50 protein-coding genes (2 of these 50 only partly in view) are annotated in these 57,671 nt (G+C 33.6%); 10 read left to right on the forward strand and 40 right to left on the reverse strand.

Annotated features, from left to right (window positions below):
* A protein-coding gene (locus tag CIB29_RS11270; protein ID WP_094549746.1) for an NAD(P)-dependent oxidoreductase crosses the window boundary here: on the forward strand, positions 1–391 show its end. The gene continues 620 nt to the left of window position 1, outside the view; 391 of the gene's 1,011 nt are visible here — the last part of the coding sequence; its start codon lies off the left edge, out of view; its stop codon occupies positions 389–391.
* A 106-nt stretch (positions 392–497) separates the two neighbouring features.
* On the forward strand, positions 498–2,156 hold the full coding sequence (locus tag CIB29_RS11275) for an IS1634 family transposase (RefSeq protein WP_088223227.1): 1,659 nt from the start codon (positions 498–500) through the stop codon (positions 2,154–2,156).
* 253 nt (positions 2,157–2,409) lie between these two features.
* On the opposite strand, the gene CIB29_RS11280 is transcribed toward CIB29_RS11275, so the two are convergent.
* The gene (locus CIB29_RS11280; protein WP_035156833.1) at positions 2,410–3,318 is read right to left on the reverse strand and encodes a selenium metabolism-associated LysR family transcriptional regulator; all 909 of its coding nucleotides are present in this window, start codon (positions 3,316–3,318) and stop codon (positions 2,410–2,412) included.
* 402 nt (positions 3,319–3,720) lie between these two features.
* Complete coding sequence (locus CIB29_RS11290; protein WP_025672232.1) at positions 3,721–5,385, reverse strand: IS1634 family transposase; 1,665 nt, start codon at positions 5,383–5,385, stop codon at positions 3,721–3,723.
* A gap of 191 nt (positions 5,386–5,576) precedes the next feature.
* Here CIB29_RS11290 and CIB29_RS11295 point away from each other — a divergent pair, with 191 nt between their 5' ends.
* A complete protein-coding gene (locus tag CIB29_RS11295) occupies positions 5,577–6,383 on the forward strand; it encodes an IS1380 family transposase (protein WP_198543848.1) in 807 nt (268 codons plus the stop codon).
* 152 nt (positions 6,384–6,535) lie between these two features.
* Entirely contained in the window at positions 6,536–7,900 is a 1,365-nt protein-coding gene (locus CIB29_RS11300) for an ISLre2 family transposase (RefSeq protein WP_094549738.1), read from the forward strand.
* A gap of 88 nt (positions 7,901–7,988) precedes the next feature.
* On the opposite strand, the gene CIB29_RS11305 is transcribed toward CIB29_RS11300, so the two are convergent.
* The 4 genes from CIB29_RS11305 to CIB29_RS11325 form a co-directional block, all read right to left on the reverse strand.
* Positions 7,989–8,273: a DUF5680 domain-containing protein gene (locus tag CIB29_RS11305; protein ID WP_198543849.1), complete on the reverse strand. Its 285-nt coding sequence runs from the start codon at positions 8,271–8,273 to the stop codon at positions 7,989–7,991.
* Between the two features lie 347 nt (positions 8,274–8,620).
* Positions 8,621–8,839 (reverse strand): zinc ribbon domain-containing protein, encoded by a 219-nt coding sequence (locus CIB29_RS11315; protein WP_094549752.1) that lies wholly within the window; start codon positions 8,837–8,839, stop codon positions 8,621–8,623.
* A 162-nt stretch (positions 8,840–9,001) separates the two neighbouring features.
* Complete coding sequence (locus CIB29_RS11320) at positions 9,002–9,220, reverse strand: hypothetical protein (protein ID WP_094549754.1); 219 nt, start codon at positions 9,218–9,220, stop codon at positions 9,002–9,004.
* Between the two features lie 173 nt (positions 9,221–9,393).
* Positions 9,394–13,176, reverse strand: a complete 3,783-nt coding sequence (locus tag CIB29_RS11325) for a KAP family P-loop NTPase fold protein (RefSeq protein WP_094549756.1) — start codon at positions 13,174–13,176, stop codon at positions 9,394–9,396.
* Between the two features lie 288 nt (positions 13,177–13,464).
* Between CIB29_RS11325 and CIB29_RS11330 the strand changes: the two genes are divergently transcribed.
* Entirely contained in the window at positions 13,465–14,355 is an 891-nt protein-coding gene (locus tag CIB29_RS11330; RefSeq protein ID WP_198543850.1) for a tyrosine-type recombinase/integrase, read from the forward strand.
* 256 nt (positions 14,356–14,611) lie between these two features.
* Here the strand turns inward: CIB29_RS11330 and CIB29_RS11335 are convergent, their stop codons facing one another.
* The 4 genes from CIB29_RS11335 to CIB29_RS11350 form a co-directional block, all read right to left on the reverse strand.
* Positions 14,612–14,812 carry a hypothetical protein gene (locus CIB29_RS11335; RefSeq protein WP_094549759.1) on the reverse strand — a complete coding sequence of 67 codons (201 nt, stop codon included), beginning with the start codon at positions 14,810–14,812 and terminating at the stop codon, positions 14,612–14,614.
* Positions 14,813–15,079: 267 nt separating this feature from the next.
* The gene (locus CIB29_RS11340) at positions 15,080–15,943 is read right to left on the reverse strand and encodes a hypothetical protein (protein ID WP_094549761.1); all 864 of its coding nucleotides are present in this window, start codon (positions 15,941–15,943) and stop codon (positions 15,080–15,082) included.
* 381 nt (positions 15,944–16,324) lie between these two features.
* Positions 16,325–16,816: a type II toxin-antitoxin system PemK/MazF family toxin gene (locus CIB29_RS11345; protein ID WP_242965198.1), complete on the reverse strand. Its 492-nt coding sequence runs from the start codon at positions 16,814–16,816 to the stop codon at positions 16,325–16,327.
* A gap of 15 nt (positions 16,817–16,831) precedes the next feature.
* Positions 16,832–17,026, reverse strand: coding sequence for a hypothetical protein (locus CIB29_RS11350; protein WP_094549765.1), 195 nt, complete (start codon positions 17,024–17,026; stop codon positions 16,832–16,834).
* Between the two features lie 236 nt (positions 17,027–17,262).
* On the opposite strand from CIB29_RS11350, the gene CIB29_RS11355 reads away from it, so the two are divergent.
* Positions 17,263–17,559 (forward strand): hypothetical protein, encoded by a 297-nt coding sequence (locus CIB29_RS11355; protein ID WP_094549767.1) that lies wholly within the window; start codon positions 17,263–17,265, stop codon positions 17,557–17,559.
* A gap of 55 nt (positions 17,560–17,614) precedes the next feature.
* On the opposite strand, the gene CIB29_RS11360 is transcribed toward CIB29_RS11355, so the two are convergent.
* The 26 genes from CIB29_RS11360 to CIB29_RS11485 form a co-directional block, all read right to left on the reverse strand.
* On the reverse strand, positions 17,615–17,890 hold the full coding sequence (locus tag CIB29_RS11360) for a hypothetical protein (protein WP_094549769.1): 276 nt from the start codon (positions 17,888–17,890) through the stop codon (positions 17,615–17,617).
* A 154-nt stretch (positions 17,891–18,044) separates the two neighbouring features.
* On the reverse strand, positions 18,045–18,767 hold the full coding sequence (locus CIB29_RS11365) for a DUF1444 family protein (protein ID WP_094549771.1): 723 nt from the start codon (positions 18,765–18,767) through the stop codon (positions 18,045–18,047).
* Between the two features lie 54 nt (positions 18,768–18,821).
* Positions 18,822–19,037 (reverse strand): hypothetical protein, encoded by a 216-nt coding sequence (locus CIB29_RS11370; protein ID WP_198543851.1) that lies wholly within the window; start codon positions 19,035–19,037, stop codon positions 18,822–18,824.
* A 141-nt stretch (positions 19,038–19,178) separates the two neighbouring features.
* A complete protein-coding gene (locus CIB29_RS11375) occupies positions 19,179–19,694 on the reverse strand; it encodes a hypothetical protein (RefSeq protein ID WP_094549774.1) in 516 nt (171 codons plus the stop codon).
* A gap of 640 nt (positions 19,695–20,334) precedes the next feature.
* A complete protein-coding gene (locus tag CIB29_RS11380; RefSeq protein ID WP_094549776.1) occupies positions 20,335–20,916 on the reverse strand; it encodes a DUF7686 domain-containing protein in 582 nt (193 codons plus the stop codon).
* A gap of 42 nt (positions 20,917–20,958) precedes the next feature.
* Positions 20,959–21,849: an ADP-ribosylglycohydrolase family protein gene (locus tag CIB29_RS11385; protein WP_094549777.1), complete on the reverse strand. Its 891-nt coding sequence runs from the start codon at positions 21,847–21,849 to the stop codon at positions 20,959–20,961.
* Positions 21,850–21,882: 33 nt separating this feature from the next.
* Positions 21,883–22,326 (reverse strand): DUF3908 family protein, encoded by a 444-nt coding sequence (locus tag CIB29_RS11390; protein ID WP_094549779.1) that lies wholly within the window; start codon positions 22,324–22,326, stop codon positions 21,883–21,885.
* 25 nt (positions 22,327–22,351) lie between these two features.
* Positions 22,352–23,326, reverse strand: coding sequence for a toll/interleukin-1 receptor domain-containing protein (locus CIB29_RS11395; protein WP_094549781.1), 975 nt, complete (start codon positions 23,324–23,326; stop codon positions 22,352–22,354).
* 152 nt (positions 23,327–23,478) lie between these two features.
* A complete protein-coding gene (locus tag CIB29_RS11400; RefSeq protein ID WP_198543852.1) occupies positions 23,479–24,093 on the reverse strand; it encodes a hypothetical protein in 615 nt (204 codons plus the stop codon).
* 78 nt (positions 24,094–24,171) lie between these two features.
* Complete coding sequence (locus CIB29_RS11405; protein WP_094549785.1) at positions 24,172–24,486, reverse strand: hypothetical protein; 315 nt, start codon at positions 24,484–24,486, stop codon at positions 24,172–24,174.
* Positions 24,487–24,502: 16 nt separating this feature from the next.
* Complete coding sequence (locus CIB29_RS11410) at positions 24,503–26,650, reverse strand: DEAD/DEAH box helicase (protein WP_094549787.1); 2,148 nt, start codon at positions 26,648–26,650, stop codon at positions 24,503–24,505.
* A gap of 11 nt (positions 26,651–26,661) precedes the next feature.
* Positions 26,662–27,942, reverse strand: a complete 1,281-nt coding sequence (brxD, locus tag CIB29_RS11415) for a BREX system ATP-binding protein BrxD (protein ID WP_094549789.1) — start codon at positions 27,940–27,942, stop codon at positions 26,662–26,664.
* Positions 27,935–30,409 carry a PglZ domain-containing protein gene (locus CIB29_RS11420; protein ID WP_094549791.1) on the reverse strand — a complete coding sequence of 825 codons (2,475 nt, stop codon included), beginning with the start codon at positions 30,407–30,409 and terminating at the stop codon, positions 27,935–27,937. The genes brxD and CIB29_RS11420 overlap by 8 nt, the downstream gene beginning before the upstream one ends.
* A gap of 24 nt (positions 30,410–30,433) precedes the next feature.
* Positions 30,434–34,579, reverse strand: coding sequence for a DUF6079 family protein (locus CIB29_RS11425; protein ID WP_094549793.1), 4,146 nt, complete (start codon positions 34,577–34,579; stop codon positions 30,434–30,436).
* A 16-nt stretch (positions 34,580–34,595) separates the two neighbouring features.
* A complete protein-coding gene (locus CIB29_RS11430; RefSeq protein WP_094549795.1) occupies positions 34,596–35,054 on the reverse strand; it encodes a hypothetical protein in 459 nt (152 codons plus the stop codon).
* Positions 35,051–35,833 carry a hypothetical protein gene (locus CIB29_RS11435; protein ID WP_094549797.1) on the reverse strand — a complete coding sequence of 261 codons (783 nt, stop codon included), beginning with the start codon at positions 35,831–35,833 and terminating at the stop codon, positions 35,051–35,053. Before CIB29_RS11435 ends, CIB29_RS11430 begins: the two co-directional genes overlap by 4 nt.
* 30 nt (positions 35,834–35,863) lie before the next feature.
* Positions 35,864–39,043, reverse strand: coding sequence for an Eco57I restriction-modification methylase domain-containing protein (locus CIB29_RS11440; protein WP_094549799.1), 3,180 nt, complete (start codon positions 39,041–39,043; stop codon positions 35,864–35,866).
* Positions 39,044–39,058: 15 nt separating this feature from the next.
* Positions 39,059–39,670, reverse strand: coding sequence for a hypothetical protein (locus CIB29_RS11445; RefSeq protein ID WP_094549801.1), 612 nt, complete (start codon positions 39,668–39,670; stop codon positions 39,059–39,061).
* 189 nt (positions 39,671–39,859) lie between these two features.
* Positions 39,860–41,155, reverse strand: a complete 1,296-nt coding sequence (locus tag CIB29_RS11450) for a DUF4830 domain-containing protein (RefSeq protein WP_242965175.1) — start codon at positions 41,153–41,155, stop codon at positions 39,860–39,862.
* Positions 41,156–41,250: 95 nt separating this feature from the next.
* On the reverse strand, positions 41,251–41,622 hold the full coding sequence (locus tag CIB29_RS11455; RefSeq protein WP_094550077.1) for an SHOCT domain-containing protein: 372 nt from the start codon (positions 41,620–41,622) through the stop codon (positions 41,251–41,253).
* A gap of 484 nt (positions 41,623–42,106) precedes the next feature.
* Positions 42,107–42,631: a hypothetical protein gene (locus CIB29_RS11460; protein WP_094549805.1), complete on the reverse strand. Its 525-nt coding sequence runs from the start codon at positions 42,629–42,631 to the stop codon at positions 42,107–42,109.
* 645 nt (positions 42,632–43,276) lie between these two features.
* A complete protein-coding gene (locus tag CIB29_RS19465) occupies positions 43,277–43,405 on the reverse strand; it encodes a hypothetical protein (protein WP_278335848.1) in 129 nt (42 codons plus the stop codon).
* 629 nt (positions 43,406–44,034) lie between these two features.
* A complete protein-coding gene (locus CIB29_RS11470; protein ID WP_094549809.1) occupies positions 44,035–45,102 on the reverse strand; it encodes a DNA sulfur modification protein DndB in 1,068 nt (355 codons plus the stop codon).
* Positions 45,103–45,294: 192 nt separating this feature from the next.
* On the reverse strand, positions 45,295–46,029 hold the full coding sequence (locus tag CIB29_RS11475; protein WP_094549811.1) for a M48 family metallopeptidase: 735 nt from the start codon (positions 46,027–46,029) through the stop codon (positions 45,295–45,297).
* 245 nt (positions 46,030–46,274) lie between these two features.
* Complete coding sequence (locus CIB29_RS11480) at positions 46,275–46,499, reverse strand: SymE family type I addiction module toxin (RefSeq protein ID WP_094549813.1); 225 nt, start codon at positions 46,497–46,499, stop codon at positions 46,275–46,277.
* A 27-nt stretch (positions 46,500–46,526) separates the two neighbouring features.
* The gene (locus CIB29_RS11485; RefSeq protein ID WP_094549815.1) at positions 46,527–46,820 is read right to left on the reverse strand and encodes a stage V sporulation protein S; all 294 of its coding nucleotides are present in this window, start codon (positions 46,818–46,820) and stop codon (positions 46,527–46,529) included.
* Positions 46,821–47,191: 371 nt separating this feature from the next.
* Between CIB29_RS11485 and CIB29_RS11490 the strand changes: the two genes are divergently transcribed.
* Both CIB29_RS11490 and CIB29_RS11495 read left to right on the forward strand, forming a co-directional pair.
* Positions 47,192–49,258, forward strand: coding sequence for a CHC2 zinc finger domain-containing protein (locus CIB29_RS11490; protein WP_094549817.1), 2,067 nt, complete (start codon positions 47,192–47,194; stop codon positions 49,256–49,258).
* Positions 49,259–49,357: 99 nt separating this feature from the next.
* Complete coding sequence (locus CIB29_RS11495; RefSeq protein WP_094549818.1) at positions 49,358–49,645, forward strand: hypothetical protein; 288 nt, start codon at positions 49,358–49,360, stop codon at positions 49,643–49,645.
* 706 nt (positions 49,646–50,351) lie between these two features.
* Here the strand turns inward: CIB29_RS11495 and CIB29_RS11500 are convergent.
* Complete coding sequence (locus CIB29_RS11500) at positions 50,352–50,642, reverse strand: hypothetical protein (protein WP_094549820.1); 291 nt, start codon at positions 50,640–50,642, stop codon at positions 50,352–50,354.
* Between the two features lie 4 nt (positions 50,643–50,646).
* Complete coding sequence (locus tag CIB29_RS11505) at positions 50,647–51,558, reverse strand: ParM/StbA family protein (RefSeq protein ID WP_094549821.1); 912 nt, start codon at positions 51,556–51,558, stop codon at positions 50,647–50,649.
* A gap of 519 nt (positions 51,559–52,077) precedes the next feature.
* Between CIB29_RS11505 and CIB29_RS11510 the strand changes: the two genes are divergently transcribed.
* Both CIB29_RS11510 and CIB29_RS11515 read left to right on the forward strand, forming a co-directional pair.
* Positions 52,078–52,482 (forward strand): four helix bundle protein, encoded by a 405-nt coding sequence (locus CIB29_RS11510; protein WP_094549823.1) that lies wholly within the window; start codon positions 52,078–52,080, stop codon positions 52,480–52,482.
* 121 nt (positions 52,483–52,603) lie between these two features.
* Positions 52,604–53,164 (forward strand): Uma2 family endonuclease, encoded by a 561-nt coding sequence (locus CIB29_RS11515; RefSeq protein ID WP_094549825.1) that lies wholly within the window; start codon positions 52,604–52,606, stop codon positions 53,162–53,164.
* 277 nt (positions 53,165–53,441) lie between these two features.
* Here the strand turns inward: CIB29_RS11515 and CIB29_RS18550 are convergent, their stop codons facing one another.
* Entirely contained in the window at positions 53,442–53,612 is a 171-nt protein-coding gene (locus CIB29_RS18550; RefSeq protein ID WP_157910282.1) for a hypothetical protein, read from the reverse strand.
* A 479-nt stretch (positions 53,613–54,091) separates the two neighbouring features.
* On the reverse strand, positions 54,092–57,671 hold the 3' portion of the coding sequence (locus CIB29_RS11520; RefSeq protein WP_094549827.1) for a hypothetical protein. The gene runs 545 nt beyond the window's last position; only the last 3,580 of its 4,125 coding nucleotides appear in the window; the start codon falls outside the window, past its right edge; its stop codon occupies positions 54,092–54,094.

The raw sequence follows: 57,671 nt of genomic DNA on the forward strand, positions 1-57,671 counted from the left end.
GGCTGTCGATCTCCGGCCGGAAAACTATCATCTGATTGACCGGGAAGAGCTCGAATTGATGAAGAAGGATAGCTTTTTAATCAATATCAGCCGGGGATCGATCGTGAATGAGCAAGCCGTAGCGGAAGCTTTAGAGCAGGGCCGTTTGCGGGGATACGCTGCAGATGTTTTTGAGTTTGAAGATACGATTATCAAGAACCGTCCGTCGTATATTGCCGAAGCACTTTTAAGACAAGAACAGAAGACGGTATTTACCCCTCACATTGGCACTGGCACCATTGAAGCAAGGGAAAGATTGGCTGTCTCCAGCGCCACTCAATTGCTGACTGCACTGCAAGGGAAAATTCCTTCCGGAGCAATAAATCAAATAAAACTCGACCCTATGATTTGATTATATCTCACATTTCGCACCCTCTCGACAAAAATCGGGAGGATTTTTTTATCTTCCTGTCGAATAAAACCTTGGAATACAAGGAAAGCAAAGGAGTTTGCTCATCATGGACGTTCAAATTCGGGCCATTTATGAAAGTTCTTATTTGAATATAATAAGCGCCCTGTTCAAAGATCTTGACCTTCCTCAGTTGATTGATCGTCTCGTTCCCGTGGATCCGCAATGCCAAACTCGAGCCAGCGATATCGTCAAACTAATCGTTCTGGATATCTTGAGCGGCCGGCAAGCGCTCGTTCATTTGGAACAATGGGCGCATGACATCGATTTGCCGAAGCTGATTCGGCCAGGACTGGAGCCGTCTTGGTTCAACGACGATGCCATCGCGCGTCATTTGGATCGCCTGTATGAGGCGAATATCCATCAAGTCCTTTCGTCTTGCCTCGTGCAGATCTACAAGAAAGAAGGCCTCTCTCTTCGCGTCTTCCACGCCGATACGACGGACAAGACCGTTTATGGCGCGTATGAATCGGCCTCGCCGGATGCCTTGCAGATTACGCATGGCTACAACCGGCATCATCGTTGGCAAAAGCAGATCGGATTTGGGCTGATTGGCAACGAGGATGGCATCCCGTTTTATGGCGATGTACACGACGGCAACCTGCCGGATAAGACGTGGAATCCCGAGGTGTTGTCCCGTGTGCAGAAACAGCTGAAGCAGGCGAAGATCGAAGATGAATGGATTTATGTTGCCGATTCTGCCGCCATGACGAAAGACACACTGGCGCAAACGAAGGCCGCCAACGCCTTTTTGATCACAAGAGGCCCTTCTTCGCTCCGGATCGTCAAAACCGCGCTGGCTAAAGCTGATGCCCAAGACACGCCGTGGAGCGATCCGTTCTCCTTAGCGGAGAAAAACGGAGCCACCTACCGGGTGTGGGAAACGACATCGACGTACGAAGGTCATTCGGTCCGGTTGATCGTCGTTGAATCCAGCGCGCTCGACCAACGAAAAGGAAAGACGCTCGAAAAAGAGCGAAACCAAGAAGCAGAGCTTCTTCGGCAGAAACAAACCCAGTGGGAAAGCCGTCTGTTTTCGTGCCGGGAAGACGCCGAACAAGCCCTAGCGTCTCTAAAGGCGTCCCTTCGTCTCCGGTTCCATCGCGTCGAGGCGTCGGTCGAAGCGATCGTGCGTCCGAAAAAACGGCGCGGACGTCCGAAAAAAGGGGCGGAACCGGACATGGAAACGCTGTACGCCCTTCGCTTGAACGTGGAATTCGACCAAGATGCGTGGGAACAGGCGAGACGGAAAGCGTCCCGGTTTGTCCTTGTCACGACCGTTCCGGAGGAATGGAAAGGTCAACCGATGGATGCGAAAGAGATCTTGAAGTTGTATAAAGGCCAAATCTCGGTGGAAATGAACTTCTCTTTCTTGAAAGACCCGTTCTTTACGGATGAGATTTACGTAAAAAAACCGGAACGGGTCGCGGTATTGGGCTATTTGTTTCTGTTGGCCTTGGCGATTTACCGCGTCTTCCAGCGCCGGGTGCGTCAGTTCATCACCCCGGAACACCCATTAAAGGGCGCGGGAGGCCGGAAACTGACCCGACCGACCGGACAAGCGATTTTTCAATTGTTTTGGTATGTCAGAGTCGTCCTGTTGGAACTGCCGGATGGACGAATTCAACGCGCGTTAGGTCAACCGCTCACGTACGAGCAGCGAAGGATTCTGCAAGGATTAGGGATGGACGAGAGCATTTACGTCTAATGGGATAAAGAACGACCAGCGATGGTAAAAAAAGGATACCATCGCTTTTGGTGTTGGTTTAAAAGTTATTCTAAAAAACTGAATAAAAAATCCTTTTGTTCCGCCCTACCAAGGTGCGAAATATGAGTTATATAATTGCGCAAAAGGTTGGACGTGTGATCATCCGGCCTTTTTTGGCTCCGCGAAAGTTCATTGTTTAAATTATACAGCTTTTTTATAAGTTCCTTTAATAAAATGCTCTATTTTATTAATATTACATTCCGCCGAATTTAACACGCACATATTCCATAAAGGTGTATGCGGCAAGGGATTGCGACATCGTTTTATCGAGGACCAAATAAAAATTTCGACGCAAATGGATTCCCTTGATCTTAAGAATTTGCAATGTCTTCAATTGCAGTTCTTTACGAATTGCGAATCTCGACAAAATGGAGAAACCTATTCCCGATTCGACCGCGGCTTTCACCGATTCGGTGTTGCCCAATTCCAAAACCACATTTAATTCTTCAGGATTCAAATCGATCTTCCTCAGGCTTTCGTTAATGACCTGGCGTGTTCCGGAACCAGGCTCTCTTAGGATGAGAGGCAGCGAAAATAAATCATGAGGTGTCAGCACCCCTTTACTAGCGAGCAGGGGGTGCTGATTTTGTGTGGAACTGATGACAACCAGCTCGTCCTCAAGAAAAGGGTAACTTTCAATTTCCGGGTTAGATACCGGAGCTTCCACGAAACCGATATGAATCTCCTGCTTCAATAATTGCTCCACGATATGGAGGGAATTGCCGATTTTCATCCGCAGGTTAACCTTGGGATAGTCGAGCTTAAATATTCCCAGCACATACGGAAGAATATGTTCTCCGATCGTTGTGCTGGCCCCTATAAATAAATCGCCATGAATGGAATTTGAAAGTACTGTCAGTTCCTTTTCCGCGTCATGAACGAGTTGAAAGATTCTCTCCGCGTATCTCAGCAGAACTTTTCCATAATCGGTCAATTTGATTGTTCTTGTCGTCCTTTCAAATAACTTGACTTTCAAGGCTTCCTCCAGCTGCTGGATTTGCAAACTGACCGAGGGCTGGGAAAGATGAAGTATTTTTGCAGTTTCTGAAAAATTCCGTTTGGTTGCTGCGATATAAAACACGCGCAAATGATCCAGATTCATTGTCATTACTCCTGTCCTTCTTTTTACCTATCCAAAGTATAGTCCTTAAGTGTTAAAGCTGGATAAAATAAGAAAATTCATTTAACCCCTGAATCCGTGATAGTTCTTCTGTGAAAAAGAAGAAAAAGAAAGGAAATCGCATCTCCGATGGTGAATTTTAAAGGAACCATGAATGATCCACTTTCACCTGCGAGGTGCTACATATGAGAATCCAATTCACCCAATCTAAGGAAATTCTGTTGACTACGCATGCTGGCCTGGCCACCGTCGGCGCCTTGCTTTCCCATACCCGATTGCCGCAGCGTCTCAATCCCGAGTTCGACAGTTGCTAGGTAAATGAAATGCCCGTCATCCCTTGAGTAGACTGGATTTTCGGGCATTCATACGCAAAATGGCGTGTATCTATGCTCCAGGGTGGATTTCGAGGAACCTTGGAGGAGCTTCAATCCCAAGCGTATCAAAGGTTTTCCGTTGTTTGGCCGTCAGTTCCGTAGTCTGGTAGACGTCTCCGTTTTTCGAAGAAAAATGTCCGAGACCGATGCGATCCAGTTCCTTTCGCACGGCTGCCCAGGTCTCGCCGGTTTCCACTTCGACGATGCGCACGAGCAACAGGGCCAGCCAACAAAGCAGGATATGCGCCCGAATGCGTTCTTCCAGGCGATGAAACATCGGGCGAAGTTCCAGGGTCGTCTTCAATGTACGGAACGCATCTTCCACATCAATGAGTTGCTTGTAGCCAAGCGCCACGTCTTCTGCGGATAACGTGTCATCCGAAGTCCGGATCAAATACTTGCCGTCATACTTTTCGGCCTCGCGTATCGCTTGCTTATCCAGCTTCAGCGTTCCATCCTTGAGCTGGCGCAAATATTTGCCGTAGGTCGGATGGGAACGCAGCTTACACGCCGCCTTCGTATGGGCGTGACCGCCCAACGGCTTCAGTTCGTCCAACTCCGCTTGCAGGCGCTCGATCATCTGTTCACGGCGAAGACGATCCCGTTCGGCTTCTTTGGGGTTGTACACCAAGACATAGCGCTTGCGCGCTTCGCCGTCGCCGATGACGATGTCTTTGACCTGCAGGTTTTCTCGCACTTGGTGGTATCGCCCTTTCCGGCTCATCGCGGCCTCCGTCGTTTCTTTGCCGGATCGCATTTTTTCCCCGACGATATAATGGCCGCCTGTACGCTGCAACGTGCGCAAATTGTCTTCGGAGGAGAACCCTCGATCCATGACCGTAATGACTCTGCCCAGTTTCCATCCGACCAGGTCGCGTTTCACCTGCTCGACGACGGACATATCCGATGTATTCCCCGGCCATACCCATGAACGGATCGGAATGCCTTGACGAGTGACCGCCAGTCCAATGACCACCTGAACCAGATCCGGGCGTTTGTCCTTCGAAAATCCCTGCTTGCGCAAGGAGTCGTCTTCCGGCACATCGAACGGATCGACTTCGAAGTAGGTGGAGGTGGTGTCGAAGTAGAGCAAATCGACCTCCAGATTCAGTAAATCCGAGACGGAGCAATATACCTGAACCTCCAGCTCCGATTGAACCTCCAGCAGGTCGTCCATCGCCCGGTACAGTTGCTGGCTGTTCACTTCCCTTACGCCCGGCAGGTACACATCGTCCCTTACCCAATCTTCCATCGCCAGCTTGCTGGAAGGGTTCAGCGCGCGATTGGCCACCATGGCGAAGATCAGGCGTTCGATGGACGTTTGATGTTTGCGATCCGCGAACAGTTTTTCAAGGATGGCATCCAGGCCGATCTTGTGCCACAGTTGATGAAGCAGCCAGGCTCCACCCAAGCGTTTGCAGGACTGAAAGAGGAACTCCGCCGTCTGGCCGATCGCATGTTGCGCCTTCAGCGCCGCTTCCGGCGTCAGGTAACGAGAAATGCTTTGCACCAGGCGCTCCAGGACGGAGCGATCAACTTCATCTTCCCGGCCGAACGAGTAGATGACCTTGGCTTTGGCGTGTTTGGCGACGGGATCCCATACATTGTGCGCCAGCTGGAGGTAGGCGGTCGTGGATCCATTTTTATTTTTACGAGAGACGCGACGAATATACATGCCTATATATTACCACAAATAACCCATATTTTACAAGAGTAAAAATACGAAAGCGTGTGCCTATGGAAAAATGAGATTTTTTCTAGCTCCGCTCACAGAAAACCTTGCTGTTATGGGATTCTTGATTTTCTATATGCCCAAAAATGCCGATTTACTGTCGAACTCGGGTCAATCGCTCCACCGTGAAAGGAATGGAGAACCCGATTCACAGTCATGGCGATGTCATGACCAGCTATCTTGGCTTGCTTTGCCAAGGCAAAAGCGACTTCGACCACATCGAACCTTTCCGAAAAGATCCCGTATTCCAAACCTGCCTCGGTGTCCGCAAGGTGCCGTCAAGCCCGACGCTCCGTCAGCGTCTGGATGCCGCAGCTCAAACGATGAATGCCAACTGGAACGAGATCCTGCTTCAAGAATCCGCCGATCTGATTCGAAACGTAAAAGCACCTGTAACCGGACTGACAGCAGGCGAGCATACGGTGATTCCGCTGGATATCGATGTCTCTCCGTTCGATAACTCCGGTACGAAAAAAGAGGGTGTTTCGTTGACCTACAAAGGCACGTTCGGCTACGCCCCCATTTTCGCCTACCTCGGACAGGAGGGGTATAGCGTGAATGTGCAGCTTCGGGAAGGCAGCACGCACAGTCAGAAGGATGGCGCTGATTTTCTGCGCGAAAGCATCCAGTATGCCCGGCGCATCACGAAAGAGCGCCTTCTCGTGCGGATGGATTCCGCTCACGACAGTCTGGAAAATCTGCAGGTGTGTCATGCTGAGCCAGAGGTCGATTATATCATCAAGGTCAATCTGCGCAATACATCCAAGGAAAGTTGGCTACGGATCGCCGAAGACAAGGGCATGGCCTGTGAGCAGCGCCCCGGCAAGACGGAATACATGGGCGTGATCGCCTTTCCCGAAAAAGGCTTCGATCAAGCCCTTCGTCAAGTGTTTCAAGTGATCGGTGTGAGTAAAATATTTGTGGGTGACATTCAGGAATGATTCCCCGACGAGGGTTGCGAACTTTTGTTCGCGACGCTCGTCGGGGCCACCAAGCGAAGCGCGGTAGAAAAAAGCAAATGTCATGCAAAAAGGACTCTCTCCCTGCTATGATGGTGATGACCAACATCCATAAAACAGGAGGGAGAGAGTCCATGAAACATCTTACCACAGAATGGCCTTTATTAAAAGAGCTGGAGGAACAATTAGTCAGAACTCTTCAAAAGGTGTTCGCTGTCTTGTTGGCGGCCCTTTTGGAGGAGATTGATCAACAACTGGCGGAAGCGCGGGACAAGCGCCGGTATCAGCTGAAAGACAAACGGCCGACCACGATCCAAACGCTGTTTGGAGAAGTGACGTTTCGACGGAACTACTACTATGATCGGCAGGCGGGGGCGTATACCTTCTTGCTGGATGCCGAACTGGGCTTTGATGGAGCGCAGTCGATCAGCCCTTGCCTCGAGGAAACGGCGGTCGAGTTGGCCGTAGAGTGCTCTTCCTACCGCAAAGCGGCCCGTACGTTGGAGTCGATCGTGGGGTATGCGGTCATGAGCCACGAGGCGATTCGCCAACTGGTGCTGGAGGCCCCTGTCTCGCTGCACCACCCTGTTTCCAAACGGCACGGCCGAGTGCTGTTTGTGGAGGCGGATGGGCTGTTCATTTCCCGCCAGGGGAAAGGGAAACGGGCGAAAGAAGAGAAAATCCTGGCGGTTCACGAGGGATGGAAACGAAACGGTTCGCAGCTCAAGCTCGTGAACCGGCGCCACTACCTCCATGAAGGGGTGGGAGACGTGTGGGAACGGTTTGAAGAGTGGCTGATGAACGAATATGCCTATGACCCGTGCCGGGACCTTTTGATCATCAACGGCGACGCGGCGTCGTGGATCACAGCCTGCCGGGAGTATTTTGGAAAGCGAGCCTGCTTTCAGCTGGATCGATTTCATGTGGCGCGGGAGCTGCGCCAATGCCTCTCCGGCCATCCGCGTTGGCGGGAGGTGCGGAAGAAGCTGGCGAAACAAGACGAAGAGGGGCTTCTGGTGGAGCTGAACAGCGCGGTCGGCACGTTGGGGGACGAAGGCAAAGAACAACAGCTGGCCGCCTTGATTCGCCGGATCGAGTCGATGCCGGGATGCATCCGGGACTATCGGGAGTGGCTGTCGGAGCAAGGGGTGGAGACGACCGGCATGCGTCCGATGGGCCACGCCGAGAGCGTGATGAGCCGGTTTGCGCATCGGGTGAAATCCCGCCGCAGCTGGAAAGACCAAGGGCTTCGGGCGTTTCTGAGGGCGATGGCAGCCCGAATCGACGGGATCGGGTGGAGAAAGGGACGGTGGGAGGAGCAAGAGCCCCAGTCGGCCGTCTCGGCCTCAACAAAGTCCAAGCGGATCGAACAGGCCAAACGGAAGGCCGGACGGTTATGGGCAGATGTGGTGCGTCAGAATCTACCGTGTCTGCAGCGGTCATCCGGGACGCCGATCCATCAAGCGTTGTCGGCGCTCCGGGATGGTGGTTGGGTGTAAAAAAATGGAATATCGTATCATCGCCTCAAGATGAGGGATGAGAGTCCGAAAGCGCTTACGATATTAATTCCTGAAAATGGTTCGCTAACTAGTGATTGACAACGCCCGTAGTGAACCGAAAAAATGTTCTCCACAAAGTCTTGACTGACTCGTAATTCATCCCCCATATGGGCTTTTGATTTTCAAATACCACTTCTTCACCAATAAAATCAGCACTCCCGAAGTAAGAGTCTATGTACAGTAAATCCCCTTCACCATAATGTAAATCCTTTGAGTTCGGTCTTGAAGATGCAGAAAGAACTCCGTCCCTGGCATATGTATTCCTTTTTGCTCTGACCAGAAATCCTTTCAAAGCCAATTCTGTGCAGTTCATTGCCTTCGTCACCCTTCCTGTTTATTCTCACTCTTTCTTTATTCTTTTTTTAATCATTGAAATAGTAATCAATGCTGTCCCAATTATAAGCAGGCTTAAGTACATAAACAACTGAAATGGTCCACTGCCAAAATGACTGAATGGATATGGTCCATTTATAATCCAAATATATCTTTCATAATTGCCATGAATAAAATAATATAAAATTATCGGACTAATTGTAAAGATAAATTCTAAGCCCAGCAAAAAATCAGATATATATTTTATTGACGAGTATTTCCCCATCATCCTGCCCCCTTGCACCATAAACACATAAAATAAACATTACATAACATTAAAGAATGACTTTACCAGTCATTCCATTCATCAAAGCCTTCCCTTGCACCTGTAAAGAAAAACTCTGTATGCCTGCATTTAGGGCAGACATATACGTCAAAAGTCAAATGCTCTTCAATATCAAATAATGCTCCCAATATTCCCCTATTATTATCCTGGGAATCAAAGCGGTATTCTTTCAGATACTTCATTTGCTCTTTACACCTTAAACACTCAAACTGTTTTTCCATTTTAAGTTAGACTCCTTCCACTTTATTCACATTAAAATCATTCTATTTTTAATTATAATATAAAATGCTTATATCCGTGCTATTTTACAGTTATATTTTTATTTTTTATTTGACGTGTAAAGAATAGCATATGTTTCATTCGTCCTAACGTCTAAGAGTGCTTTATCCAATATAATTCCCCATGTCTTTCTTTAAATCATCAATATTTCTATAGTAACAATATATAAAAGTATCATTAATACCATCTTCACTATTTTCTATACAAAGATTTATTCTATAAAATATATCCAGCCGCTCATCAAAGCCTTTATCAACTTGCACGCCATTAAGTATAAAAGTTTCCAATACTGTAAAATTCCCAAAAATCGTTACGCCCTTCATGGTTAATCACTCCATTCAGTTTTTATTTGAAGGTTATTATATAAATAGTACCTGTAAAATCAACATTTGGAGTGATTTTTTATAAATCAGTTTCCTAAATCAAAATCAACATTATTATCAAAAAAGGTTCTAGTAGCCAACTCATATACTAAAACCTTTTTTGATAATAATTGTTAATCTTCAGTTCCTGTTTTAGAATATTTCTCAATAATGTCTTTAAATTCACTTTTATTTATACCACGCATTTTATATAGTCCAGAATTAATAAGTACGTAAATTGCTTTCTCTCTTATCTCTTCATTATTTTTAGCAATATTATATAATATCTTCGCTAACTTATAACTCATTCCTCTTGGAAATTTTTTTTGATTATAATACAAAGTTAATGTGTCAAGTGCTGCTTTCTTTTGAGCCAATCCGCCTTCAAGTAAATAAATAAAAGTATTATTAATAATATCATTTGTTTTATTTGCTACTAAATACTTATTATTATCTTTTAATGCAACAAATAGTTGAAGTAGGTTATTAATTTCAATTTCTGATGAAGTGTTTTTAATCTTGTCCTCTATTAGTGAATAATAATACATTCTTTCTTCTTCACTATCTATTTTCTCTGATACTGTATTTAAAGTATATTGATATTTATTATCAACCTTACCCTCTATAAAGAGTTTAATAGTGTTTTCCCTTACACTTCTTTCATTAAACAATAAGTTATTGAACACATTCTTCTGAACTTCCTTTTCGAATATTGAATACATAGATAAAATAATTCTTAATTCAACATCTTTATTAGTAAATTCCAACTTTGAAGTTATCTCGCACAAGTTATTTATTTTGTCAGTCATGTTAAATTTTTTATTAATAAAATTAAATACCGCATCTAAAAGTTGATTTATAGTCTCACTTCCATAGTAAATTAATATTTCAATAATCTTTTGAGGGTTATTATTTATCTCTTTACAATCTTTTGAGATAATATTGGATAAAATTCTTTGTCTAATATTATTATCAGATAATATAGTATAATTTTGGATAAACTGCTTAACAGCAAAATCATATATTAGATTACTTTCTATTTTACTTAAAATACTAGAAAAATATTGATTTTTTAAATCATCAACATTAAATAAATGCATTAAATCATTATATATAGTATAGGTTAGTTTAATAATTTCCTCGTTCACAGGATTAGGGTTCCTTTGTTGAGAATTTGCTATATAAATCAAACTATTTGACAATTGATTTATTTTATCAGGTTCTATTATGAATGAGCATTGCCTTAGTAACGAATATAAAAACTCCATTATGTTTTTATTAATTTGATTGTTTTGATTATTTAATAAGTTCAGTATGTTTTGCATAATAGTATTTCTTTGTGTAGAATTAATATATTCTTTTACACCATTGATGTATTTAACTAAATATTTGCTACTATTACTTGTTATTTCTAAAGAATTTATAACTTGTACTATATTTTGAACTATTCTATCAATGTTTCCATATACTTTAACAATTTCACAAACCGCATTTATATAACTTCTTATAAATAATTCTTTTTCCTTAACATAATATTCACATAACCTAGTAACTAGTTTCATCTTACTTTCATTATCAATTTTATATTCTGCCCCAATTTTTATTATCAATTTGAATATCTTATTACATGTATCTTCATCTTTCCATTTATTTGCTTCCAATGATAAAGCATCAACTATGTTTGTTGCATATTTGCTTATATCTTTATCCAAATTTAGAATACTATCTAAAATTTCAATACAAGTAGATGATAATTCCGAATTATCATCATTTATATAATTTAGTATTTTTTCAGTTAATAAGTTATGATTATCATCAACCAACTTTTCGCTAATATTTAATAAATACCTTGATATTATCTTTTTATCATCCTCTGAGTATTCTTCTTTAAAATCCATTATTGTTTCAAAAATATCTCCCGAAAAATATTTTTCTAATGATTTTTGGTTATCATTTATCTTACTAATTATCCGTAGTACTTCTTTATAGTCTTTTTCATATAATTTAACTAAAACTCTGTCCAAGAGGTTAATATTAAATGATAAATTACTATTCATGCAAATAGTATTCAATACATTATTCGTATAATTTAAATTATCTAGTGCCAGCGTATTTACATACTCATTAATTATATCGGAATAGTAGTTGTAATGCTCGGTTATACTAATATAATTCACAACGCCATTTATACTAAACTGTTTTATATTATTTTTATATTGCTGTATCTTATTTAGAATAATACTGGCAAATTGGTACTTAATTTCTTCTGGAATTAACCTAACAATATTTAAATCGGATAGGCTACTAAGAATATTTATCATATCTAAGTTTTCGTATTTATCTATTCTCAGTAATAAATTATTAAATATTTCGATTCTTTCAGCATGAGACTTAGTCTTGTTTATTTCAGTGACAAAACCATTAATATCTTTATTAATTATTAAATTCTCAAGATTCTCTACATATTCATCAGAATAAGAAATATTTAACATGTCTTGAGATAAATAAATATAAGTTTTAATATGCTCACGTGAAACAATATAATTGCTTGTATAATACAAGTACTCTATTGCTTCTTTAAACTCATCCTTAACTCTAAACTCCTGCTCTTCTTCAACACAATAATATTTACTTAAAATATTAATTTGGGACTCTTCAAAGTCATTATCTCCTCTTCTTACTCTCTCAACGTATTCTAATAATCTATTATTATTTACTAAATCATAATAAAGTTGTGTAAACTCCGTCTGCAATACAGTTATTTTAGCCAGAAATTTTAAGTCCAATGTAAAATTTGCACTAAAATAATTATCTTGTAGTCTTTTTTTAAAAATTTCGTATAACAAAATAAAGTTATTTAATAGTATTTTTACTTTTCTTGGGCTCATAACATTTTTATAAATTAGAACATGAACAATCTCCTTTAATTCTTCTTTAGGAACATCTATATCTATACTACTTAGCAATTTAATTGCGTAGTCTCTAATTTTTTCTTGTCTAAATGGAGGTATAGTCAATTTGATTTGAAAGATTTTATCTAAATAATCTGTATCATCTATTTTTTCTTCAATTAGGGCTTTTTTCAAAACTGCATCATCACAGGCAATAATAAAAATACAATTTTTTATATTCATAAACGTTTTTATTGTCTCTAATACTTCAATGACTTTTTTGCTCTGACATCTATCCAAATCATCAACAAAAACAATAATTTTATTATTATTTTTGACAAAATTATTTATAAGTTTTTTAAATGACTTTTCAAATTGCTCTAAACTCTCTAAGTTTTCATTTGACTTTGTTATTGTTACATTGGAAGTATAGTCTTTCAATATTTTAACTACATAATAAATAACCCCAACAACAATAGCATTGAAAAATAACGGTATTGACATTTGTCCTTCTATATGAAGCCATTTAAATAAAAATAAATAAAAAATCACTTCAGCAATTAATATTATAATAGATGAACATAGCAATCCTTTAAACATTTCCTTAATGCTTTTTTTAAGGTTACCTTCACTTTTTAGAAATGACTGATTATTTATCTGTCGATTTCCTTTTATATAAAGTGATTCTATCAATTCATCGACAGGCTCGCCCGTTTGTTTTGCTACTTCTAGAAGAAACTTTCTTTTTAAAGATATAGGCTCATTTGAATATTTCCAGCATTCAAACATAACTGTTTTGTATTTCTTTGAATTATCGATTCGATTTTTTAATAAGTTTATAATTGTAGTTTTTCCGACTCCCCACTTCCCAAATAAACCAATATTTAATTGCTCATTTTGACAGTTGTCAATAATATTCTTTATAACGTCCACATAGTGTCTATGACCGAATTCATCACCATTTATATTTCCTATTGGCTCATCAACAAAGACTCTAATATTATTATCTATTTTTGCGTCTTTCATAATCTCCCTGACCCCTTTGCTAATATAACTTATATATTATTTAATTTGACATTAATCTTCCATTTCCTCTTTTATCCACAAAATTTTTCAACAAAAACGGGATTTTGTGGAGAATATAATAAAAATCAGATGCTACATTGCCTTAATTTGATGCAATAAGCCCTTAAAAATTGTCCACAAAACTTTTTAGTCTCCTTTTTAAGCCTGAAATCAACCTGCTATATTAACTTGAAATTCACCTTAGATATTCTTAAAATCATGGTAAAGTTTATGGAAAGGAGTTTAGTCATGGATACGAAGGAATATTACTTGGATGCTTTTGTAGATTATTTAAATAAAAGCGATAAATCATCTGGTACCATATTAACCTACACTGCCAATATCAAAGGCTTTATCAAATACTACGTTGAATCATATGGTGAGGAGTTTATCCCAGAAAATGTAATCATGATGGACTTAAGGAACTATCGAAATTATCTCCTGAATATCAAGCGTCAAAAAGCATCTACTATTAATAATAAGATTGCTTCGCTAAAAGAATATTTTTTCTTTTTAATGAGTAATAGCATTATTAAAACTAATCCAGCAGAAAATCTAAAGAAAATACGAACCAACAAACCTGTTGCTCCAAAAAGTTTTTCTGACACTGAATTTAAGAAAATTAAGCGATATGTATATAGAAGTCAAAAGGATTTATGGATAGTAGTTTTTGAGTTGTTATCTAAAACTGGAGTCAGAGTAAGTGAACTTATAAATATCCGCCTTGCTGACATAACCATAAATGAACGTTCTGGAAATCTAAGAGTTATAGGTAAAAACCAGAAAGAAAGGAATATTCCTCTGCATTTAGATGTCAGAAAAGCAATTACTGCATATATGGAAGTTAGAGATAGAATGTCCATATCATCTGATTATCTTTTAATAAGCGAAAGAAAACGACCCTTTACCCGTTCTGGAATCTTTAAAATGCTAAAGCGTTGGGAAAACGACACGAATATTAAAATTCACCCTCATATGTTCAGGCATCACTTTGCAATTCAAGTTCTTAACACACCCAATGCTGATATCAATACTGTACAGTACCTCTTAGGACATGAAAGTATAGAAAGTAGCGCTATTTATCTTAAAGTGAGACAGGAGGATTTGGAAGAAAGTATTAATGCTATATCAGATTATTAGAAACAAATTTATCTTTAGTTTCAGACTAAAAAACAGGCTCATATTGCCTGTTTTTTGCTATCTATAATACTTACTATTTTCTTTTCATAATGCTTATTATTGCAGAAACGCTTACAATTGTGATGCATACTATAAGGCTTACTATTATATATTTCAAATTCTCGACCTGCTTTCTGTACACTTCATAATGTAAAGGATTTAGGGATAAGGGGTAAGTTTGACCTTATGCTCTTATCCCTCCTTTACTCCTAATTCTCTAACTATGCTGTTTTATCACCTTCCACTCTCTCATATTGTCTTTCATAATAAATGTCGTTACTACAGCAAAAGGTATGACCGCAAGCCATCTGTATTCATAAAATAATTTCTGAAACAAGTAAAAAAGGAGAAAGAATGTTGCGTATCCTACCATTGTAGGTATAACTATGTTAAAAATTATATTTAATCTCTTTTTCATCAATAATCAACTCCCTTCTTCATCTATATAGTAGCGCGCACAAAGAAATTTGTCAGGTCCAAACTTATAAAATGTTATGCATTTGTAATAAAATCCAATAAAATTTTGTCGCCTTAAAACACTTTCAATTCCTTGAAACATATGCCTTTCACCATCTTAACTAATATACATATATAATTAATAGGGTTTAGGGAGCATAAGGTGCTAAAGGGTAATAGGAGTAATAGGGCTTATAGGGACGATAGTAATCTAATAAGATTTTTTATTCTATTCGATGTTAAATACCATTTTCTTTAGTTCGTCTATACTGCAAATGCTGGTTACATTCTGAAGCCATTTCATTAAAGTGTTCTCATTCTTTTGTCCTGCTATAGCATAGTAGATGTCATCAGGTAGGACATTAAATTTCTCTAAAAGTATTACCATAATCGATTCCCGCATTCCTTCCTTATTCCCTTCATCCCTAATCCTTATTCCTACCTCTGTATCCATGAGATATTCCTTTAAAACCTCAACCCCTTGTTTACCTATTAATCTCGATATAATTTCTGAAATTACTGTTAAGTACGTTATACGTTCTTCTTCGTCTTTCATTCTCTCTAATAAGGACATAACCTTCAGCAACACTTCATTAAAAGGTAAGGAATTCTTCATAAATGGAAGAAATACCAGGCTCAGTTTATCTCTACCATCAAGTAGACAACCTGAACTAATTTTTTGGCTAAGTTCCTCATATACTTTTTGTCCATTAATATCTGATAAATCTACTATCTTAGTCTTATAATGTACTGAACCAAAACTCTTCTCTATCTCACCATCTTGTTGTATATTCCCAAAATTCAGGATAATGGTATTTACCTGCATTCTATATCTCAATGCTATGCTCATGTCATAAGTTAGCATACTCTGGAGGTCGGGTTTTGATTTAACATTCGTAATTTCAACATGAAGTAGCGAATCATTTTCAAGCAGAAGCATGAGCAACGGCTTTTTATAATTTTCTATCTGTTCCACTTCCACTATTTCCTTAACCCTTGCTAACTTTAACCCAATCCCTTCAAACGATAAACCCTTAAAGATTCTATTAAAATATCCTTCAATAAAACTCTCTTGTTTAAAATTTGCTCTCATGACTTTCACCTCTTGCCTTAAACTTTATCTTTCAAAAATTTTCTTGTAAAAAATAAAAAAGCACATCCTCCTTAATTACTGCCAGTATAAACCTGGCTGTGAAAAGAGAATGTGCTCTCCGCCTGTGTCGCTAACGCCATTGTAGCGCATATAAAAGAAGAATACAATTAGATTTTAATAACTACGATTTTTATCTTGCTTGATATGGTTACCTTTCCTGTATCAAAACCCTTATTTAAAAGCCAACCTTTCAATAATAAGTACCAACAATAGTGTTGAAAGAAGTCGATAATAATTCTTTGTTTTAATGAATAATGAATAAAACCAAGAACTTGTCCTTCTGATTAGTCCTTGGTTTTCTATCCTTTAATTTCGTTATAATTACTTCCTCGAGTATTTCCCCACATGCATATTTTCAATAGAATTTAGCAAATCTTGAATAACCTCATTAATAGACGCAAACAAATCATAGTTATAAAAAATTGCTTCATCTATATCCCTTGTGTTTACAACTTGTCCCATATACCAGTCTTCAAACAGTTCATCTTTTGATACAGTATATACCTGGTCAAGAAGTACAACACTATCCTTATCTAAGAAAGGGTAATCCTTTTTATATAATGGTGCGTGATAAGGATATTTTAATTTTTGGGGTTGTATTATATTGCCATATGTATCTTTTTCTAAATAGTGTATCATGTCTGAAACTGGACAAATAATAACTCTGCTTGATTTAGGGTTATATCTGCTAATAATTATAAATGGTCTTGCCTTTTGTGAAGCAATCGAAGGGTCACTATTACCAGTTAAATCAAACCAGTGAATGCAACCCTTCTCAAAATGGGTACTCTTTTGTGGATTTTTCGGCAGCACTGGACAGGGCAAAACTTACTCACCCCTCCGCCTTTTAGTCATTTTATCGAAAATCTCTTTTTCATCATCTGTTTCTACATAATCTTTATCGATATCCGCATAAAACTTTCTTCTCTTAACGGGGTTGAATATCATATCAAGAGTGGAAACATCCTGCCGTTTAGGTATTTGATTTAATTTATAATCCTTAATACTAACTACCGTAGCCATTCTAAACAACCCCCTTCTTGTTTTTCTTATCCTTATGATATCACTTCCTTATGATTTTTTCAAGCATAATTCCAATTCTTAACTTCTATATATATTATGTCCACATTTATTTAATTGACACCTTACAAGGCAATTAAAATTTTTATTCTTTAAATAAAATTTTTGCACTGATTTTTTGATTTGTAATGTCCTTTTCTTTATAATACCTGAAAAATTTGTGCAAAGGAGCGATTATAATGATAAATTTAGAAATTTTGAGAATAGAGTTAAATTACCTCAAACAGGTTGTTGAGAAGGAATTAGGGAATAAGGATGTAAGGAAGTTAAGTGAAGCAATCGCAGCATTAGTCACTTGTTTCCTTTATCCTAATACCTATGATTCCTTATCCCTTTCTTACATTCAAATAGTAGAACAGTATCTATGTCAAGTTCAGCAAAAAATAGAACTCCATAAATACAAACTGTTACTTAACAACATCTCTACAATAATAACTTTTATGGAAAAAGTGAAATTTGAAATGCCTAAGTACTAATAAAATAAGGCTTTGTAGGATATATTCTCCTATCCCCAAAGCCTTTCCTTTTGTCCTAATTTTCCTGATTCCCTTGTCCCTTTTTTATAAATTCGTATAAATCAGTGTTATCCATCTTTCTAAAAGCAATAGCCTTTTCAATATTAGTTAAAACCACCTGATTCCCCTTAATTTCGCCAATCAAGGTGTAATGTGGGTCATCGGTGTATCCAATAATAAAATTCTTTGCTCCTTTTTCAATATTAATTGATTCCAATTGTTTTAAAATATTTTCCCTGACTAATTCATATTCATCAATAAGTTCATCACATTCAATTATAACCTTATTCATGTAAGGATTTCTCCCTTCCTATATACTATACGCTTTATTATATTGTAAAAACCTTAAACCTTTCAACCATATTCCAAAACACGTCTTTGGTAGTATCTAATACATATTTATGTTCTTTGTTCCTTATCCCCCTTATTTTATCCCTATACCCCTCTTAACACACCTTCGTATATATTCCATTCTTACGCCTGTATACCGCATCTGAAACCTTATTGGGGTCGGAATCTGTTTCTATCAAATATTTAAGTAATTCCTGATTATAATAACTAAACTTTGCAATAAAGATAGATGAATTGCCAGGAACTGCAATTAAGATATCATCTCCTACTTTACTTTGTATTTGTTTGTTAAATACCTTGGATAAAAGCAGCGAACTGGCATAATCGGTAGTATATCTTAGTGTATATACCTGCATTCCCTTATCTAAAGGCACGAGAGCAGCAGATATTTTATTTATATTTTCCTCAGCCTTTCGTTCAAGTAAACTAAAATCCACATCGTCATCAGTAGTGAAGAAACGAAAAGTTTCTCCCATGTCTGAAACAAACAAGATATCAATATCCAAAAAGGCTTTCTTTCTGTAAAACTGAACTTTTGAATTTATCCCAAAATCATGTCTTTTTAATATCGGGTATACATTAGCATAATCTACTTTAAATTTATATTTATTCAATATTTCAGAAGCAATTTTTACATATAATTCTTTTGTGTTACAGTAGTCAGTCATTTGATACTCTCTATACATACTGCCGAGCGGAAGTTCTACATAGGTTACTCCAGAGCCGAGATGAATTAAGTTTTCTCCTACTTTTACTTCTGGAAATACTTTCTTAAAATCATATGAAATTTTTTCTGTAAACTCCTGAAATGTGAGCATCTTGTCATCCCCTTAAAACGGTTTACTTGTTACTCTAATATCAAAGCATTTTAATTATGTCTGACACTTAATTCTAACAATGTAGTAAATTCCCCAGTCAATCATAGCCTCGTCAATAACAATTTGATACCTACAATTTTTGAAAACACCTTTCCCAAAGTGTTTGATATACGTAAATAAATTTATCTGTTTCAAAAACTCACTGTTTTCATTGATACTACTATCGCTGCAATACTCTACCATTAATTGCCTGTTAACCACTAAAATCAAATCTTCCATAACCCCTATATTTGACTCTCCCTCTTTACCTTCCTCATATTATCCACCAAATATAAAAAAGGCATATCTTCCTTAGGCCTCATTCCAGTTGCAACTGGCCGTAAAGGAGATATGCCCTCCATCAGTATCTTTCTAGTAAATAATTATCCTGCGATATATTAAGTCCTCTACCTTATTAGAAATGTCATATTTCCTTAGGTAGTCTTCCACATCCTGCACTATCCAAATGCTTTCAGAAGCCTCTTTCAATATGCTTCTGTCCATTGATGGTATGTAGGTAAATATATCTTCTACAATACCATCCATACAAATTTGTGTAAAACATATAGTTTCAGGTCTTAAGTACATTCCACAACTGAAGTATCCTTCTGCATATGGAACATTTCCTTTTTTATATAACTGTCCTTTACCATGAGCGTGAACTCCTTTTATTCCCCCTATATATTTAACATCTCCATTTTTATAGGGTATTACCACGGTTGGAAACCATCTTACACAAAACTCACTATTAAACTTTCTACATGATTGAAAAAATTCTAATTGCTCACGTGTTAATCTAATACCTACGCCATCCCTACGTTTTACACAATCGTCTGTTAATACTTTGTTAATCCCTGGTACCTTATTACCTATTTCTTTTTTTATCATCTGAATCTCTCCTTTAAAAATTATGTTTTCAATTAATATGGAGCCAAATGCTCTCATATGTATTTTTAGTTCAAGGAGAGTTGTTTCTATCGATAGGTCAGGATTACTAAGGATACATTATTGTCTCTCTATCATGTCAAGACCGTGAAAGATTTAATTGTCAAGGTTCTAAGTTTTTATAGCATATAAAATAATGATAGAAAAATATTACCACAATTTTCTTTAATATACAAGATTTCCAGAAGAATTTGTTATAAAAATGTAATATTTCTTAGTAATGGGTCATATATTAGGCTATTTTCTATTTATAACCCTATAAACTATTATATAAAATCATTTTTTGAGCAAATACATTAAATATATATAGTTTATGGAGTTCACACCCTAAAACAGCATAATTTGTAGGTTAAAAAAATAAAGCCCTGTACATTTTGTTGCTTGACTGCTAAAATCCCAATATCCTTTCTAATCGGTCATAATATTAAATACTCCATTTTATCAAAATCAATATCATCTACTCACATTTCAGCCCTACATTTGTTGGGTGAGTAAGAAAATATATTCTCATTTTGTATACCCTTATTCTACGATACACTTATAGATAGATGTAATCTATTTATTAATCCTATGTATATCATATCTAATCTGTAGGTTCTATAATCTCTAACTTAAAGTTCCATCCTTCACAAGACATCATCATCCTACCGAATTCTTCTAGGCTGTATTCCTGACCGTCTATGATAAATTTGGGTGTTCTATCATCATATCTATCATCCCATTCAATACGTCCTTCTACTATATTACCTTTAAAAGAAATAAGTTCATGTCCTTGAAATACTTCTCTTTTTATGAACTTTTGTGATAATCCTTTTCTTATCTTTTTATAAAGCCTTTTTAAGGCATAATTTGAATCTTCTTCAAAATCCTGATGTACCTCAAAGGAATATCCTATTTTATCTACCCCTGTAAACTCTACCGCTTCCCAACAAATACCTGTTGGATGAATTTTCTTTCTTATTTGAAAGCAGTGTTCTATTCCATCACAATCTTTAAAAGTTGCTTCTTTCTTAAAATTCTTATAGTCTTCAACTCCTAAAGCATCAGCCATATATCTGTTATAGCAGTCTTCACATATAGACTGGGGCGGCTCACCTTCTTTTATAGTTAATACTACCATGCCATACCCGCTAGAGTCTTTTCCACACCATTGACATCTATTCATGCAAATTCTCTCCTTAAAATCACCTTGAATTACCCTTGATTCCTATACTTTCCTATTACCCTTTATTATCCTCTTTGCAATAGAAGTTAACTGCTCTTTTACCAATATCTTTCCCTTCCACCTGTCAGGGATAGCATCATAGCCATAGTACACCCCAGCCATTCCTCCTGTAATAGCGGCTATAGTGTCTGCATCTCCACCAAGGTTGGCTGCTTGGCATACGGCATCCTCAAAGGATGAGGTGTTAATAAAACACCATAATGCACATATCAAAGTATCAAACACATATCCCGTTGGCTTCAATTCATCTTTTGATAACTGGAATACCTGCTTATATTCTGGATACTTTTCTATGTACTCTCTTATACAAGGCACTTTAGGCTTACCATTGAGATACTGGTAAACTAACAGATTATAAAACTGGCAGGCATCCGTTGCTTTCTGGTCATAATGGGTAAGCAGGCTTTGTGAAGCAGTTATCTCCAGCATTTTTTCAGCGTCATTATAATATAACGCAACTGGCAAGCATCTCATAAGTGAACCATTCCCAGCACTCATACCACCTGTTGTCTGATGGGCGTAGTAGGCTGTTTTCATCCAGTCACTGCTTCGTTTATACTCGCTAAGTGCAATTCGGATAATGTTGCCTATGTCCTTGGGTTTACTATCATACCATTTAATAAAGTGTTTTCCGATATCTCCGATAGGATTCTCTGGGTTGTCCAGGATGCCTTCTGCGACAGCAATAGTCATCATAGTATCGTCCGTCACTTCTCCAGGTGCTAAATCCCAACAGCCTCCACCTATAATATCCTTTAAATATCCATATTTCCTTTTAATCTCATCCTTTGAGATGAATTCCAGCGTTCCGCCAAGGGCATCTCCACAGGCAACGCCAAAAAGCCCTCCGAGTATGCGTTCATATCTATCCATGAAACACACTTCCTTTAAACTCAGTATCTATGATTATTTATTTGTGCAAAAGTATTTTGCAATGCTGCATATTGCTTCATCAAATTTATATTTCCAACCCTCATCTGTATCCTCTTTGCTGTTAAATGTAATTTCTTCTACCTTTTCTTCAAAAAGCAAAGTTAACCTATAGTCGCCATAATCATCTAAAGGACATTCATAAGTAACACTCTTAATTTTGTTTATATTAAAATATTCTATAACTATATGCTTATCACCATTAATCGAAACTTTAATAAATTTGTTGTTCTTTAAGACAAAATATAACTGTAAAGTTTTTTCATCAACAAATAAGTATTTTGGATAAAAATATAATATATCATTCTCATCAATTACTTGTGAAACTTTTTCAAACATACTTGCATATTTACGGTCGGTATTATTGTTGTAACGGTTGTTATAAAAGTAATCCTTAATTTCTTTAAAATCTACATTCATCTTAAATCACCTCATTTTTTATGAGTTAATGGTTTAAATATTGAACAATTTGTTTCCATATTTCAGCGGCAATTCCGTATGCATCACTCGCATTACTTCCCGTCATAAAATTCATTGTCATTTTTAATTTTAAATCTTTAGTTTTAGTTACTTCACATTCAACTACATCATTAAACGAATTATCGCTATCAATATTAAATCTTCCATATGACAAATAAATATTTTGATTTTTACCACTAAATAAATTTCCAAGCCAAATCTTAACTGCATACTTTTCCATACCGTTAATATAAAATCTCAATATAGTCTTTTGATTATGTACAATATCTTTATCGTAATCAAAATTATTATTCTTTTGTTTGGTCTGTTCCGCAAATTCGTATAAAAGCGATAATATTTTAGAGTAACTTTGTTTCATAAATTTGTTTTTATCCAAATCCGTTATTTCTTTAAAATTGGGAATTATATTAGTAATTTCGTTTACTGTCCTATCATAAATAATTTTCTTTGATTTCAATTTGGGTTTGGCTCCTACCTTTGGTACATCAATTACATCTACCTGATAAATCCTATGCAGTAATTCATCAAACTTAATATCAAATTGGTCATCATGTGAAAAGTCAATGAAATGAAACCCTTCCAAATAAAATGGAACAGCCTTTCTATAGTCTCCCTTATGCCTCATTATTAGAATTATCTTATCTGGATTATCTTTTATATATCGTATTAATAAATTTGTCTCATAGCCAACTCCGCCCTGGAAGGTGTCTGCTTTCTTAGCATAGTTTTCAGTAAGAATAAGTAAGATATTATCACTATTTTTTATTTTTTCTATCATCATCCTATTCAAATTAACAGTCTTACTTTGCGTTTCAAATTTATCAATCGTTGCATCAACACCGTTTTCCCTTAATTTAGCCGCTAAAACTGTTACCCAGTTTTCGTGTTCCTCACTATCCCAACTATAACTGATAAATACCGAAGGATGTTCTTTGGACATTTTTATCCCCTTTCATTATATTGTTGTTTTTCAAAACTTTACTCTAAGCATAGTTCTTGAATTATGATTTTACAATCATTATCAATAATCAGTTAAAACTAATACTCTATTCCTAACATTCCCCTAGTTCTCCTCTTTGCTCAGTTATGCAGTTAATTAACATTACTTCTTTTCAACAAGTTCCCTTCAATTATCTTTCTATCACTTCCATAAATCCAGTAATCAATGTTGCTGGTTTCCCACGGGTAATATTCATTTCTTCTTTTTAAACGGTCCAAAACAGTATCCCCCAAATCTGCCTTTCTCTTTTCAATAGAAACAAATGCAATCGGGATATCTTTACTTATGGCATATTCTTTTGCATCATGCCAATTATGCTTATACTTGTTTTCACCATTTGTATAATTGAGCATAACCAATAGGCCAAAAGCAATCCCATCATAATTTTTCGTGTTTTCCAAATAGGCTGCAATTGAATCTATCTTCTCTAAATATTTAACAACTGTTGTTTCTACTTCAACTACTATAAAAGGCTTATCTCCTTTACATAATAGAATATCTGCGTTCTTTTGTCCTTTTCTTCCCTTGCCAACAAAAGGAGATGGGGCTCCATCCAACACAGAATGGTCAGAGGACTTTTTAATCCATTCGCTTGACAAAAACCCTATAACAGAACTGTGAGAACTGCCGTACATTCTGGTGATAATACCCCAATAAAACATCCTGATAAAATTTTCTATAGAAGCAGAAATCATACTGTTCACCATTCATTTTCTTAAAACTATTCCCTTGTTATTGGCCATAGCACTACTGAGTTTATTCACACATTTAATTGCTGATGTATCCTATTTTACATCAAATCCCTGTTTTTTTAATCTCCTTACCATTTCTTCTTTTCCAGCGCAGTGAAGCATCTCTTCCCAAGTCTTAAATTTTGTTTTCTCACGAACCACTTTATCAAGTTCTTCTTGAGCAAGATTGTCATAATCCTCTTGAGTGTTTACTTCAAATCCTCCAAATTTAAAGAATTCCTCTATACTACTGAAATCCGTATACTTCTTCATGAAATCCTTATTGAATAATTCATTAAAATTTGCACGGCCATCTGCTTTTTTTACTTTCTTTTCAAGTTCTTTTAATTGTTTCTCAATACTGTTCATAGAGACCCCTCCCTGTTTAATAATAGATTTTTAATATCTTAATTTGATTTTCTTTAATAAATTCCTTTGTTTTCTCAAGGTCATAAATATAATCAAACAACTGTTTTCTTCTTAATTCCTGCGGTAAATATCTTTGAAATTTTGATGTAGTAATATCAGGTACTCTTTCAATTAATTCTGTTATTTTGTCTTCCTCAAAGTAGTTTGGATTAGTTCTAATCTTATTTATTTCTTCCGATATAATATCAAAATTGATTTTAAATTCTTTATCTCTGCATCGAAGTTTAAATCCCTTCCAAGTTACTCCTACAATATCATAATATCTATTAATTAAAGATAATACTGTTGCCAACGTATAATTTACTCTATTCCCCGCATATGTATAAAAAATATAATCGTTTTTGCTTTCTTCAATAAGTATTTTACCTCTTTCTAATCCAAAACTTCTTTCTTCATAACGAATTTCATCTAACAAATCAAGTTCCGTCTTATTTAAGAAATTGTATGCCTCATTTGACGTTAGTACATTTAAATACTCTTGAGCCAATTCAAATGATACAAAACCACCTTCAGACATCCATTTTGGAGGTCGTGCATATTCGGCTTCAATAACATATAAAATACCTCTATCATAGTCAATTTTATCTGTTTGCCAGCACCTGCCTGCAAGCACAAACTGAAAATTATCCCCTAATGCATTTACAAACCATCTTTCTAAACTTCCTATAGGACGATTTTTATATTTAACTGTAAACTCTTTATTAGTATCAAAAGCAGAGTATAAGGTTATAAAATTCCTTGCCCCAAACTTTTTTTCTGTTTCAGTATCAATAAATATCTTTCCTCTTTCATACATCAAATACTTGTTCTCCACCATATGCTTAATTAAAAACATAAAATCTTCTTTAGATACTTCTGAAAATGAGTATATATTTTTAAATAATTCATAAATGGATTCCAAGTCAGTTCCCATAGTTGATAAGGTAATTGCCAATATTTGTTGAAACAGTATATCATAAGCCTTTCTTACAAGATAAACATCTTCTACCCATCCTCTAATTGCTAAATTCAATATTGCAATTGAGAAAACAAGTTTCTCCTTATCGGTAGGGAAAAACACAAAATGTGCAATACTGTTCTCCCTTCTTCCCGTTCTACCAAGTCTCTGCAAGAAAGAAGATACGGAATTAGGTGAATCTAACTGCAAAACAATATCAAGGTCTCCTATATCTATACCAAGTTCCAGTGTACTTGTTGCTATTATAGCAGTATTATTGCCTATCTTAAATTTTTCTTCTGCAATTTCTCTAAAATATTTATTAATAGAAGAATGATGCACATGACAATCTATACCACTACCTTCAATAAGCAGTTTTAATTCTTCTGCTGCTGTTCTGCTATTTGAAAAGAACAGTGCTTTTTTCCCAAAAATCCTTTTCGCAATCTCCTTCTGAAAATCATCTTTTGTCTCATCCACATACTTTATTTCAATTTTTTTAGGTTTCTTTTCTTTTGGAGGATTAATTACTATTCCTTCCCTAGTACTGCTTCCCTGCATCCACTTTAAAATTTCATGCGGATTTCCTACTGTTGCAGAAAGACCTATTCGTTGTATATCGAATTTTGAAAATGATTGTATTCTTTCAACAACAGCCATAAGATGGATACCTCTTTCACTATCCGCAAATGCATGTATCTCATCTATTACTATAAATCTTATATTTTTAAATAGTTCCTTTTTATCAACTTTTTGGCTCATCAAAATCACTTCAAGGGACTCAGGGGTAATCATTAAAATTTGAGAAGGATTTTTATAGAACTTTCTCTTTTCGCTACTTTCTACATCCCCATGCCACTTAAAAACATCCGAATATATAAAAGAAGAAAGTTTTTTCAGCCTTTCTTCCTGATTATTTAATAGTGCTTTTATAGGTGATACATAAATTACGGATATAGGTTCTAATTTCTCTGAATATACTACGTTTAGTACTGGTAAAAAAGCGGCTTCTGTTTTACCTCCGGCAGTAGGTGCAAGAATAATAGCATTTTTACCACTTATAATTTCAGGGAAACTCAACTCTTGCACCGGCGTTAGATTTCTCCACCCCAATTTTGTTACAATTCCATTTTTAATTGGCTCACATAAGAGATTAAAGTTACTCATATTCCTACCACCTAAAAGTTAACTATGTGTGCAGTTTCCTTTTCTACTTCAACTGCTTTATTTATTAATTCATCATTAAATTTAAACTGCTCTTCAGGTATATAGTCATCATACATCTGTGCCTTGTCTAATATATCAACAAAAACCCTTAAATAACCTCTTGGACCTACCTTAATTTCTCCTCCAAAGCCTGAAGTCACTTCCTTGACAAGTTTCTCAATAAAATGCTCTGTAATTTTTAACTCTGGGTTCCAATTATAAACTTGTCCATGTATCTGCTTTACTTTTTGGGATATCTGAATTAATTTATCGTTATTAAATTTCTCAAGATAAATTAATGGTTGTCTTAAATTTCTATGTTTTTCATCTTTTTCTACTTTTACTCTTTGATAAATAGGTTCATAACTCTTAAAACCCTTCTCACTTTCCATCAACTCGTCAGTACCAGTATACAGAAAATAGCAGTTTGGAAATCCATTTCTATCTGTTTCATCAATGAAAAGCCTTAAATTTTCATATGCTTGGTCTCTCATATCTTTTCGTGGTAGTTTTTGCACCGTTTCAACTTCATCTAATATTATCACAAGGCCTTCATATCCTGTGCTTTTTATCATATGAAGCAATGCCCTGAAAAACTCAAATGAGTTCTCTCTTTTTACAGAACCAGTTACACCAAGTTTTCTCTTTATTTCTATGCCTATATTCTCACCTTTTAACCACCCTACTGCAGCCTGGGCTAATATAGTATCGCCTTTATATTTAGCATTATAAAATGCCCGTATGGAGTTAGCAAATGAAGATGCTATTGAACCTACAACAAGCAACTCCTCATTTATCTTCTTGTCCATAGCCTTTTTAAACTCTTCCTCATTGTCTTCAGGTGATATTCCTTCAATTGCTGAAACTTTATCCTCCAAATCTAAAAGCCATTCTTCAAGGATTATAGAAAAAGCAGGTATTTTCTTATTATCTGCTACTCTTAATCCCCCCATTATTTTTCTATATAATTCTTCAAAGTTATGTAACGGGGCTTCAGATGATATGACAACAGAAGATACAACAAAATTCTTGCTAAATGCCATTTCTCTAACTGCCGTACTAAAAAATGTTTTACCTGAACCATAATCACCTATAATAAATTTAAATGCACTTTTATCTTTTCTTACATATTCCAACTGACTTTCAATCTCTTTTAATTCTTCATCAATGCCAACGGCAATATATTCTGTTCCTTCCGCTGGAACTGTGCCATTTCGAAGTGCATTTATTATATCTTTAAGAACTTCACTCATTCCATCCACCTCCAAAGAGATTTTCAGTATTAATTTTATAAACAATAAACTCCCCTGCTGATGTTGTATCTATTATTTTAATTCCTGCCCCTTGCAATTTCTTTATAAATCTTCTCAACATACCATCAATCAATCCTGCATTCCCAAATTGATTCTTAAATATTTTTTCAATATCTTTTGTATTAAGAGAATTAAATCTATATAAATTGGTTAAAAATACATGTTCTTTATCATTAATTTTGAATGGCAATTTCAATTTTTTGCCATCATGAAAGATTACTGTTTCTCCGGTACTATCTATTGTTTTAGTTACTGTATACGAAGTAAACTTACTACTTGGTAATGGCCTGGCATATATAAAAGGAATAATTACTTCTTCAATACTGCACCCACCATGACTGTAAAAATCCTTTTCTCCTCCACCAATGAAATATCCTCTGTTAGTATAGGATAATATATAGTTATCAAGTGTTATACCATCTTCAAGTTCTATATAGTGTTTTGATTCTAAAAATCTTGGTTTCACAGTTGTTAAGCCATCTACATCTTTAATATTTATATATTCATCTACACGCATCATGCCGTGGTCTGCTGCTATTACTACACTTGCATTATCAGGTATCTTGTTAATAAGTGTCTTTATACTATTTTCAAAAACTTTTTCCTGCTTAGCATAAAACAAATATAAATCCTCTGTAGCCCTATGCCCGTCTTTATCAAACATATTATATATAAAAATATTAATCTTTTTATCTAGGAGCAAGTTCCCTTCGATATCATCCTGCTTTAAATAAGATTCAGATTTAGTCACATAAGTTACATTCTCTTTATTATTATCTATAATATTCCTGTATATGGCTTCTCTAGATATCGCTGTAATAGACGGCAAAAGTGAAAAAGATGATTTAATACTTGTTTCACGGTTTAACAAAATATCTTTAAAATACTTATAAACTACATTAATCCATGCATCATATCTCATTCCATCAAAAATAATGATAAATATTTTATCATCTTTCAAATCTACTATTTTCTCAATATCGCTGCTTAATATTGGTCTCGACGGTCCATAATCAGATGATATCCAGGACTTATAATTTTTAATATAAAATTCCGCAAAAGTTTTTCTAAACTTGTTTAAAAGATTGCTAATTCTTCTATCTAAAGCAGCATATCTCCCCTTCTCGATTATATTCCATTCGTCAGAAAATCTAATTTTACTTAGTAGATACTGTAAATTTGACAGTTTATCTCTATATAAGTCCACCCAATCCGTATATAGATTTAAACTAGTGATTCTAACAGAATCTTTTTCAATTGATTCTACTAGAGACATAAGTTCAACAAAATCATTAAAAAAACTCTTAACCTTATTTGTATTTTCAGTAGTATAAGGTATATCTTTTAGTGTTTCCTTTACTTCCTGAAGATTTTCCAAGCCGTATTTAAAAACTTTTTTTAGTCCTTCAATATTAAACTCCTTTATTATATTTCTAATCCCATCTAAAACGCAAATATAAGAAGTAATATTTTCTTTAATAAATTGTATGTGGTTCTGTTCTACAGAATACAGGTCTATTCCTGAATCCAATACCCACTTTTCCGCTCTATCTTTCATAGAGACAAATAATTTCTTGTCTTTCTTTTCGATAATCTTAACCTGTGTAACCAAGTCTTTATAATATCTTTCAAAGGCCTCTACTTTGACAAATTCTAATCCTATAACCTTTTTGACATTGTCTCCATTTAATTTATTAAAAAAATCTAATATGTAGCAAGTCCACATCAGTTTCTCGAATTCATTAAATACCCCTTGATTAATCACGCTGTGCATGAGTTCTCCGCCATTATCATAAAAGACTTTACAAAGTAATTCTTTTATATCTGTTGCATAATTCTTTTGATTGATTCCACCATGCAATTCTATTATATTTTTATAAAATATATAACAATCAGCATCTCCATCAATCGATGTAGCATCCATGTCATATAAGGCAGATAGGACTATCCTATCCACCTCCTCCATGTTAATCATTTTCTTCTTGAACTTCTTTCTGTAGTGAATAAGTTCATTAAAAATATTTCTAACATCAGAAACACTGTAATGATTAATTCTTTCATGCCACAATAAATCTTCTTCTACAGTATCTAAAACATCTTTAATATCTATATTATTTACTCTTCCACCATCTGCTCTCTTAATAAAGTCTTGGAGTTTCTCTAGTAATCCTTCATTCTTGAGAGCAAATATATATCTATCCTCACATTTATGTTTTATGTGTTCATAATAGGCTCTAAAGATTACATTCTCTTCAATAGATACTAATTTATATGGATAGATATAAACATTTATCTCATCACATCCATCCAAAACACCACTTTTATCAAGGTACATCATAAAGGGCTTTGAAAATGTAGTCTTTTTTTCTATAAACTTACCAAGATAATACTTATAACTATCCTCCATAATAGCCCTCCTTTCCACACAAGCCTATTTCAAATCAGTTAACTTAATGTAATGAGTATCACTAATTTCGTCACTGCCATTAATGTATTTAATAAACTTATCAATTAACTCGCCCTTTGGCATAGGCTTGTCCTTAAATATTTCAATAAATTTATTAATGTCCCTTATAACAATATCAACATTAACAGTTAACGCTTCATTTATAAAATCAATTACATCAGCATTTGCTCTGATAAATGCCTTATAATTTGAAACCTTATCTTCATCAAGAGGTATCATGTACATTTTTTCCACTTTCTCTATCATGTCCAGTTTCTTGCCTATTTGTTTCAAATAATTTATATGCTTATAAATTTTCTGTTTGTTAAATTCACTATTTAAGGCATCAATATATCCATTAATGGCATTAGATATTCCTTTTATAAATTTTGATTTATCTTCAACATACTTCTTTGAGCCTAATTTAAACCCGCAATCACAGGCTCCTTCTCCTTTTTCTAATATGGCTAAAGGTGACCTATGACACACTTTCTCTAATTCTCTATTTATATCATCTGTTATATTTATAAAATCATAATCCATATTAATGTTTTTAATTTGGCTTATCATGCCAAGGAATTTATAATTATCATCCTCAAATATAGATTCTAATTCTTTAAATTCAGGCTTTTCATTTTGCTCAAGATGCTCAATCACATATCGTTTGTTATATTCTTTTCTAAAATCCTCATAGGCCTTGATAACAACTTCACTCGTATTCATAAAAATGAAGTCGTCACCATTCTTTAATTTTTTTACAATGGCATTATAACTATCCTTTAAAGTTTTATAAGAATCCTCCTCTGGAATAAACAGATTTTCATTTTTTAACTCTATATTTATCTTACGGAGTTTTATTGGATAACTGTTAAATTCACCTGGGTTTATCCAGTTTAGAATACTTTGATAATCCTCATACAAAATCTCAATAACATCTCTCCCATCCTTCTTTTCAAGTAAGTGTTTATTGAACTCGCAAAAATATTCTAGTCCATCCTTTGAATTATTCTCTTCTGAAAGCGAATCCAGCATAATTGTAAATTGGTTTATTACCCCATAGGTTTTTTCAAAGTCACTTTCTTCAATTTGCATATTCTTAATAAATTCATGTAACTCTGATTTTATCTTCTCAATACTCTCAAGGGTCTTTTTCTTAAAATAAAGCATATCTTCCCATAATTCTTCCTGGGCTGCTAAATCTTCTTTTTCAAAGTTTCTATTTAAAAATAGTTTTGAAAACTTCATTAATCCTTCATAATACTTGCTATCTACAAACTGTCCTAATCTAAATTTTTGTACAGAACTATTTAAAGGCAATTTGATTTGACTTACGTTTAACCTTTCATCCCCTTTTATAGGAATCAAATAACCTTTTTTAATCATTAACGCAAAAATTATCTCTACTGTATTTTTATCTGGCCCAAAAGTTGATTTTCTAACCTTTTCATACAATTCTTTATAAGATATTTCGCCTTTTCTGTTTACTTCGTCAATAATGAATTTTATTAATTTATTGCTTTTGCTATCTAATGAATATTTAATATCATTACCAGCATAACTAACATCGCCGAATTTTTTGATTATATTACTGATTATTTTAGAATCTGTAGGAGTTAAGGATAACCTATCTTTATTACCAAATAAGAATTCTTTTATAAATTTATTACTGCTGACATCAGACAAATTTATATCCTCATCTGGCTTAATAAATTGATTATCCTTATAAACATCTTTTAATACTTTACTAACAGCAGCCTGAATGATTTTTGAAAAAGATTCCTTGCTATACGCAGTAATGTTTACATCTACTTTGCCATCTATATTATAGAATGCACCATTTAAATATAAGTTCTTTAAAATCTCTCTAACTTCATCTTCTTCCTTATAAATTATTTCTTCAACTTTTTCTTTTAATTGTAATGCATCAGGGGATGCAGATATTTCATATTCTCGCTTATAATCCTTTAATACTTCAAGATGGGCATAGTATTCCTTTAAAATTTTTAATTGTTCTTTGCCCTCTTCACTTTCAAGAATATCCGAAGGCAGCCAATAAAGAATACATTTCGTTATACGTTTCTCCAATTCTTTTGTATAACTATCTTTATGGTTTGCAAAAAGTGCAAACGTAATCTGACCGTCTTCACTTAAACCTTGCAATTCTTTATCAATCGTCCTTTTTTGTTCATCAATTTCAAAAAATGTTCCTATATTTATATAGTAATCTATTTCAGATTGCTTAAGATTATTAAGGGCACTCCTTACATTGTCTTTTGTTTCACTCCTTGTAAGATTATACACCTTAACAATTCCTTTTCTGCTGCTTTCGTTCCATTTTATGTTTAGTTCTGCAGGCTCTCTAAAAGAATTCAATAAAACAGGCTCTGCATTAAGTACATTCATTAAATCATCAACAATAGAATATACATTATTACCTTCAAGTTTATCCAATACTTTCTTTGTATCCTGTCGAATTTTTGAGCCTATTCCAAGGTCTTTATTGATGAAATAGATGTTTTCACTTTCACCTTTATCACTTTCTTGCTTTTCAATATATTTACCCTGCTCATAAATCTTTGAAAGGATTGCATCTACTTTTAATTCTGCAAATTCTCCCTTCATTTTGGGATACTGAATCATATTTGTAAGGTCTCTTACTGTATAATTCTGCTCCATATCATTAATTTTCAATATGGTCATTACATTAATCAATTTCACCGCAATTTCTTTGTCTTCCTGGTTATTACTAAAAATAACATCCAGTTGACCCTTTCCTCTTCCTTCTCCGCCCATAAAATAATTATAGATATCGTCAAAATAAATCCTTTTATCTGATAATTCTTTTATTCTATCTTTAAAGTGCTGCAAAATTCTGTCTGGGGTTACTAAGGTAAAACAATCTTCATCCAAAATACCCTTTATATTTCCACCTTCCTCGATGTTACCCCTAACTTGACTTAAAACAAAGTCAACAATAGACCTCTGCCTTGACAAAAAGCGTAGTGATTTTGATAATACCTCCAATGTTTCAGGATGTAGTGGATATATTTTCATAAACTTATTTTTATCAGCCTTCTTAAACGCATTGTATTTATCTTCAAGAGTATAAAATATTTCTTCTATCTTCTTTGGATTTTTTTTAATAATAAGCCTTTGGTCAATAATATCCTCAATGTCTTCCACTGTTAACTTGAACCTGTTCTCAGAAGGAAACCTATCCTTCATTAGGTCATAAACCCCTGGAACCCTTACTTCATTAACATCCTCTAAAAATGCTCCTACTATCCATGCTGGTATTATTTTATCTGTTTCTCTCTTTTCTGCATTTTCTAAAAATACTTTTAAGAAAAGTGCGTCATTTCTTGCATTAATACCCCTATCATGCAAATATTCAGATAACTCATCAATTAGAATAAGTACACCATCATACCCCTCTTCGTATAACCATTTAAAGAGGTAATCCTGTTTGTCTTTTCTTCCCCTATCTGGATTGAAAAATCTTATGTCATATTTTGTTATAAATCTTTTAATAATTTTAGTTAACGCTCTTCCCCCAAGATTAGCCTTCAAATCAGTCCAACTTGCAAACTTACCTTTAGAGTCAATTCTTGCAAATTCATCTACTTTCTCTTTATATCTTGTATTTGACACAACTGCCTCTTCAAATTGTTCTATGTAGTAACTTTCATCAGTAAATGGAAACCCTGAAATGTTTTCAGCGGTCCTAAAAAACATATCTTCAAGTGAAGTATTGGGTCCTCCTTCTTCTGCAATAATTGGAACTACAAAAATCTTTTTATTCCTGAAATGTTCCTTTGCATCGTCTATTGCTTTACTTTTATTTTTCATTAAATCGAAAAACTCATTATTACTCATTAGTAAGCCAAGAACAGACATGAAATGAGATTTACCGCATCCAGGAAGACCTGAAATCAAAAATCCATGTCCCCTGTCCTTGAAATGAGTAATTTTATAAAAAAGTCTGCTGATATTTTCTTCTACATTGTTTGTAATAACATATCCTCTTAATAAAGATTCAATCTTATATTTATCTGCACTTTTAGAAATATTCTCTGTCAATTTTACAATGGTATCTATCTTCGGAACTTCAACAATATCCCTAATTTTCATTATCCCCCATCCTCCTTCAAACAACCTCTACATAATCATAGGCTTTAACGGGCAGCATATGTTTATATTCATTGGGCACTACAACAATAACTGTATACTTTTTTAATGTTACCCTATCAAGAACCTTTATCCAGTCCGTATTTTTTTCGGATAATAAAAATTCTAGATGGTCAAGTACATATAAATTATTAGGGCTGTCTACAAATTTCTCATTTACAAGTTTTTCAAAAAAGTCTTGTGCATCCTCCAAAAACTCTTCTGGATATATTTCATATGTAGATATGGGTCCTTCCAATATCTTCTGTTGTAAATATAACCCAACATCAATATAGTACTTACTATATTCATCTCTATATCTAGTTTTAAGAAAATCTATTGCTGCTCGTGTTTTCCCACTCATATGTTCACCAAATAAAAACAATAACTTTCTTTTATCCATACTTCTTATTTTCTTTTCAATTTCTTCTTGAATCATTTAACCACCTTCTCAACTAACTGTTCAAGGCTATCATATTTAAATTGATATTGGGAATTATCTCCCATTACATAGTTTTCAATATACCCTTCATCCATCATCCATTTTAAATATTTCTTAATCAAAGGTTCACTCATCAAAAAATATTTAAATACATCTGCATTTAAAATTACATCTGCTCTCGGCATCTTATTATCTTTAATTTTTCTAAACTCATAGTATAAACAAAAAACAAGCGCCTCGTTAGTAGGTCTAATATTCCAATTCAATCTATACCTTTTTGCACTTGAAACTTTATCGCTAACTGCATTTAAAATTCCAAAATCCTTTAGTATGTTAACAACAACATTAAAAGTTTTTTCAACTGAACTCTCTTTTGCATCAGGCATTTTTAATCTAAAATACTCAAGTAAATCCTTGCTTGATATCTCGTCCTTCAAATCCCCTTTAGCAAATGATTTTACACAATCACCAACACAAGTATGCTTTGTACAGGTAACATAATAAAGGACTTCTTTTTTAGACTGGTAATTGGTTATTTCATTTATATACTTCAGTAAAGGAGTATAAATTATATCGTTTCCTTCAGTTTCAATAAAACGCTCAAAAAATCTTCTTCTATACTTCAGTGATGCCTTTTCTCCAAAGGGCATCACTGATTCAACATACTGCCTTACTAACTCTTTATTTCTATTATGCTCTATATATCTTATGCAATCTAATGTTGTTTCTACTGGCACCTTCTCTGATAAAGGCAAAAACTTCTGTAAACCATTCATCTTTATCACCTTCAATTCTACATAGGTAAACTATCTTCTAAAAGCCTTCTTAATTTGACTGTTAAAAATCTCTATATAATCTTCTTTATCTTTAATATTAAGTCCTTCAAATAATTTCAATATATCTCTCGCTTTTTTCTCGTTTGGATTTACTTCTGTATATTCCTTAATGGCATCAATAAAATATTCTTTATGAATTTCATCATCCCATTCAGATAAACCATAATAATTGCTGTCATAGTATTTTACAAGGTCTTTTGGTTCTTTATCTGCATTTTTATTTTTAATATAACTATTCCATGTATCAGCAAATTCGTTTAGTGCTTCTTTCACTATGTCTTTTGATTTTTTAGTAGGATTATCTTTTCTCATAATGTTTATAAGTTCTTCAAAATTATGTAGTTTCTCTTTAAGAGTATTTCTAATATCATCAAGGCTAATATATTTCTTCTTACTTTTCAATATTTCAATTGCTTCGTCTTTTAAATACTCATTAACAACAGTATATAACTCTGAAAGATTATAAAATTTCCAAGGTTCATTTCCTCCATAGAGTCTTGCATAGTTTTCACGCAGCAAAGAAACAGTAACGAATTCGTAACCATATTTTTCTGCAATTTCCTGTAAAGACTTGTTATTTATAATATGCTCTGTTATAAATTCGCTTGGCGTTAACTCATTCATAATATCTCTTAACGCCATATTAACTATCTCTTCTTCATTAACTACACCTCTATTTTTTCTTATTTCATATCTATAAGTTTCTTCTTTTATACCATAATTATTGTTCCTTAAATCTTTTTCAATCTCATATATTTCTTCATACCCTAACCCATACATATAATAAATTCGCCTATTTATTTCATTTACACATTTTTCAATTTCCCTTTCTAATCTTGCCCTGTTTTTTATTTGGTGGAAAATGTCATCAATTTTTGTATTTATTAAGCAAATTTTCTCTTTTTTTAATTTTTTTATATTATTCATTATAGTTTTTGTACACTGTGATATCTTATTTTCTTTGTCGTCCAAAATAATAGGTAGCCTCCCTACATAATGGCCATCCATATCCATGTTTAATGAAGAATTATTAAATATAAAATATTTTAGATAATATGTAAGTAAGTTCGAATTAATTAATCCTATCATATAAAATAAATCAACTTTTATTCCTTTATCAAAGACTAAATTAGTTATAGTATCATAAGTAATGTCTTTATTATCTAGAATTGCTCCTATGATTCTAACTTTCGAGGATACTAATCTTTGTATACCAATCCTGTCGCTCATTTGCCTTAATATTTGATTTCTGTAACTATTTAGTTGTTTATGGTTTATATCAATGTAAACGGAATCTCGAATATAATATCTTTCGATGTTTCTCCCGCCTAAAATCCTATATTGATGTTTATCATCACAAGATAAAGATATAACTTCTATTTTACTTTGAATTGGTGCTCCTCTAAAAATGCTACATATTCTCTCTAATGGTAGAATCTCTTTATTGTTTTTAATAGAATTAAAAATGTTAATATTTTTATCATTTAAATACATATGCAATATATCTTTCTGTAAATATTCTTCTTTCACTAAATGGAAGTTTTCAAAGTTATCCATTCTATAATTAAGTCTTGTATATATCATTGTATCTGTTTTTTCATTACTTTTTTTTATTAAAAAGATAGTTTGTTCTCCACCTACATCATCAAAAGCAATCCCAACATCACATAGTGACTTAATATGATATTTAATTATTTCTTCTCTTATAGGTTTGTACGATTTTACCCAAGTAGTCACTTTGGGTATTATATATCCCAAACTTCCTAAATCTTTTAATCGTTTTAATCCTATGTATACAAAAATTGATGAAATATTTAATACACCATCCCTTAAAAAATCATACTGTCTCGATTTTTCTTTACTAATATTAAAATATGGTGGATTCCCAACTACATAATCATATTTTTTAGCCCAAAATTCACAAAGCCTTACTAACTCCTCTGCCTTATCCCTACTCAAAGTATCTTGTCTGTGTATTCCAGCCATATCTTTATAATTTATTGTAAAATAAAGACTATGATTTTCTAACTGTTGTTTTAAATCCTGCCAATCATAATCCTCTTCCCATTTAATCAAACTGTCGCATTCCATGATGTTCAATTCATCTGTAAAATTTTCAAGGTCTTTTAGCAGCAGATTAATAGTAGTCAACTGAACAGCAAAACTATCTATGTCCGCTCCAAAAATACAGTGCTTTAGAATGTGATAATGAATTCTATCCTTTACCCAGTATTCCTTACCCTTCATATTTTCATTTTTATATATATAATCTACATCAGCATATTTTTCTCTTAACCTATCTATGTTTTCTTCAAACTTCTTTTTCAATATATCATATGCCATAATCAGGAAATGTCCGCTGCCGCATGCAGGGTCTAAAACAGAAACAAAAGGATTTTCAACTACATCTGCTTCTGCAACCGTATTATTTAAAATATATTCAATAACAAAATCTGGAGTATAAAACTGTCCAATTGCTTTACGGGTTTCCCTGTCCATGAATTTTTCATAAACGTCACCAAGTATATTCCCTTCTGCAGGAACATTAAAGTCAAATTTCGATGTATCAAGTTTTTCAATAATTTTAGCAACATTTTCCTCATAACTATAAATTGGTGTTTTTTTATATTCCTTGCTATCCAGTATAAACTTTAGTTCAAGTTCCTGTTTAGTAGGATTTAATTTCTCATATTTATCCTCTTTAAAAAGAGCAATATTTTTAAAGGATTCTTTCATATCAGCAAAAGCAAACTTTAGCAGTTCCCCAAAAGTATAATTGGAAATCAGGCTTATCCACTTATCTCTGCCCCTTGCAGATAATTTCTTCCCTATGTTAGGGTCTTTTGGCTCTCCCATAATAAAATCTTCTTCAGGATTAAACATAAATCCTTTATCTTCACATATCCTTATAAACAAAACCTTGTTTATAAGCGTATAAGAAGTCCTATGGCAAAAATTCTCATTCCACTTATCTTTATCATCCTTACCTATACCATTTTCTCTATACTCTTTTTCAATGAAATTTCTAAAATCTTCATTATTATCATATTTATATGCAAAAAGTTCCCTATATACGGAAACCATATTTTTATGAATCTGTTTTAATTCGTCTATTAAAGCATCCTTATTAAATATAACTGCTTCTTCCACTTAAGTTCTACCTCCTTACCGTATCCCAAGATTATTCAATAAAAAGTCAATTGCAGGTGAAGGTAATAAATACTTCTGGAGGTTCTCCCTCTCTTCAGAAGGATATATCTTTTCTACAACAGTGATAGCCGTATTGGGGTTCATAGTTTTAAAATCATAATCCTTTAATAATTCCAAATAGTTTTTCTCTCTATTCTGTGAAGGATTGAAAATGCTTTTTAACCTTGAATAATAATCATCGTATGCAGTCTCTGCAAACGCCTTTCCTATTCCTTTTTCCCGTCTTAAATCATCACATGCAAATTGAAATAATTTTACATAGTCATTTCTGAAGTTTTTGCTCATCTCTCTCCATTTTGATATACCTTCAGCATTAAGTTTAGAATTAATTTTAAGATTTGTATCCTCAATTAAACGAATCAAAATATACTTAAAAACAATATGTACAGCAACCTTCAATTCTATATACCCTTTTATCTTGTCCTTACTAACTTTTCCACGATATTCCTTAAGAAATAAAGTCTCTTCTGCGCTACCTGTTATTGCACCCCTGATAGATTTTAAAATATCTCCTTTAAAATTAGTTAAAATTTCTATAAATTTATCTTTATTAGCACTAATATCCATAAAAACACCCCTGCTCATAAATCAATTATATAAAAATTGAGATTCAACCTTGCCTATATTCCTTATCAACTCTTATTACTATTTCTTTTAATAATATTCGACAATTGTAATTAAAATCCTTTTAAATTTGATATAAAAAGCAAAAGCGCACACTATTAAAGCATGTGCTTTATATCACATACTCCCTAATCACGGTCCCGTACCAACACCGTCAATCCTCCAGCCGCTTTTTTCAGATTCTTTCTTCAATATAACAAATCTTGGCCAGATTCCATCATCTGCTGTTATTAGTTTCTTGAAATCAAAATCAACTTTAACCTGATACTCCAACACCCCTGGTTCATTGTGAAATCCCTTTAACTCTTTTATCTCCAACAATTTTGCGCTATTAATGTTGTAGTCAATTTTATCCTCGTCCTTATTGAAAAGGTATTGGTTATCCATATTAGTTGATAAGTGCTGTGATAGATTTTTCCTCATCATACAGGCCCATACCATTTTTATGTCGTGTTTGTCTAATGCCTTGAAATACTCTCTAATAATATCCTCCGGCTCCATTTTGGACAACTTGATTTCCAATTCATCCTCATAATCGATATAATCTGCAATCCATCCATCCCATTCCTTACCCGTAATATCTTTTAAACTCTTTCTATCGAGAGAACATGCAAAAGAATCATGCCTTCCAGCATCGATATATGCTCCAATAATCTGGTCATTATATTTAAGAACAATACCTCTTGCATCTCTTCTTGGTTTCATAAACTCGGGAAGCGATTCCCTCAGCCTGTAAATCTCTACTACTACATCTTTTCCAAGATACTCAGTAAAATCAAAACCTATTTGCTTGGGTAGTTCATTATTATAAGCCCAGTATATCTTTACTGGGTATTCTCCTGCCTTATGTTTAACACTTTCAGGCAATTTCTCCTTTAAAGTGTTTATTCTATAGTCAACAGTCCAGTTATACTTGCCAAATAGTTGTATTACCTGATGTTCAATATTCGTATCAGGATTTGTATACTCATTTAAATCCGCAATATATCTAAAGAAACTGTAGTCAGGCTCAACCTTTTCCCCATCTTTCTCTATGTACCCTATCTCATAGAGAGTATCATATGCAAATGTAATCTCTTTTTCTCTGCCATCTGCTCCTGTAATAATCAACTTATTATTTTTACGGGCCATTCCACTCATTTTGCTTATTTTGGATTGGTCCGTCAATGGTTTGCTTTCCTCTATCATGGATATGATATCATGTATCATTTTATTGTCTGTAATGGATATAGGTTTTACCTCATTCCAGTAAGGTCCATTTGTATCAAGGATAAGTTCAATCTTTGTAATATCCTTAGTCCTGTCAGCAGTTCCATGCTCCTCGTTTCTAACTTTATCTTTTTGTGTCTCTTGCTCTAAAGAAATTTGACTGTTTTGCACTGTATTACAGCCTGTCGAAAAAACTATTATTGTTGTCAATAAAAGCATCAAACATCTCCTGTACAACTTATACACCTCGCTATTTCAGCAAATCCGCATTATCAATCCATGAAACAGAATCCAGCACCTACAACCTTATTTCTCTACCACTTTTCCCGTAAAATCTCTTCACGCTTCTTCTGAAATTCTTCTTCAGTAATCAGACCATCTTCTTTTAGCCTGTTCAGTTTTCTAAGCCTCGTTTCAAAATCACCACTTACAGATATTGACTGATTTTTCATCTCTGCATTTGCGCCAGTGTCAATGTCTATCTCCCATGACGCAACACCTTTGTCACCAAAAAAGTTATAGGCTTGAAACCCTGTTATACCAACTGCAATCAGTGTCCAGAATACACCAAACATACCTGCACTGGGAATTGCTACAAATAACCCAATAAACACAAAAACAATACCTACTATCATACCAAACAATGATGCTGGCTTACTTGGTTTAACCCTTATTCCTCTTGGCATAAAACCAACTCCCTTAAAATAATCGATTTTTCCAATTAACATATACATGTAATATCGGCCTTTTCTCCATTTTGATTCTCGGTTTTATTATCTACAATACATTTTACACCAATCTTTCCTGTAACTGAACTATAATCTGACCATTCAAGTCAAATTATTCAGGCTGAAGCCATTATATCATTCAGATAATGAATATATTAATAATAGGCAAATATCTACTGCCGATACTACTATCCTTTATCACCATTTAGACTATCTACACTAATTTTATTCGATAATTATAAGCAGGAATCCTTTTACATTCCTAAAATTCTCCATAAATGAAGTACATACCAGTTAAGGTATGCACTTTGTCTCTTAACCAAATTAAGTTATCACGGTGAAAATAATCATCTATCTAATTATACCCTATCATCCTCAAGAACAGCAAATATATCACTAAGACAATCATCTTCTTTGCTCAGGTAGTCTATTACTTAAAACTTTAACCTTGTATTATAGACCCCTTATACCTTTTTGCCTCTTTTTCTGTCAGAATATAGATATTATCAAAATTAGCAATGTATTTATAACTTTCATTGTAATAGTGTAAAAAGTCATTTACTTCAGTTTCATCAGAAATTATTGCAGAATACGTACACTTACATTCATCAAAATTATAACCAAATACTTGAATATGTTTTATAAAAATAGGCTCATATCCTTGATTTATTAACATTTCATAAAGTTCGTCCTCTATATCCTTTCTTAACCATTCTTTTGCAGTAATATGGTCCCATGCACTATCTCCATCTGTTGAAATAGAGACTTGTCCAATTATTTCACCATTAATTGAATCAGTTTCTTCTGCAGTGGTGAAATCTAACTTTTTTGCAAAGCAATCTAACTCATTCCAGTAAAATATCAATGTCGTTTCGTAGATATAATTACCAAAACTATCCATCCGAACTACCTTTTCGAAAATTTCTTTTATTAAATATGGAATATGAATTTTAATTTGTTTCTTCATTTGATTTCCTCCTGTTCTTAACCTATTATTTTATACTTTATTACTTCTCATAAGAGAATTACAATTAAGTAACTCTCTTATAAGAATAAATTAATTTACTCTTTGTCTTCATAACGTATAAGATACTCACCTGTGATATAGGTGCTATTTCGTTAAAATATCCTATCAGGATTTAAAATCATATATATGTTTATATCCCGCTCTCGTAAAACCCAGCGAATTTTATAAATAACTAGTTAACTTCGGGCTCAACTTTTCTGTTTCGAAATGCCGTAAAAGACCTTCCTTGTTTAATATGAATCTTCTATCTACACCCTTTGGGCGTCTGGCTGTTCTACGGGATATTTCAATATCTCTTATTTTTCCGCTTGCATTGAAAGATATCGTTATATAAGTTGAAACTCCACTTGCTTTATAACTAATAGCCACTCCTATAGATTCTCCATACGTAAGAAATTTGTACATCCACCTTGAGAATTTTTCTACTTCTTCTACAATTTCATAGATTTCCTCTATAGTATAAGTCCTTGCGTAACATCCCTTTTGAACTGCATTAAGTTTGGCTTCAATTCGAGCCTATTCATTTTTATCAATCATAGCAAATCCACCTTTGTTTCTTATTACCTATCTATCTGTCCACTTTTCTCATTTTTTCTTATATAATTTGTTATGAATAAGTTTTGTAATCACATATTTTGTTTTCAGAAGAAACATTTTGCTGAATGCTACCTTCTGTTTTTTTCTTTTATTTGGACTTCTTGCCCTACTTTCCATAGAAACTCACCCCCTCAAAATTATCCTCTATTTTTAGTTTAACACCATTTTTTTGCCATCAAATGCAATTTAGAATTTTTTAATTTTTTTTGCAGAATTTTTTATTTATTTTCTTTGCTTACTCCTTCATGCCTTTTCCCCCTACTCCTTAATTCCTTTTTAACTCTTCTATTTATAAGCATAACACATGAAAATAAGAAAACTCTGATTTTCTATAGGACTTTAGTCCCATTTTTTATATTTTTTAAAAAATTTTTTGTCTTTTACCTTGTAGCCATCCTGCCTGTAATTGGAAATAAAAAAACTGCCTACTTTCTTAATTGTAGACAGTTTAATAAGAGGAGCATAAATGATGAAACCAGTTCTTTACTGAAGCATTTTATATACAATTAGTTATTCACGTCAAGTATATTTTTACTCTACACTTTTATCTTAATCTCTTACCCTTTACCCTATAGTTAGGTCAAAGGCTTATGGATTAAGGAGTTTGGTGAATTTTAATGTGACAAAAATATAACCATGCATTAAATATCAACCTTATAACTAATTCCTTAACCCTCCTCTCTAACCAAAAAGGCTGACAGATTAGTATACTACAACTACCCGTCAGCCTAGTTAAATAATGTTAATTATTCAGTCTTTTCGTTTAACAGTTTTTTAAACATTCTTTCTATCTTGTTTTTAAACTTCTGCCTGCTTTCACTGGTGTTAATAATAGAATATCCTCTTTCCTTTCCACCCTTTATCACTTCACCGTACCATACTTTAGAGGATTTTAGCAGGTCAAGTTCATTTATAAGGGGCAGATACTCCTTCCAATTTTCCTTTTCCCTTAGAACTTTGCTTATCGCCACATACCCGTAGAACATGAAGTTTTCCCCTAATAGCGATGTTTCCTTACTTTTCGCCCTCTTTTCGTAGTTATGAAGTTCAGGTATAATGTTTATCAGTTCATTGAAAAACTCTGCAAGGTATTTAGATAATTCCATCGCCTGAACCCTTGTCTCTAAATCCTCATACACTAATTGTATAGCATTTACCAAAGTTGCAAATGTAACAATATGCTTTTCGTCCTTTTTAGGTATTGAATTTCTTACCACTTCCACCCTACCAGCCAGGTCGCTACTTTTCATAAGTTCCCTGACAATAATGTTTGCAAGTCCTGACCGATTGAAATACTCGGCACGACTGGAACTAATTTTAAGCCCTTGGGAGAATTGATGAAATTGCTGCTGGGCAGTCTGCACATCATAATTGGTGATTTTTACAGGGAATTTAAGTTCAGTTAAATCAAAGGCTGTATTCCCTTTTTCGTTTCCTTCGAGAATCATGGCCAAAGCCCTGATTCTGTGCTGTCCATCGGAGATATTTATTTCACCGTCTACAGTAAGGTTCCCCTCCTCATCAAGTTCGACTTTTTCATTGCCATCTTCAAGCACATTTAATGTAATCATATCTGTGAAATATTGGCCTGACAGCATAGAAGTATAGATTTTTTTCACATTGGCTTTGCTGTACACAGCAACCTCAGTTTCCGTATTGTCCTTTCCCCTTTTAACCTTTGTTCCTCTCTGAATCTCTGGGTTATATGTTATTATCCCATCCCTCCACATCTGCGCTAATTCCTGGCCATCAATAACAGTTTGATATTCCTTCTCACCTATCTGACTCACGTTCCTGAACACGTATTCCGACATATGTACTTTTCCTCCCTTGTTGTTTTTTACATTTATAATAATACAGCAAACTTTTCCAATACTAAAATTATGGACAATATTTTCTGGTTGTATTCTATCAGATATAGGTTTAAGGGACAAGGGAAAAGTTGATTGTGAATCTGTAAAACTTATCTTAAATTCCTTAATCCTTTTACCCTTAACCCTGTAAAACTATATTCCCAATCTATTTCCGTTTACTTTCAGCCACTCTCTGCCCTCAGTATAGTTTGGCAGGATAGACACTACAAGATTCCAGAAGTCCTTTGAATGGTTCATAATCCTTAGGTGGCACAATTCGTGTACAACTACATAATCAATTATATCAATAGGTGCCATGACCAACCTCCAGTTTAAGTTTATATTTCCCTTTTTGCTGCAACTCCCCCATCTGGTTTTCTGGTCTTTAATCACCACTTTGCAGGGAGCCACTTTGAGTTGCAAAGAATACTTTTCAATTCTTTCTTTAACAATTTCAGCAAAACGCTGCCTGTACCATTTTATTAATGCTTCTTTTATTGCCTGTTTCCTGCTTTCCTCTGACATTCCCTGAGATATGTAAACTACCACAGTATCTTCCTGCATAAGTACTTCAACCTTGCCTAAATCCCTTTCCACTATTTCAAGGGTATACTCTTTACCAAGATACGGAAATTTCTCCCTACTTACAAATTCCCTGCATACCGTATTTGCCTTCCTTTCTCTTACTTCATTTACTTTTTTGACAATCCAGTCTGCTTTTTTCTGTACTACTTCGCAAATTTGTTTTTCGTTGATGCGTAAAGGAGCGGATACCTTTACCTCACCGTTCATATCAATAGTTATCCCTATTGTTTTCCGCTTGGTTTTAACTACAGTATAAGTAATTTTGTTATTGCTAGTTTCAACAAAATATTCTTTATTCTTCATATTTTATCATCTAATTATAGTTTCGAACATCAAATACAGTTAAACATTAATACTTTAATAGTATCATAGCAAAACTTAAAAATGAAGAGAAAAATCACTGCTTTATAGTTAAAGCAGTGATAAAAGAATACAAGTAATATCTCAAAATGCAATAAATTTAATCTTACAAATGTTAAGTATAAGGTTATAGCGTACTTCCCATAAATCGAGGCAGGTATTAACCTGCTCCGTTACGTATTATATATTTAACAACTCTTTTTAAAGACCTTATTATTATCCTTTTTAACTAAACTAACGTTATTTTTAGCAGAAGCAATCCTAATTACTAAAACTCCATTTTTTGCTAAAACAACTATCTTCTTCCCTATTTCAAACCCAAGTTCCTTAAGCCATTTGCCTTGCAGCCTTATCTGAGGTACTTCCTTATCTCCTGTATAACTATAATAAACACTTAGAATACGTTTTTGCATTTTAACACCTCTGTAGTTGCTGCAAGATTAAATGCTTTTTTCCTTAGCAATCAATGTCCATCGAATGGCAGTCTTACTAATTGGCTGTATATCATTTCCTGTTGTGTTTACTTTAATGTAATACGGCCTCAAATTAAACCTATACCCTTTATTCACCAGAGATTCAAGCGCCTGTATAATGGCTTTTACTGTCGTATATGTTGCCTTTACACCTATAGCATCAATATGGACAATGCCATCCTCAACTACGTATTTATTAATTGTATCAGCAATAGCGTTAATATTACCATTTCCTGAAACCTTTAATACCTGTATATCCATGCCTTATATGCCTCCTTACTTTATTTGTAAGGCATATTAAGGATTGAATATAAGGCATTTCAAGTATTAATTTTCATTCTTCATTACTTCAGTTCAAAACAAGAATTGAACCAAAACTAAAATTGATTAGAATATTTCATTAATACTTCATACTTCATTAACTTCAAGGCGTCTCTCAATGTTTCGCAAAGTTTTCTTGAACTGAAGTACCTTGAAGTATTAATAACATATTAACCATATTTTTAAGTTTGTCAAATTTTTAGGCTTTATTTTTTTGTTACATTTTTGTTACAAAATAAAGTTCTTCTTGAAATGCACTGATTTATGGCTATAATACGTTCATTAAAAATTACGGAACGGAGGAATAGCCTATGAACAGCAGTTTAGATAACATCATTACCAAAAAGACATCTCACGATGTTGGTGTTTTAATATTTCAATACCTAAATGATATTGAACCTCTAATCCAGCAGTCTCTCACTGCCGCAAAATTGAAAGACTTCTACGGGCTTAAAGGAAAGTATAACAAAGGACGTTTTGTCTGTCCGTTTCACCCCGGGGCAGATAACCCTACCTCTTTATCTTTAAATGACAACAAACGGAACTTTCACTGCAACGCCTGCGGTAAAAGCGGTACATACCTTGAATTTATCATGTATATGCAAAATTTCTCAGGTAGGAACAGCCTCAATGAAGCAAAAATTTTTGCCGCAAACAACTTTGCTGGCCTGAATCTAGGATTCAACTCAATCGCTGATTTTGAGCAGAAGTTAAAAGATAAAATACTGGAACGCTATCATAAAACAAATAGCCTTAGATATACCGACTACTGTAATATCTGGCTGCTTCCTGAAAGATATTTTTCTAATGCAGCAGAATCACAAGGCCGCCAAATCCAAAGGGAAGAAGAACAAATAAAGCCTTCTTCCAAGGTTTGTCCTTCCAATTCTACAAACAAGCCCGGTTTTATACTGGAAGCACTGAACCTTGAAATGACCATTAGGCATCATAAAGCCCAGAATATAATTGACAATGGGATTACTGATTATGATAAAGCAATTCAGGATGCTAAAAACAGTAAACTGATTAACGACTTTACTCAAAATGCAGATAAATTAAATTCTGTCGATAAACTCTCTGATTTTATGAGTAAGAAATATAATATAGACATAGATACTGCTTTGAGATATGGACTTATCTATTTTGATAAGGCTAGCCAGAAGCAACTCTACTACAGTGATTTCTTTATGCTGAATAACAGAGTCCTGTTTCCCGTTCGAGACCATGAAACTGGCATAGTTGTCGGGTACCAGTGCCGACAAACAGATTTAAATGCTCCAAAACAGTACAAATACCTTAACGTGACCGATTATCAGGATAACTTGACAGCAAATAAAAACGGAACGGCTTTTAGAAATTTTGTTCCGTTTAAACCTGGAAACTTCCTTTTTAACCTTTACGAACTGAAGAATAAATGCATTAATGCATTATGGATTACAGAAGGCATTGCAGATGCAATAAAACTTTCCTGCATGGGATATGACGCTGTTTCTCCAGGGCAGGCAAACTTAACCGACTTTCAAATATATTTAATTGATAAATACTTCGGCAGAGATGTGGCTGTTAACCTGTTCTTTGATAATGATGAACATAAAGTTGGACAAAGCAAAAGCATTGCAGCCGCCTACCGCCTTTGGCAGTTTGGTTTCAGGAATATTAGAATTATAAGCACCTTTAAAGAACTGGGAAAAGATATTACCGATTGTTCCGTTAAACTGCGTGATGATAACATTCTAAGGCTTTTAATTAGCCTATGGGAAAAACAAGCCTATTCATTTACCCCTGCAAGTAATGAAGATTTAAATGCTCTATTAAAAACAGGCCTATATACTGAAAGTGATATTCTATCCATAAACCCAAGAAACATTAAACAAGTAATCGGTTTTGCTGAAGCACTTGTTAAGCATATAGATTTAAAGGATATGAATTATAAGCAACTTGCAGTATTAAAGAAATTATGCTGCTTTAGAGAAGAAGAAATAAAAATTCTCTTTAACCTTTCTACAAAAGATTATCATGACATGCAGGATACTGATGAAACAGAGAATGCCGTAAAAGAAAACAACAATACTAATACAGACAGTACTCAAGAAGAAAGAAATATAGAAGAAAACCTAATCAACATTTCTAAAGCACAACTGTTTCACCTTAAAAAGAGATTTGATTTAGATTTAATTCAAAAAATAGACAGTAAATGTTCGAAAAAACAGATTGCGGCTATTGTAGGCAATATAATAAAAAATAAAGATTTTGATGTATGGGATTATATCCCTAAAAATGAAAGTTACCATTCTTCAACTGGTATAGCCCCTATCACCGATATACTGGATGATGGCAACTTCACCCCTGTATATGACGATGTCAGTATTCCTTTTTAATATGCCATAGTTCTAAAAATTATTTTTATACAAAAAAACTTGACTTTACAAACCATAATTCTGTATCCTGTTTAAAATCAAATGAAAGGACGTGGTTATATGAAAGCCAAGAATTTAAAACAAGAAATTAAGAATATCCTTTCTGCAATAGACAAGAACTTTGGTAAAGACTCAAGGGAATACCAGGATGCCGAATATTACCTTGACATACTTGAAACTGTTTACCATTATAACTACAACGACGGGATAGACTTGCTGAATGAGTTAAAGCAATTGCTAAGCAACTTATCAGATAAAATGCCCGAACTGGCACCTGAAAGGTTCTCACAGCAATATCCAGATGTAAGTGAGATGATAAAATATCTAGAAGAATGGTTACCTGATTAATATTTTTTAAAGGCTTTCAGTTTTTGCTGGAAAGCCTTTTTTATTTTTTTATAAGATTCAATGGGTAAGAAAAAATAATGCTCATATTATTTATGATTAAACCTAGTTTCTCTTCACTCTAATCTAAAATTGCTCTTTACCTGTTCAAACTATGTTTTTAGAATCACTTTTTTGCTCGTTAAATCTTTAAAATCGTTTCTAAACCCTTTACCTGTTTAAAACTATGCATTTGCTCTGTTTTTTATAGAAAAAGAATGATTTCTAATAATTTATCTTACTTATTTTCTTATAAGGAAAACATTTCTAAAATCGAGTTTTACACTTCATGCTCCTGAAAAGAAAATTGCTTTTTATACAAAATAGGGAAAGAAACTGCAACAAAGCAATCTCTTCCCCTATTTTGCCCATTTACCAACTACATTCTCCAGAATGCATTCTAAATATAGCATATCCTAAAATTATTTGTAAAGAAGTATACCTTTAATTTTAATTATCCTCGAATTATAGTTCCTTTTAGTTCCTAACTTTTTATTCCAGTTCTTTTTGGGACTTTGTATTATGGAATAAGGAATTAGGAGAAAGGGGGCAAGGAGGAATAAGGCTTAACATAAGGAAATTTATGGCTTATTCAATGTCTCTCCACCTATACTTTTATACAAGAAAAAAGCAGGAAGTCTTAAACTTCACTGCTTGTAAAGGTTAAAGTCTATAGATTATCAAACATATCAAATATATCGTTAGGCAATTCATGTTGTATGCAACTATCATTCTCTTTTCCCTTGTTTTCTATGGTAATTCCTCCGCATTCTGCTATTGCTTCTTTTACAGCCTGTTTAATTATTTCCTTATCTAGGCCCTTATCCCTTTCTCCTATATAACTTAACACTGCCTTAATTACATAATCTGTTTTGTACTTTTGTGCAGAAAGTATGTTATATACTTTGACATCCTCCTCCCTATCCATAGAAAAAGATAGGTTTATTCGTTTTGTTGCCATAAAATCACCTTCTTAGTTCTTGTTCCAGCAAAATCTTATATCCACGTGCATTAGCAAACTGGTCAAGGTTTTCTATATATTTTACTCTATCAGAAGACTCTATATATTTCTTCAACATCATACCCCCGCCACCAACGATTATTGTTGGGTTTCTGAATTCAAAACCGTATTCCAAAATCTTTGTCAGCAAATTCTCTACATATTCTCTTGCTTTTATTTCTATCATTTTATTTATATCTGCATCAAATAAAACTGGCTGCTTACCTAAGATAATATCCTGTATCTGCTTTTCTGTCAGATTAATATTTATTTTTAATAATTCCTGCTGTATGGATGCAAACAATGTGATTGTACCGTTCGGCAGCGAATAGCAGGATGCCGTATTAATTATCCCGTTTTCTACTATGAAAAAATCTGTAGTATAGCCACCGATATCAATTACGTTTGCTACTGATACATTTTTATAGTCTTTGTAGATATTAATAAAGGCTGCGTAACCTTGGGGGTATACCCTGCAATCAACAATATTAACCGCATAATCGCTTCCATTAAAACTAAACTTGATATTGTCCCTTATAAAGTATTCCCTGAATTTATGTTTCATTTTGCCGTAGTAAATGATAGGAAGCCCCACACCTAAAAGTACATCTGCTTTCGGTTCTATTCCTGCTTTGTTTATTGCATCTGCTATTGCAGCCAAAGATAATATAAATGCATCCTGATTCCGAGTCTTATCTAATTGAACACTCGACCTGTTGTTTCCTATGCTGTAATAAACACCTTGATATATAAGAAGATTTTGTTTTGTAATAGACTCTACATCAGATTTTGTAAAGCCCGACTGACAACTAAAACCCTCACTGCTTTTAGTATAAGCATTTCCATTGTCTACTCCTAAGATAATCTTATTCTCCATGAAAATTCCTCCATTTCTTTGATAAATTTAAGTTCGCTATAGTTCTTTTAGTAAATTAATCTTTAAAATTTCAAGTCTGTTTTACAAAAAAATTGCTTACCTGAATTGGTAAGCATACAAATATATTGTAACGGAGGTATTCAATTCTGATTTAATAAAATACCTTTTTATTAATAGGCGATTATTTTATATTAAATCATCAAATACATTTTCAAGTGTTTTTATCATCTTTTCCCTAAATCCTTTTCCCTTTCTTCTTATCCCTTTTCTTATTATATATGTATTTAATAAAATCCCTCGACCCTCTGACACTACAGCATTTATATGGATTTTTAAGCGACAAAAACTAGTTTAAGGTATTAGGCAAAAGGTACATGGGCTAAGGGATTAATATGTATAATATGAATTCTTAACCCTTTTGCCCTTCAGTAATTACTTTACAAAAATTTTACTATCAGAATTTGACTTACCCCTAACCCTTTGTATAATGTAAAAAATCGATTTGAAAGGATGAGTTATATGTGCGAAAATTTACTCATAAAGGATTTTAGGACGCTTAAGGTTTGGCAGAAGGCAAATAGTCTTGAGCAGGAAATAGGAGAATTGGTTAAAGGGTTTCCGAGTCATGAACAATATCGACTTGTCGACCAAATCATTAGAAGCAGTCGCAGCATCTCTGCAAACATCGCAGAGGGAAATACACAACTGTTTATCAAACGGGAATTATTTCATGCCAATGCTGCCCTTGGCAGTTGTGGTGAAACGAGAAACCATCTGTTAACAGCATATCAGAACAACTATATAAGTAAAGAACAATTCAAGATTTTAGATGAGAAATTTCTGGAACTAATAAAAATGCTGTATGGATACATAAAAAGTCTAAAATCTAACTTAGATAATGAATCTGATGCTGCTGAACCCTAATACTAATTGGTTGAATTAAAATGTCTTTACTTATTCCTAATCCCTTTAACCTTTAATTCTTTAGCCCCTTGTACCATCTCTATAGGATAGCGTAAAATATTATTGGAAAGGAAGTGAAGATGTGACTCCTGAAACGAAAATAGTAAGCCTTGAAGAGTTTTTAGAAATGGACAAGGGAGAAGATAGACTTGAATACTTTAATGGTGAAGTAATCTATCTTCCTTCCCCATCAGTAGACCATCAGCGAATTCTGTTAAATATTGCAGCAGAATTCAGGAATTATTTTAGGAGCAAATCTTGTGAGGTATTCATCTCCCCACTGGATGTCTGGTTAACAAATAAAGACAAAACTGACATAGTAAAAGTTCAGCCTGATTTAATGGTGGTTTGTGATAAAACTGGATTAATGGAAAACGTATATGAGGGTGTACCAGCCTTAATTATTGAAATAATTTCTACTTCTAATCAAACCCATGACAGAATAAGAAAGTATATTACTTATATGGAATTTGGCATAAAAGAATATTGGATGATAAATCCAAAACTTAAAACTATTGAAGTATATATATTTGAGGAAGATGAGTATAAACAGACTGCTATTTACAAAGGCGATGATTGTGCAGTATCTCAAACTTTTTCTGGGCTAAAGGTTCACTTAGAAGAAGTTTTTACAAACGAATAAGATTTAACTTTTACAGACTGTTAAGAAAAAACGGCTTGGAAAGACCGCTAAATCTCCAAAGCACTCAAAAAATCTTAATAGCCCTATTTATTAAAAGGTTCTAGGGTTGAGGTGTCGACGCACTTCAGTTTTCACTTTTGTTTAAATATTATAGTACATTCTATGCTTACTTTTCATAACTATATTACAAATACCTTAGCCCCGTAATGTACCTTGAATGCCTATAATGCACCTGAATTTCCAGTAACATGCCCTAAACCCTTTAACCTAAATTCGTTTAATCAACCCAAATCCCTAATCGTTCCCAAGTCCTCCGTTTTGCGATAGTGATTCGGTCATATTTTAGAGCACTTTTAGGAATACTAACAGGCATAGCCTTTATAATGTTTTTTCCTTTTGCTTCAGTAATCACTTTCTTGAGTTCATCCCATGTCAATTTCTTTTCCATATTGCATTACACACCTTTCAATTGATGCTTTAGTTCCATAAAGTCCCTGATGACTCATGTCTTCTTTTAAATGTGCTTGATTCTCATTAATCAACTAATCATTCTTAATAATCATATAATACTCAGCACTCTTAAACCTTTTTACCTATTTCTTTAATTCATAATTCCTATAATTTCATAAAAATTCCGTAATATACCCTGTATTCCCGTAACGTACTTGAAATGCCCGGGATAGGGATAAGTTTCTAGGATTAAGAGTTAAGAAGTTATTTAACTTTTTTCTATTACTATATCGATATTATTATATTCGAAATATAAATAAGACGTCTAATCTCCTCAATTCTTACACCTTAATGCTCTTATCTTAAAAACAAATAACCTCGTAGCAAATTAGGAATTATCCTGCATCTACTACACTGAGTTAAATTTATTAGTTTACTCTAGTGCATAAAGGTATGTGTCAAAGGTATCTTTAGATATCACTCATCAAATTCAGTTATGTTTCCGTCCAGTCCTGAGTCAGTTATATAATATACCCCTGAAAAAGTTGGTATAGAATATACTTGCTTATCCAACATTGTAGCACTAAATATTCTTTTTTCTCCTAAGACAGTCCAAAAAATTTTGTAATCATTTAAATTTAAAAACTTAAACAAAGATTCCTTGTTAATAAGAAAGCCTAATTCTTCATTACATAATTCCATTGTATCAAAGCAAATTAAATTATTATTATAATCATATAATGCTGAGTTTTCGTCACCATACTTCAGTCCTAAATCCTTAATAATGTCTTCACATGGTTTATACCACCCAAAGCCGTCTTCTGTAGAATAATCATTTCCCATTTCACGAAAATATCTCTCAACTGGTACCATAACTTTACCTAAAATATTATGTTTGTTCGGTTCAATAATTTCTCTCCACTTAACACCATTATAATAGTCCTTTTTAAAAAAATCATATGCTGTTGAATAGTAATACTCTCTATTAAATAATGATGTTCCTTCTGAACATTCTGGCAACTCTATTTCCATAAAGTTTATGTTTTTTAGTTGCTCAATTATGCTATTAAACTCTTTTGACTTTACTATATAACTTTTTATACTTATCCAGAAATTTTTTTGTGGATAATCATATTTTTTTCTTCCAATTTCCGTTAGTTCAGTCCAGTTATAAAATCCATCTAATAGTAACCATTTATTTTTCTCTATAGGTAAATTTATTAATTCTGCAATATTAGGCACATCAGAAAAATCCTTCAACCATAATTCATTTTCTATATCAAAATTTTTATAAATTTGACTTACATTAATGAAAAATTTAGGTTTTATCCTATCTTTTTTTATTATTACAGTTGGGTCAATATCACGAATGCATGGTTCAAATGAGCCTGGGCAAAAAATTTGTTCTCTATTTCTCCAACTCCAAGGAGCAACCATTGTATAATTATCAGAAACCTGTGCTGCCAATTCGTGCAATGCTATCCATTGGTACTTCTTACCTATTCGTTCGTTTGATTCAAAATCTGTACTGTAAATTCTTCTTTCTAATTCCCAATCATATTTACCATGTTTCTCCACATCATATCCTAAATCAAAAATTCTTTTTATTGCAATATTCATTAAATCTATTGGATGTAATTGTTTCCAACTCTTGAAATATGATTGGAACGTATATCTTCCAAAGTCACCGTATCCACCAGGCTTACCGTCTCTTGAGTATTCTACTTTCATTGAATTTAAAATACGGTTTTGAGACCAATAATAATCCTTAAAACTCTCACTATTATAATCATACTTATATTTCTTTATTTCGTTATCTGCTGGTATTGAAGGAAAAGTACTCTTATAAGGAGGTTTTATTTTATTTATATCAATATTTAATTCAACACCTTTATAAATAGTATATTCTATAATATTCCTTGCATAGTCTCTCAAGAGAATATGTGGATATACTTCGTCCTTATTAAATATATTATCATACACAAAAAGAGATAGTTGCTTTAGATTTTCTATATTAGTTTCTTTTACAGCACACCCATAGGCGATTGCATACAGTCTTTCCTTTATATAAGGGTCATCAATGTCTTTAAACATATTTAAAAGATTTGTTACAAGATTACTTCTATGCGTTAAGAGATTTATTATTGCTTTAGTACAACAATCTCTAAAATTCCTATTAGGGGTACACAAAAACCAAGATAACATAATTGCTGCACATTCTATGACATCATCACTTATTTGTTCTTTATCTTCATCTAACATAGCCCAGTCAATAAGCCTACTAATAGATGACGTATCATCATTGTAGATTCCGTTAAACAATGGTACGAATATTGCATCTCTATCAGGCATTTGAATTGAATATAAAGTCCTAAATGTTCGTTTGGCATTAAAAGGATGTTTAGGTCGAATAGAAAGTAAAATTATAGTGTTCCAAAATTCTTCAAATGTTCCTTTGTATTTGCGAACACACTCGTTTACATAGTCAATTACCTTATCCTTTATTGAATCTTCCTTTCTCCAATGAAGACTATTTATAAATGCCATTATTGTATCATAACTGTCAGCACTATCAGCAAGCAACTCATATATTTCCATATTTATTTTTTCTGGTGCTTGTATAGCCAATGCTTCTATTATCCCTTGTCTATTCCTTATTTTCTCATCTTTTATTAGTTTCCTAATATTATCTATAGAAAAATCATCTACTATATAAGAAACCACCATATGTTCTTCTAATTTTTCATAAGTAATATAGATATAGTCTTCGCCATCATATGAAATGTTTTTTGTTAATATACCTTCAGAAATTAATCCTTCAATAACATTACCTTCTATGTTGTATTTCTTTTGTGATTTTATTATTAAATCAATAATTTTGTCAATTTTTATATAATTATTAAGGCAATTATTTGAAATTCTATATTTTACAATCTCCTCAATAACACTTTTAACAAAAGGTATATATTCATAATAGTTGTATTTTTTAGATAAATTGTAATTGATTTTTTTTATGTAATTGTCAAACACCGTACTTATAGAAATATCTGAAATAAAATCCACATTGTTTTCAACACTTTTGCAAAACAACAGTAAAAATAGAGGATTGCTAAACTCTGGGTTCATTAGTGGTACATTAGGTTGCGGTATCTTATAAAATTCAAAGAATTTTTTCATTGCAGCATATTCTACATTTCTAAATCCGTAATGAGTAATTTTTACTAAAGAATCATTTAAATATTCATTATCACCTATTATAGCCTTCAAGTATGTAGTTCTTATAGACAATACAAGTCCTAAATATTCATATTTTTTTATTTTTTCTATAACCCCAGCCAAATAGTTTGGCCATAAATCCTTTCCTCCACCCTCATTAATTGCATCAATAAAAATTATTAGTCTTGATTTTTGATTTTTTCCTATAATGTTTAAACTATCTAACAATTCATCAGCAGATGTATTCAATCCAAGAAAATTGCATATCTGCTTCCAAGGTTCTTCATAGGCGTTAAACTGCTGCCCTAATAGCAAAATTGATTTTTTATTTTCTTCACATCTTTTACTTACAACATCTGCTATTAAATGTGACTTCCCAATACCCCCTTCACCTTGAATCAATAGTATTGGATTATTAAAAAGTTCAATTTCTTTACTTTCTAGATAATCCATAAAGTTATTAATGTTATGATATGCTTGGCGAATTTTATATAGTTTATAATCATATGATGTACTATTTTTGTTAACATCTTTCTCTATATTCTTTATTTCATCAATAACTTTATTTAGTAAATTAATTATAATATTGAAATCAAAATAATCCATATTGTTAAATGGAATCTTGTGAATAATTTCGGTAAGTTTATGAATATATTTTGATACTTTCTCTTCTTTGATGTTGTTAAGTGAAATAAGTACGTCATTCGCATTCGTAATGAATTTCTTTTTAAATTTATTACTTCTAGCGATTCCTTCAAAAACATCGCTAATTTCAAGAGATACGTTTATCTGAGGCAAATACCTATCACCTAAATTTTTTATAGCAATTTGGTTTTGTTCC

This window comes from Petroclostridium xylanilyticum, from assembly GCF_002252565.1.
GTDB classification, from domain to species: domain Bacteria; phylum Bacillota; class Clostridia; order SK-Y3; family SK-Y3; genus Petroclostridium; species Petroclostridium xylanilyticum.

Coding starts and splice junctions, on each gene's coding strand:
- CIB29_RS11275 (WP_088223227.1), top strand. CDS start 498: ATGGACGTTCAAATTCGGGCCATTTATGAAAGTTCTTATTTGAATATA.
- CIB29_RS11280 (WP_035156833.1), bottom strand. CDS start 3,318: ATGAATCTGGATCATTTGCGCGTGTTTTATATCGCAGCAACCAAACGG.
- CIB29_RS11290 (WP_025672232.1), bottom strand. CDS start 5,385: ATGTATATTCGTCGCGTCTCTCGTAAAAATAAAAATGGATCCACGACC.
- CIB29_RS11295 (WP_198543848.1), top strand. CDS start 5,577: ATGGAGAACCCGATTCACAGTCATGGCGATGTCATGACCAGCTATCTT.
- CIB29_RS11300 (WP_094549738.1), top strand. CDS start 6,536: ATGAAACATCTTACCACAGAATGGCCTTTATTAAAAGAGCTGGAGGAA.
- CIB29_RS11305 (WP_198543849.1), bottom strand. CDS start 8,273: ATGAACTGCACAGAATTGGCTTTGAAAGGATTTCTGGTCAGAGCAAAA.
- CIB29_RS11315 (WP_094549752.1), bottom strand. CDS start 8,839: ATGGAAAAACAGTTTGAGTGTTTAAGGTGTAAAGAGCAAATGAAGTAT.
- CIB29_RS11320 (WP_094549754.1), bottom strand. CDS start 9,220: ATGAAGGGCGTAACGATTTTTGGGAATTTTACAGTATTGGAAACTTTT.
- CIB29_RS11325 (WP_094549756.1), bottom strand. CDS start 13,176: ATGAAAGACGCAAAAATAGATAATAATATTAGAGTCTTTGTTGATGAG.
- CIB29_RS11330 (WP_198543850.1), top strand. CDS start 13,465: ATGGATACGAAGGAATATTACTTGGATGCTTTTGTAGATTATTTAAAT.
- CIB29_RS11335 (WP_094549759.1), bottom strand. CDS start 14,812: ATGAAAAAGAGATTAAATATAATTTTTAACATAGTTATACCTACAATG.
- CIB29_RS11340 (WP_094549761.1), bottom strand. CDS start 15,943: ATGAGAGCAAATTTTAAACAAGAGAGTTTTATTGAAGGATATTTTAAT.
- CIB29_RS11350 (WP_094549765.1), bottom strand. CDS start 17,026: ATGGCTACGGTAGTTAGTATTAAGGATTATAAATTAAATCAAATACCT.
- CIB29_RS11355 (WP_094549767.1), top strand. CDS start 17,263: ATGATAAATTTAGAAATTTTGAGAATAGAGTTAAATTACCTCAAACAG.
- CIB29_RS11360 (WP_094549769.1), bottom strand. CDS start 17,890: ATGAATAAGGTTATAATTGAATGTGATGAACTTATTGATGAATATGAA.
- CIB29_RS11365 (WP_094549771.1), bottom strand. CDS start 18,767: ATGCTCACATTTCAGGAGTTTACAGAAAAAATTTCATATGATTTTAAG.
- CIB29_RS11375 (WP_094549774.1), bottom strand. CDS start 19,694: ATGATAAAAAAAGAAATAGGTAATAAGGTACCAGGGATTAACAAAGTA.
- CIB29_RS11380 (WP_094549776.1), bottom strand. CDS start 20,916: ATGAATAGATGTCAATGGTGTGGAAAAGACTCTAGCGGGTATGGCATG.
- CIB29_RS11385 (WP_094549777.1), bottom strand. CDS start 21,849: ATGGATAGATATGAACGCATACTCGGAGGGCTTTTTGGCGTTGCCTGT.
- CIB29_RS11390 (WP_094549779.1), bottom strand. CDS start 22,326: ATGAATGTAGATTTTAAAGAAATTAAGGATTACTTTTATAACAACCGT.
- CIB29_RS11395 (WP_094549781.1), bottom strand. CDS start 23,326: ATGTCCAAAGAACATCCTTCGGTATTTATCAGTTATAGTTGGGATAGT.
- CIB29_RS11400 (WP_198543852.1), bottom strand. CDS start 24,093: ATGGTGAACAGTATGATTTCTGCTTCTATAGAAAATTTTATCAGGATG.
- CIB29_RS11405 (WP_094549785.1), bottom strand. CDS start 24,486: ATGAACAGTATTGAGAAACAATTAAAAGAACTTGAAAAGAAAGTAAAA.
- CIB29_RS11410 (WP_094549787.1), bottom strand. CDS start 26,650: ATGAGTAACTTTAATCTCTTATGTGAGCCAATTAAAAATGGAATTGTA.
- brxD (WP_094549789.1), bottom strand. CDS start 27,942: ATGAGTGAAGTTCTTAAAGATATAATAAATGCACTTCGAAATGGCACA.
- CIB29_RS11420 (WP_094549791.1), bottom strand. CDS start 30,409: ATGGAGGATAGTTATAAGTATTATCTTGGTAAGTTTATAGAAAAAAAG.
- CIB29_RS11425 (WP_094549793.1), bottom strand. CDS start 34,579: ATGAAAATTAGGGATATTGTTGAAGTTCCGAAGATAGATACCATTGTA.
- CIB29_RS11430 (WP_094549795.1), bottom strand. CDS start 35,054: ATGATTCAAGAAGAAATTGAAAAGAAAATAAGAAGTATGGATAAAAGA.
- CIB29_RS11435 (WP_094549797.1), bottom strand. CDS start 35,833: ATGAATGGTTTACAGAAGTTTTTGCCTTTATCAGAGAAGGTGCCAGTA.
- CIB29_RS11445 (WP_094549801.1), bottom strand. CDS start 39,670: ATGGATATTAGTGCTAATAAAGATAAATTTATAGAAATTTTAACTAAT.
- CIB29_RS11450 (WP_242965175.1), bottom strand. CDS start 41,155: ATGCTTTTATTGACAACAATAATAGTTTTTTCGACAGGCTGTAATACA.
- CIB29_RS11455 (WP_094550077.1), bottom strand. CDS start 41,622: ATGCCAAGAGGAATAAGGGTTAAACCAAGTAAGCCAGCATCATTGTTT.
- CIB29_RS11460 (WP_094549805.1), bottom strand. CDS start 42,631: ATGAAGAAACAAATTAAAATTCATATTCCATATTTAATAAAAGAAATT.
- CIB29_RS19465 (WP_278335848.1), bottom strand. CDS start 43,405: ATGGAAAGTAGGGCAAGAAGTCCAAATAAAAGAAAAAAACAGAAGGTA.
- CIB29_RS11470 (WP_094549809.1), bottom strand. CDS start 45,102: ATGTCGGAATACGTGTTCAGGAACGTGAGTCAGATAGGTGAGAAGGAA.
- CIB29_RS11475 (WP_094549811.1), bottom strand. CDS start 46,029: ATGAAGAATAAAGAATATTTTGTTGAAACTAGCAATAACAAAATTACT.
- CIB29_RS11480 (WP_094549813.1), bottom strand. CDS start 46,499: ATGCAAAAACGTATTCTAAGTGTTTATTATAGTTATACAGGAGATAAG.
- CIB29_RS11485 (WP_094549815.1), bottom strand. CDS start 46,820: ATGGATATACAGGTATTAAAGGTTTCAGGAAATGGTAATATTAACGCT.
- CIB29_RS11490 (WP_094549817.1), top strand. CDS start 47,192: ATGAACAGCAGTTTAGATAACATCATTACCAAAAAGACATCTCACGAT.
- CIB29_RS11495 (WP_094549818.1), top strand. CDS start 49,358: ATGAAAGCCAAGAATTTAAAACAAGAAATTAAGAATATCCTTTCTGCA.
- CIB29_RS11500 (WP_094549820.1), bottom strand. CDS start 50,642: ATGGCAACAAAACGAATAAACCTATCTTTTTCTATGGATAGGGAGGAG.
- CIB29_RS11505 (WP_094549821.1), bottom strand. CDS start 51,558: ATGGAGAATAAGATTATCTTAGGAGTAGACAATGGAAATGCTTATACT.
- CIB29_RS11510 (WP_094549823.1), top strand. CDS start 52,078: ATGTGCGAAAATTTACTCATAAAGGATTTTAGGACGCTTAAGGTTTGG.
- CIB29_RS18550 (WP_157910282.1), bottom strand. CDS start 53,612: ATGGAAAAGAAATTGACATGGGATGAACTCAAGAAAGTGATTACTGAA.